The sequence below is a fragment of the Turicibacter sp. T129 genome, assembly GCF_025594975.1.
In the GTDB taxonomy this organism is placed as follows: Bacteria; Bacillota_I; Bacilli_A; order MOL361; family Turicibacteraceae; genus Turicibacter; species Turicibacter bilis.
Genome location: NZ_JAMQUU010000037.1, coordinates 1 through 47,372 on the forward strand (window position 1 = coordinate 1; position 47,372 = coordinate 47,372).

38 protein-coding genes and 1 riboswitch are annotated in these 47,372 nt (G+C 35.1%); of the genes, 9 read left to right on the forward strand and 29 right to left on the reverse strand.

Going from position 1 to position 47,372, the window contains the following annotated elements:
* Positions 1–55 precede the first annotated feature (55 nt).
* Both rpmE and NEH75_RS07400 read right to left on the reverse strand, forming a co-directional pair.
* Positions 56–265, reverse strand: coding sequence for a 50S ribosomal protein L31 (gene rpmE / locus NEH75_RS07395; RefSeq protein WP_055244798.1), 210 nt, complete (start codon positions 263–265; stop codon positions 56–58).
* A 196-nt stretch (positions 266–461) separates the two neighbouring features.
* Positions 462–1,721 (reverse strand): UDP-N-acetylglucosamine 1-carboxyvinyltransferase, encoded by a 1,260-nt coding sequence (locus NEH75_RS07400; RefSeq protein ID WP_055244800.1) that lies wholly within the window; start codon positions 1,719–1,721, stop codon positions 462–464.
* Between the two features lie 439 nt (positions 1,722–2,160).
* On the opposite strand from NEH75_RS07400, the gene NEH75_RS07405 reads away from it, so the two are divergent.
* The 5 genes from NEH75_RS07405 to NEH75_RS07420 all read left to right on the forward strand — a co-directional run bounded on the left by NEH75_RS07405 (position 2,161) and on the right by NEH75_RS07420 (position 5,796).
* Complete coding sequence (locus NEH75_RS07405; protein WP_055244802.1) at positions 2,161–3,000, forward strand: fumarate hydratase; 840 nt, start codon at positions 2,161–2,163, stop codon at positions 2,998–3,000.
* 16 nt (positions 3,001–3,016) lie between these two features.
* Positions 3,017–3,544: a Fe-S-containing hydro-lyase gene (locus NEH75_RS07410; protein ID WP_055275257.1), complete on the forward strand. Its 528-nt coding sequence runs from the start codon at positions 3,017–3,019 to the stop codon at positions 3,542–3,544.
* Positions 3,545–3,568: 24 nt separating this feature from the next.
* The gene (locus NEH75_RS07415; protein WP_305888118.1) at positions 3,569–4,753 is read left to right on the forward strand and encodes an NADP-dependent malic enzyme; all 1,185 of its coding nucleotides are present in this window, start codon (positions 3,569–3,571) and stop codon (positions 4,751–4,753) included.
* A 33-nt stretch (positions 4,754–4,786) separates the two neighbouring features.
* Entirely contained in the window at positions 4,787–4,966 is a 180-nt protein-coding gene (locus NEH75_RS13615; RefSeq protein WP_147614350.1) for a DUF6440 family protein, read from the forward strand.
* Between the two features lie 569 nt (positions 4,967–5,535).
* Positions 5,536–5,796, forward strand: a complete 261-nt coding sequence (locus tag NEH75_RS07420) for a D-alanyl-D-alanine carboxypeptidase family protein (RefSeq protein ID WP_262941064.1) — start codon at positions 5,536–5,538, stop codon at positions 5,794–5,796.
* 24 nt (positions 5,797–5,820) lie between these two features.
* On the opposite strand, the gene yfcE is transcribed toward NEH75_RS07420, so the two are convergent.
* The 16 genes from yfcE to NEH75_RS07500 all read right to left on the reverse strand — a co-directional run bounded on the left by yfcE (position 5,821) and on the right by NEH75_RS07500 (position 26,334).
* A complete protein-coding gene (yfcE, locus tag NEH75_RS07425; RefSeq protein WP_055305074.1) occupies positions 5,821–6,369 on the reverse strand; it encodes a phosphodiesterase in 549 nt (182 codons plus the stop codon).
* A gap of 240 nt (positions 6,370–6,609) precedes the next feature.
* Positions 6,610–7,947, reverse strand: coding sequence for a type I glutamate--ammonia ligase (gene glnA, locus NEH75_RS07430; protein WP_055242513.1), 1,338 nt, complete (start codon positions 7,945–7,947; stop codon positions 6,610–6,612).
* A 266-nt stretch (positions 7,948–8,213) separates the two neighbouring features.
* Positions 8,214–8,780: an ANTAR domain-containing response regulator gene (locus tag NEH75_RS07435; protein WP_055242511.1), complete on the reverse strand. Its 567-nt coding sequence runs from the start codon at positions 8,778–8,780 to the stop codon at positions 8,214–8,216.
* 331 nt (positions 8,781–9,111) lie between these two features.
* Positions 9,112–9,744 (reverse strand): orotate phosphoribosyltransferase, encoded by a 633-nt coding sequence (gene pyrE / locus NEH75_RS07440; protein WP_055275262.1) that lies wholly within the window; start codon positions 9,742–9,744, stop codon positions 9,112–9,114.
* A gap of 39 nt (positions 9,745–9,783) precedes the next feature.
* Entirely contained in the window at positions 9,784–10,500 is a 717-nt protein-coding gene (gene pyrF / locus NEH75_RS07445) for an orotidine-5'-phosphate decarboxylase (RefSeq protein WP_317453095.1), read from the reverse strand.
* Between the two features lie 368 nt (positions 10,501–10,868).
* Complete coding sequence (locus NEH75_RS07450) at positions 10,869–11,780, reverse strand: dihydroorotate dehydrogenase (protein ID WP_055242505.1); 912 nt, start codon at positions 11,778–11,780, stop codon at positions 10,869–10,871.
* Positions 11,780–12,550 (reverse strand): dihydroorotate dehydrogenase electron transfer subunit, encoded by a 771-nt coding sequence (locus NEH75_RS07455; protein WP_055275267.1) that lies wholly within the window; start codon positions 12,548–12,550, stop codon positions 11,780–11,782. The genes NEH75_RS07450 and NEH75_RS07455 overlap by 1 nt, the downstream gene beginning before the upstream one ends.
* A gap of 113 nt (positions 12,551–12,663) precedes the next feature.
* Positions 12,664–15,849, reverse strand: a complete 3,186-nt coding sequence (gene carB, locus NEH75_RS07460; RefSeq protein WP_262948722.1) for a carbamoyl-phosphate synthase large subunit — start codon at positions 15,847–15,849, stop codon at positions 12,664–12,666.
* 38 nt (positions 15,850–15,887) lie between these two features.
* Positions 15,888–16,952, reverse strand: a complete 1,065-nt coding sequence (locus NEH75_RS07465) for a carbamoyl phosphate synthase small subunit (RefSeq protein WP_055275269.1) — start codon at positions 16,950–16,952, stop codon at positions 15,888–15,890.
* Between the two features lie 15 nt (positions 16,953–16,967).
* Complete coding sequence (locus tag NEH75_RS07470; RefSeq protein ID WP_055275271.1) at positions 16,968–18,248, reverse strand: dihydroorotase; 1,281 nt, start codon at positions 18,246–18,248, stop codon at positions 16,968–16,970.
* 129 nt (positions 18,249–18,377) lie between these two features.
* On the reverse strand, positions 18,378–19,265 hold the full coding sequence (locus tag NEH75_RS07475) for an aspartate carbamoyltransferase catalytic subunit (RefSeq protein WP_055275273.1): 888 nt from the start codon (positions 19,263–19,265) through the stop codon (positions 18,378–18,380).
* A gap of 113 nt (positions 19,266–19,378) precedes the next feature.
* On the reverse strand, positions 19,379–20,743 hold the full coding sequence (locus NEH75_RS07480; RefSeq protein ID WP_055275275.1) for a solute carrier family 23 protein: 1,365 nt from the start codon (positions 20,741–20,743) through the stop codon (positions 19,379–19,381).
* A gap of 498 nt (positions 20,744–21,241) precedes the next feature.
* A complete protein-coding gene (locus tag NEH75_RS07485; protein ID WP_055242526.1) occupies positions 21,242–21,883 on the reverse strand; it encodes an HD domain-containing protein in 642 nt (213 codons plus the stop codon).
* A 108-nt stretch (positions 21,884–21,991) separates the two neighbouring features.
* Entirely contained in the window at positions 21,992–22,888 is an 897-nt protein-coding gene (locus tag NEH75_RS07490; protein ID WP_082417942.1) for an ROK family protein, read from the reverse strand.
* 144 nt (positions 22,889–23,032) lie between these two features.
* The gene (locus NEH75_RS07495; RefSeq protein ID WP_055305069.1) at positions 23,033–24,823 is read right to left on the reverse strand and encodes an aminopeptidase P family protein; all 1,791 of its coding nucleotides are present in this window, start codon (positions 24,821–24,823) and stop codon (positions 23,033–23,035) included.
* Between the two features lie 98 nt (positions 24,824–24,921).
* Positions 24,922–26,334, reverse strand: coding sequence for a DUF6930 domain-containing protein (locus tag NEH75_RS07500; protein WP_055242488.1), 1,413 nt, complete (start codon positions 26,332–26,334; stop codon positions 24,922–24,924).
* Positions 26,335–26,593: 259 nt separating this feature from the next.
* On the opposite strand from NEH75_RS07500, the gene NEH75_RS07505 reads away from it, so the two are divergent.
* A complete protein-coding gene (locus NEH75_RS07505) occupies positions 26,594–27,385 on the forward strand; it encodes a YidC/Oxa1 family membrane protein insertase (RefSeq protein WP_055242487.1) in 792 nt (263 codons plus the stop codon).
* 638 nt (positions 27,386–28,023) lie between these two features.
* Positions 28,024–28,818, forward strand: coding sequence for a YidC/Oxa1 family membrane protein insertase (locus NEH75_RS07510; protein WP_055275281.1), 795 nt, complete (start codon positions 28,024–28,026; stop codon positions 28,816–28,818).
* Positions 28,819–28,929: 111 nt separating this feature from the next.
* Here NEH75_RS07510 and NEH75_RS07515 read toward each other — a convergent pair whose 3' ends face one another.
* Positions 28,930–30,288 carry a DUF6930 domain-containing protein gene (locus NEH75_RS07515; RefSeq protein WP_147614348.1) on the reverse strand — a complete coding sequence of 453 codons (1,359 nt, stop codon included), beginning with the start codon at positions 30,286–30,288 and terminating at the stop codon, positions 28,930–28,932.
* 303 nt (positions 30,289–30,591) lie between these two features.
* Between NEH75_RS07515 and NEH75_RS07520 the strand changes: the two genes are divergently transcribed.
* Entirely contained in the window at positions 30,592–33,210 is a 2,619-nt protein-coding gene (locus NEH75_RS07520) for an FAD-dependent oxidoreductase (protein ID WP_055275285.1), read from the forward strand.
* A 686-nt stretch (positions 33,211–33,896) separates the two neighbouring features.
* On the opposite strand, the gene NEH75_RS07525 is transcribed toward NEH75_RS07520, so the two are convergent.
* From NEH75_RS07525 to NEH75_RS07560, 8 genes are all read right to left on the reverse strand, one after another.
* Positions 33,897–35,279, reverse strand: coding sequence for a DUF6930 domain-containing protein (locus tag NEH75_RS07525; RefSeq protein ID WP_055305066.1), 1,383 nt, complete (start codon positions 35,277–35,279; stop codon positions 33,897–33,899).
* Positions 35,280–35,509: 230 nt separating this feature from the next.
* Complete coding sequence (locus NEH75_RS07530; protein WP_055242477.1) at positions 35,510–36,076, reverse strand: DapH/DapD/GlmU-related protein; 567 nt, start codon at positions 36,074–36,076, stop codon at positions 35,510–35,512.
* 132 nt (positions 36,077–36,208) lie between these two features.
* A complete protein-coding gene (locus tag NEH75_RS07535) occupies positions 36,209–37,048 on the reverse strand; it encodes a prephenate dehydrogenase (protein ID WP_055305065.1) in 840 nt (279 codons plus the stop codon).
* Positions 37,049–37,249: 201 nt separating this feature from the next.
* On the reverse strand, positions 37,250–39,910 hold the full coding sequence (gene adhE, locus NEH75_RS07540; RefSeq protein WP_055305063.1) for a bifunctional acetaldehyde-CoA/alcohol dehydrogenase: 2,661 nt from the start codon (positions 39,908–39,910) through the stop codon (positions 37,250–37,252).
* Between the two features lie 263 nt (positions 39,911–40,173).
* Entirely contained in the window at positions 40,174–41,709 is a 1,536-nt protein-coding gene (gene guaA / locus NEH75_RS07545; RefSeq protein ID WP_055242471.1) for a glutamine-hydrolyzing GMP synthase, read from the reverse strand.
* Positions 41,710–41,906: 197 nt separating this feature from the next.
* Complete coding sequence (locus tag NEH75_RS07550) at positions 41,907–43,202, reverse strand: NCS2 family permease (protein WP_055242470.1); 1,296 nt, start codon at positions 43,200–43,202, stop codon at positions 41,907–41,909.
* A 210-nt stretch (positions 43,203–43,412) separates the two neighbouring features.
* Positions 43,413–43,514: riboswitch (purine riboswitch) on the reverse strand.
* A 193-nt stretch (positions 43,515–43,707) separates the two neighbouring features.
* The gene (locus NEH75_RS07555; RefSeq protein ID WP_055242468.1) at positions 43,708–44,364 is read right to left on the reverse strand and encodes a VanZ family protein; all 657 of its coding nucleotides are present in this window, start codon (positions 44,362–44,364) and stop codon (positions 43,708–43,710) included.
* Between the two features lie 24 nt (positions 44,365–44,388).
* Complete coding sequence (locus NEH75_RS07560; protein WP_055305076.1) at positions 44,389–44,838, reverse strand: RDD family protein; 450 nt, start codon at positions 44,836–44,838, stop codon at positions 44,389–44,391.
* Between the two features lie 232 nt (positions 44,839–45,070).
* Here NEH75_RS07560 and NEH75_RS07565 point away from each other — a divergent pair, with 232 nt between their 5' ends.
* Entirely contained in the window at positions 45,071–46,111 is a 1,041-nt protein-coding gene (locus NEH75_RS07565; protein WP_055242467.1) for a M42 family metallopeptidase, read from the forward strand.
* 33 nt (positions 46,112–46,144) lie between these two features.
* Here the strand turns inward: NEH75_RS07565 and dusB are convergent, their stop codons facing one another.
* Positions 46,145–47,152 carry a tRNA dihydrouridine synthase DusB gene (dusB, locus tag NEH75_RS07570; RefSeq protein ID WP_055242465.1) on the reverse strand — a complete coding sequence of 336 codons (1,008 nt, stop codon included), beginning with the start codon at positions 47,150–47,152 and terminating at the stop codon, positions 46,145–46,147.
* A 33-nt stretch (positions 47,153–47,185) separates the two neighbouring features.
* Positions 47,186–47,372 (reverse strand): hypothetical protein (locus NEH75_RS07575; protein ID WP_262948723.1); only part of this gene is annotated, 187 nt, incomplete at its 5' end.

The following is a 47,372-nucleotide window of genomic DNA, read 5'->3' on the forward strand; positions in this document are numbered from 1 at the left end:
GCCGGGCGCACATAAAAAAAAACACCACACAAATGGTGGTGTTTCAAAATCAAAACTATTTAGTGTTGATTCCGTATTTTTTGTTGAAGCGTTCGATACGTCCATCAGCTTGAGCGAATTTTTGACGTCCTGTGTAGAATGGATGACAGTTTGAGCAAGTGTCAACACGAATTTCTTTCTTAACAGATCCGCTTTCGAATTCGTTTCCACAAGTTGTACATACTACGTTAATACGGTTGTATTCTGGATGGATTCCTTGTTTCATTCTAGTTCACTCCTTCGGCCCTGATTAATTGATTAATCAGAGAAAGTCTATATAACAATAGAATTATACTAAATTTATAGTACTGGTGCAATAAAAATTTTCATGAATCGATCAATTAAAATTTGACAATTGCTATGAAATTAGTTAATTGCAAATAAAGTACTCTATCTTAGCATTCCATTTTTATTTTGTTTTATTATTCTGTTACAGTTTCACGCCAAACTTTAGCACCGATATTGTTTAATTTTTGTTCAATATTTGAATATCCACGATCAATATGGTATGTATTTCCGATTTCGGTTACACCCTCAGCAATTAACCCCGCAATCACTAATGAAGCTCCCGCACGTAAGTCTGTTGCTTTTACGCGAGCAGCATGTAATTTTGTTGGTCCTTGAACAATCGCAGAGTTTCCTTGAACTTTAATATTTGCTCCCATTTTATTTAATTCGAAACAATTTTTGAAACGATCAGAATAGATTGTATCTGTTACCATTCCAACCCCAGTTGCTTGTGTTAATAAAGTCACTAATGGTTGTTGTAAATCTGTTGCAAGTCCTGGATAAGTACTTGTTTTAAAATCAACGGCTTTCATTTCTTTGCCGCCACGTACAATGACATGATCTGCATGAACATCAATATCCACACCCATTTCGCGTAATTTTGCAATTAACGCCTCTAAGTGATGAGGAATAATGTTATCAATTTTAACTTCTTCTCCAGCGACAGCTGCTAAAGTAATATATGTTCCAGCTTCAATACGGTCAGGAATAATTGCATGACGTGTGCCATGAAGTGATGAAACTCCCTGAATACGAATTTCACCTGTTCCTGCTCCTTTAATTTTAGCTCCCATACTATTTAAAAGATTAGCTAAATCGATAATTTCTGGTTCTTTCGCAGCATTTTCGATTATCGTTGTTCCTTCTGCTTTAACGGCAGCTAACATAATGTTAATCGTAGCCCCTACTGAAGCAAAATCTAAATAAATCTTAGCTCCTGTTAATTTCTCGGCTTTTAAGCGAATCGCTCCCGATTCTTGTGTAATAGTTGCTCCTAAAGCTTCAAATCCTTTTAAGTGTAAGTCAATTGGACGTGGACCTAAGTAGCAACCCCCAGGCATTCCAATCACTGCTTCTTTAAATTTTCCAAGTAAAGCCCCCATAAAATAATATGAAGCTCGTAATTTATTTACTGCACCCTCTACTAATGGTGTATTGATTAAATTTGTAGGATCTATAATTAACTCGTCATTATCTATCTTATATGTACCATTTAATTGTTCAATCATCATCCCTAGATGCTCAACATCGACAATCTGTGGAACACCTTCTAAAATAACTGAAGAATCCGCTAAAATGGCCGCAGGAATTAAAGCAACTGTACTATTTTTAGCACTATCAATTCGGACCGTTCCGTTTAATGGACGTCCTCCTTCTATTTTAATCACTTCCATCGACGCTCTTCCTTTCTGTTTTTACACGAATACCTATTGTATTATATCAAACTTTAGCCCAAGTTGTTAAAGATATTTTCACCTTTTATAGCGCTTAAGACATAATTTTCAAAAAATTTCTTAATTATCTATTATCTCAAGTAGATTCGACACGAAATCGCTTTTGATTTTTGTTAATTTAAATAATATTTTATCAAAATGAACCGAACGAAAAAAGAAGAAGAAAAGACCTCTGTAATCTAGGATGATTACTTAGATTCTTTTATGGTAAAGTAAATTTCAAAAATGCAATCTTTTCTTTAGCAAGAATACGCTTCTCACTTCATATTTTTCAACATTAATTATCTTTTCCTATCGACTTATCATTATCCTCTCTGCTTTTTCTTTTCATCTATTGTCACATCCTGTAAAATACTAGGTGATAGGAGGGATTTCATCTATGAGAAAACTTGAAGTATCAAGCATTATTCCAAAGATTGAATCAATGTGTATTGAAGCAAACTATAATGCAAGCTCATCACTTATGACGACATTAAGACAAGCTCAAGAAAACGAAAGTTCTACTCTTGGGCAAACCATCTTAAGTCAAATTATTAAAAATGATGAAATTGCAACAAATTCACAAGTACCGATGTGCCAAGATACAGGAATTGTTGTCGTATTTGTTGAGATTGGTTCAAGTATTCAATTGATTGGAAACCTTGAAGAGGCCATTCATGAAGGTATCCGACGTGGATATCAAAACGGTTATTTAAGAAAATCAGTCGTTGCACATCCTCTAGACCGTATCAATACGAAGGATAATACGCCAGCCATCATTCACTACCAATGGGTAGAAGGCGATGAATTAAAAATTACGATTGCCCCTAAAGGTGCTGGAAGTGAAAATGTCAGTGCGGTTGGAATGTTAAAACCATCAGATGGCTATGAAGGGGTTAAACAATTTGTCCTAGATACGATTTTAAAAGCTGGAGGAAACCCTTGTCCACCGATTATTGTCGGAGTCGGGGTTGGTGGGAATTTTGAAAAATGTGCCCTACTCTCTAAGCAAGCATTAATGCGTCCATTAGAAGATACATCATCAGATGAAATTTGCGCACGTCTTGAAAAAGAATTATTAACTGAAATTAATGAGTTAAATATCGGTCCAATGGGGTTCGGTGGAAGCACAACTGCATTAGCCGTCAAAGTTAATGCTTATCCATGCCATATTGCATCTTTACCCGTGGCAGTCAACATTCAATGCCACGCCTCAAGACATGTCACAGAAATTTTTTAATTAAAGGATGAGGACAATGAAAATTAACTTACCGTTAACAAAAGAAGTCACTAAAAACTTAAAAGCTGGGGATATTGTTGAATTATCTGGGATCATTTATACAGCACGTGATGCAGCTCATAAACGATTAATTGAACGTTTAGATGCAAATGAACCATTACCATTTGATTTAAAAGATAGTATCATTTACTATGTCGGTCCAACACCTGAAAAACCAGGTGCCGTCATTGGATCGGCAGGTCCGACGACAAGTTATCGAATGGATGCTTACGCACCGACCCTTTTAGATTTAGGATTAAAAGGAATGATCGGTAAAGGTCCACGTAATCATGAGGTAATTGATGCGATGAAACGTAATGATGCTGTTTATTTTGCAGCTGTTGGTGGTGCGGCGGCGCTTCTTGCTTTACATATTAAAGAAGCTGAAGTGATTGCTTTTGATGATTTAGGAACAGAGGCGATTCGCCGCTTAGTGGTGGAAGATTTTCCTGTTATTGTGGCGACAGATTGTCATGGTAATAGTCTTTATTCAACTCAAAACTAATCGAAAAAACTATTTGGAGGATTTATTATGAATGTTTTTGAACAATCGTTAGCATTACATGCACAGGCTCGCGGAAAAATCGAGATTAATTCAAAGGTTAAGGTTGAGTCGAAGGAAGATTTAAGTCTAGCTTATTCACCTGGTGTTGCTGAGCCTTGTCGTGTGATTTCAGCAAATGAAGACGAAGTATATACTTACACAAGTAAAGGAAATATGGTTGCCGTCATTACGGATGGTTCAGCTGTTTTAGGACTTGGAAATATTGGTCCGAAAGCCGCTTTACCTGTTATGGAAGGAAAGTCTATTTTATTAAAACAGTTTGCTGGGGTAGACTCTTTTCCTCTTTGTCTTGATACACAAGATCCTGAACTGATTATTCAAACTTGTAAATTGTTAGCTCCATCTTTAGGAGGAATTAATTTAGAGGATATTTCGGCACCTCGTTGTGTCGAGATTGAGCGTCGTCTAATCGAAGAAATGGATATTCCGGTTTTCCACGATGACCAACACGGTACAGCTATCGTTGTGAGTGCAGCTTTAATTAATGCTTGCCAGTTAACCGATCGTAAATTAGAAGATTTAAAAGTAGTTGTGAGTGGAACCGGAGCAGCGGGAAGTTCCATTATTAAAATGTTAAATCAATTAGGGGTTGGGGATATTATCGGTTACAACATTGATGGAATTGTACATCGTGATAAAATTGATCGCTATGACTTCTTAACAAAAGAGTTAGTTGAAATTACAAATAAAGAAAACTTCATCGGTGATGATACATTAGCCTCTGCGTTAGTCGGTGCTGATGTATTTATCGGAGTCTCAGTTGCCAACATTGTGACACCTGAAATGGTTCGTTCCATGAATAAAGATCCTTTCATCTTTGCGATGGCGAACCCAAATCCTGAAATTATGCCAGAAGATGCATTAGCAGGTGGCGCTTTAGTCGTCGGAACAGGTCGTTCAGACTTCCCTAATCAAATTAATAATGTTTTAGCTTTCCCTGGTATTTTCCGTGGAGCTTTAGATGCGCGTGCCACAAAAATCAATGAAGAAATGAAATTAGCAGCCGCAATGGCTATTGCCTCATGTGTCCCAGAAGAAGAGTTACGCGCTGACTTCATCATTCCTTCGCCATTTGATCCAAAAGTCGCTGAACGCGTAGCAGATGCTGTTAAAAAAGTAGCAAAAGAAACTGGCGTAGCTCGTATATAAACAATATAATCTATATCGCTTTGGAGAAATTGAATATCGCTTCGATTTGTTGTTTCTTATGAACCAGGAGGCCTAAGTGATAAGTTGCATATCGTTGTTGATACGCAGACTGGGATTAACTACATAAAGATTTGTTATGATCATGTCTCTGGTCTAACTCCTTTATTATATAAATCAGTCATACTATCAACGTATTTTAAGAACTTAGCTTGACTTAAAATCTCTAGATTATGTATTGGTTTGTATATAGATGCCGAAGGACAAGTTGTTGTGAAACCCATTGCTAAAAAATAATATATTAAAACAGCATGATTGATTATGCTGTTTTTTTTACTGAGAAGGAATTAAACGTGATGCAAAAATTTAGAGGATTTATTACTATGTTGAAAACAATATTAACCGTTAGATGATGTATTAAAAAAAGTTATCCACAACTATCCTATAATCAGATTTTTTGACGTTTAAATGTAAAACTAAATTTAGCTTCATATACCGAGATTAAAATGTCTAATTTAGAGCAATTTCCTCTGATTGTGAATAACTATTACGAGCTTCTTTCTTCTTCTGTACCTAAAAATTTAATTTACTTCCTACAATCACCCTATCGTACCTGTTAGGAAGTCGGGCATACCTTCTTATCACTCATATCTGATGCTAAAAAAGAAAAACTAAATCTTTCTATCCTATCGGTTTATGGAACTTATGACTGTTAAAAAAATCTTTATGATGAATATTGTTGAGAAGATGATTAACAAATAGCTGATACATACAGTCCACACCCAATTCATAGTGAGCATCAACCACAATGTGCATTTATCATGAATAAAGAAATGGAACCAACGAAAATCATTTGGTTAGGTGAATATGCCCATGAGTATAGATTCATTATTCGCTATCCACAACCACTAACTCATTTAACTAGGTATCAATATGAACCGTGGCATATCACCTATGTTGAGAAACCAGTAGAAGACCTGATAAAACAAAATCAAATTCAAATGTTAAAAAAATATAAAGTGAATTTTATGGATTATCGCTTATAAAAAAACTCGTCTAAAGACGAGTTTTTATTTTAGTGCGATTTCTTTGTAGACTTTTCCATCAAATGTTTTAACTTTAAACTGATCGTGATTTAAAATCCCATATGAATTTGGATGATTTTCTTTTGGTAAGGTTGTCGATCCTGGATTTAAGATGTACACACCATCTTGTTGTTTTAAAATTGGCACGTGGATATGACCAAAAATGAAGATATCACCTTCAATCAATGAGCTCGGAATTTGTTGATCATTATAAAGGTGTCCATGTGAGGCCATTAATTTACGATTTTTTAATGGAATAACGTTATAGTCTGCTGTAATGGGGAATTCTAACACCATTTGATCAACCTCACTATCACAATTTCCACGAATCGCAATAATTTGATGTTTGATACTGTTTAATAATTTAATAACTACTTGTGGATTATAGTCTTGTGGTAGCGGGTTTCTTGGTCCATGATACAATAAGTCACCAAGTAACACTAAGTAATCCGCTTGCTCTTCTTCAAAACGTTCTAATACTTTTTTTGCCCAATAAGCTGATCCATGAATATCCGATGCGAACATTAATTTCATCTACTTCACTCCCTCTTTTTTTCTATACTTATTATAACAAGAACCTTATCTCTTTTATGTAAAAATTAAAAAATTGTGATTTGTTTTTGATTAATAAACTAAAAAAGACGACTGGATCAATTACAATTTGTAATTCAACCAATCGTCTTTTAGAACTTTTCTGCTTCCCCTCAGAAAAGTTCTTTATTTATTTAATACTCCCGAAATAAATATGATTTTCTATCTAAAAAGGTTCATCAATTATAACAAGCTCATGTAACGTTTTAATTCCCATTCATGAACAGCTAAACGATACTCATCGTATTCAGCATGTTTCGCTTCAACGAATTTTTCAAAAATATGAGCACCTAAAGCATCTTTAATAACTTCATCTTGCTCTAATAATTTTACAGCTTCTGATAATGATCCTGGTAAAGCTGTAATTGAATGTGCATCTAATTCTTCTTGAGTCATTTCAAAGATATTTTCTTCAACTGACGCTGGAGGTGTTAATTTGTTTTTGATTCCATCTAATCCAGATGCTAAGATTGCAGCTAATGCTAAATATGGGTTAGCTGATGGGTCAACTGAACGTACTTCTAAACGAGTTCCCATTCCACGAGAAGCAGGTACACGTACTAGTGGCGAACGGTTAGATGGTGACCATGCCACATAAACTGGAGCTTCATAACCTGGAGTTAAACGTTTATATGAGTTAACTGTTGGGTTAGATACGGCTGTGAAGTTACGAACGTGTTTTAAGATACCAGCCATAAAATGATATGCTGTTTCACTTAATTGTAACTCTCCTTCTTTATCAAAGAATGCATTTGATCCATCTTCATTGAATAATGAAACGTTACAGTGCATTCCTGAACCGTTGATTCCAGCGATTGGTTTTGGCATGAATGTTGCATATAATCCGTGTTTACGAGCAATTGATTTAACAACTAATTTAAATGTTTGAATTTTGTCACATGCTGCTAATACATCATCATATTTGAAGTCGATTTCATGTTGCCCTGGAGCAACTTCGTGGTGAGATGCCTCAATTTCAAATCCTAATTTTTCAAGTTCGATTACGATATCACGACGGCAATTTTCTGCTAAATCTAATGGTGCGTAATCGAAGTATCCACCGTGGTCATTTAATTCACCTGTTGGTAATCCATTCTCATCTAATTTGAATAAGAAGAACTCAGCTTCTGGCCCTAAATTGAAACGAGCAAATCCTAATTCTTTCATTTCACCTAATACACGGCGTAAGTTAGAACGTGGGTCTCCTGCAAATGGAGTTCCATCAACATTATGAACATCACAGATTAAACGAGCAATTTTAGCTTCTCCTGGCGTCCAAGGGAAGATTAACCATGTGCTTAAATCAGGATATAAGTACATATCACTTTCTTGAATACGAGTAAATCCTTCAATTGACGATCCATCGAACATCATTTGATTGCTTAATGCTTTTTCTAATTGAGATAAAGGAATCTCAACATTTTTTACTACCCCAAATAAATCTGTAAACATTAAACGAATAAAGTTTACTCCTTCTTCATGTGCAATACGTAAGATTTCTTCTTTTGTTAAAGTTGCCATTTAGAACTCCTCCTCATAATCCATTAATAATCATTGATTTTCCCAATTATAGATACTGCCCTATTCTAGATAATGATACACTCAGTGATTGAGTCTGTTAATCTTATCGACATTGATCAAAATTAACAAAAAAGGGTTCACTAAACAAGTGTTAAACAAAACACATTGTTTAATGAACCCCATTGTTCATCATCTATTAGTTTAAATATTGTTTCTTAAAGACGCCTTTGTCTATGTTTCCATTATATGAGATTTCTCTAATAAAATCAACTGTTTTTTTTATAACTTTTTAAAATTCTCTCAGCAAGTTCTAACTTACTAATTCGTAGTTCCATACTACGTTTTTGAATATAGCGATGTGCCTCATCCTCTGTCATATTCTGATTTTGTTGTAACGCACGCTTAGCTAACCGTATAGTTTTCTCAGTTTTTTGAGCTTGTTCTAATTCGTTAACTTTTGATTCTAATTGTCTGACTGTTTGACCGTATTTCGTCAAGACACGTAGCATCGTTGATAAAACAATGGATTGAACCGGCTTTTCACAAAATTCAAAATACGGATCTTGTCTATAATAAAACTTTTGATAAGACTTTCCTAATAATAAAACTGCTTGACGTTCATGAATCAATGTTTCTACAAGTGATACAATACTCATTCCTGGCAAATCTTCATCCACAATAACTACTTCGGGTGCTAATGCTTTTGACCGGCGAATTAAATCATATCCATCCGTCGTTATCCCTACGACTTCATAACCAGAACTCGTTACTTGGGACCTAATTGTTGACACTAATCTCTCTGATTGTGATGCAATAATAATACGCTCTCCCATGAATCCACCCTTTTCTAGTTAGATAAACAATTCATTTTTCTCACTGTAAATTTATTATGTACTTGTCATTGTGACAAATACCTTACGTCATAACTAATAAATCTACTTATAATTATCATGCTCTCTATTTCATTCTTTGTCAATATTCACCCATCCTAAAATTGGAAAAACAAACAGAGACATAAATACATCTTATCAATTTTTTATAGTATTTTATAAATATTATCGTTTGTTAATAACTTAGTTAAAAATAGATTCCTTCTTAATTAGATATTATTGTCTATCATTTACATTTATAAAAAAGGAATCGAACATATCGATTCCTAATTAACTATTTTGTTAACCAACTTTCATCACTTGGATCTTTACGCCATGCCGATAATTTTTCAATTGATTCTTCAGAGATTTCTCCAATTTCTGCTGCAACTTCAACTAACGTTTGATAGTTACATAATGAAACATTTTTGCATGATGCTGCTTCTAAGTTCTTTAATCCTGTTTCTAATTCATATGAGAAGATAGAAACGATCCCTAATACATCGCACCCTAATTCACGTAAAACTTCAACAGCTTCAATTGAAGATTTTCCTGTTGAAATTAAATCTTCAACAACGACTACTTTCATTCCTTCTTTAACTAATCCTTCAACTTGGTTCCCACGGCCATGTTTTTTAGCTGATGAACGTACGTATCCCATTGGTAAGTCTAATTTATCTGCCATAATTGCAGCGTGAGGAATACCAGCTGTCGCTGTCCCCATTAACATTTCACACTCAGGATAATGTTCTTTTACAATTTCACATAATCCTGCTTCGATGTCACGACGAACTTCTGGATAAGATAATGTTAAACGGTTGTCACAATAGATTGGTGACTTAATTCCTGATGTCCAAGTGAATGGATTTTCTGGACGTAGTAATACGGCGTGAATATTTAGTAAATGTTTAGCAATTGTACGTTTCATAAATAAATCTCTCCTCATAGTTATAATATTTTATGAATCTTATAATCCAAGAAATTGTTTATTAATTAACTGATATGTTTCAACTGGGTTTTGTGCACGTGTAATTGAGCGTCCGACTACGATGTAATCTGATCCTAATTCTCGTGCTTTTTCTGGTGTGACGACACGTTTTTGATCATCTACACTGTCACTAGCCTGACGGATTCCTGGTGTACATGTTACGAAATCTAATCCTAATTTTTCATGAATTTCTTTTGTTTCTAACGCAGAGCAGACGATTCCATCTAGACCAGCCTCTTTTGTAAACTGGGCATATTTTAATACTGTGTTTGGTAACGTTTCATTGATTAAAATTTGCTCTTGCATAATTTCTTCACTTGTTGACGTTAATTGAGTCACCGCAATACATAATGGTCGGTTTCCACCTTCTGGTGTTCCTTCAATTAATCCTTCTACAGCAGCCTTCATCATTGGAATTGTTCCAGCTGCATGAACATTTACCATATCTACACCTAAGCGTGCTAAGTTTTTCATCGCACTCTTCACTGTGTTTGGAATGTCATGTAATTTTAAATCTAAGAAAATTTTATGGTTTTTCTCTTTTAAATACTTGATGATTTGAGGACCTTCTGCATAAAACAGTTCCATCCCAACTTTAACGTATAATGATTCTTCAAACTGATCAATGAATGCTTTTGTCTCTTCAAAATTTTTAAAATCTAATGCAATGATAACTGCTTTATTCACGTAGAACATCCTCCCTTTTAGTTGCTTTAATTCTAGTAACCCAATCTAATCTTTATAAAATTCAGAATAGTGCTAATCCCTATTTACCACTCAATTCAGCTTTTTATACACTCTAGCTTCAAGCTCCAGTCTTTTATACAAAAAAATCCTCTTTCAGCCTATGAGTATGCTAAAAGAGGATACACGAATTCCATAAAAATAATTGGGAATATATTAAAATATAAACGTGTTCTTCTCAGCCTCACGGGACCGAATTAAAGCTTTCTCAGTAATTATAGAAGATACCCTATTTTTTGTCAACTATTGAAGTAGTTTCTATCAAATTTTTATCCCTTTTTGAAAAAAAGTGTAGTCGATTACTAAACCTCTTTTATCATTTATTTATGAGCATATCCGACTGCATCGCTTAATTTTTCAAATCCGTATTTGTCTAATACTTCTGGTAAGCGGTCGATGATATCCACACATGCATATGGGTTGATGAAATTAGCTGTCCCTACAGCAACGGCACTCGCTCCTGCGTATAAGAATTCTAACACATCTTCTGCTGTCTCAATTCCACCCATTCCGATAATTGGAATGTTAACATTTTTATACACATCATGAATCATACGTAGTGCAACTGGTTTAATCGCAGGTCCTGATAATCCACCTGTTCCATTAGCTAAGATTGTTTTTCCTGTTTTTAAATCAAAACGCATTCCAAGTAACGTATTAATCATTGTAATTCCATCCGCCCCTGCCGCTTCAACTGCTTTTGCAATCTCAACAACATTTGTGACATTTGGGGATAATTTAATATAAACTGGAACACTTGAAACTTCTTTAATTGCTTTCGTTAATTCTGCGGCAACATTCGCATCTGTTCCGAAGGCAATTCCACCTTCTTTAACATTTGGACATGAAATATTGATTTCTAAAGCAGCTACATTTGGTGCTTTAGAAATTTTTTCAGCAACTGTAACGTATTCTTCTAATGTTTTACCTGCCACATTTGCGATAATTGGTAAATTATATTGTTCTAAAAATGGTAATTCACGCTCAATAATGACATCAACACCTGGGTTCTGTAATCCGATTGCATTTAACATTCCACCTGGTGTTTCAGCCACGCGTGGTGTAGGATTTCCAATACGCGGCTCATCGGTTGCAGCCTTAATCATGATAGATCCTAAACGTGACAAGTCATAATATTCAGCGAATTCCCGTCCAAATCCAAAGCATCCTGATGCTGGGATAACTGGGTTTTTAAGATTTAATCCTGGTAATTTAACTGCTAAACGATTCATTATAATGCAACCTCCCCAAGTTTGAATACTGGTCCTTCTTTACAAACACGAGCCATTTTCCCACTGTTTAATTGACAAACACAAGCATAACAAGCTCCAATTCCACATGCCATGCGCTCTTCAAATGATAAATATCCTTTTTTCGTTTGACCGAATTGTTCATCAATCGCTTTTAACATCACTTTTGGTCCACATCCATAAATCCAGTCGAAGTTTAATTGTTTGTCATTGATTAATTCAACAACATTACCTTTGTAACCATGACTACCATCCATTGTCGTGATGTATACGTCTGCATAAGCTTTAAATTCTTCTTCATAGAAAACATCAACTGAAGAAGCGAATCCTAAAACAGCGATCACTTTGTTACCTTTTGCATGTAATCGTTTGGCCATTTCGTACATTGGTGGAACTCCAATTCCTCCCCCAACTAATACAACTGTTTCATTTGCTTGAACATCTTCAATGTCGAATCCTGTTCCTAGCGGTCCTAAAATATCAACTTGTTCACCTGCTTGTTTTTGAGAAAGAAGTTTTGTTCCTTCTCCTTCTGCACGGTAAATCATCTTAAATTGATTTAACTCTTGATTAATCTCACAAATTGAGATTGGACGTCTTAATAGTGGATAAGCCACCTCGTTAATTTTAATATTGACGAATTGCCCTGCTTGCAGCATTCCTTGAACTAAGTTTCCACTTAAAATAATTTCATACACATTTTTTGCAATTAACTTTTGACTGACAACCGTCATATTCTGAACTTTACGCATAGATGGAACCCCCTATAATCTAGATTCTATTTAAATTAAACTTCTAACTATACTTTATTTAATTGCTTATTGAAACCGACATCTAAAAAGATGTCGGTTTTATAAACATTGGATTAGATAGCTGCGTCAATTGCAAAGCTCATTGATTCTAATACTTTATAAACCGCGCGCGCTGTATCTAATGATGTTAAACATGGAATGTTATTTTCTACCGCTTCACGACGAATTAAGAACCCATCTGTGATGCGATCTTTTTTACTTACTGAGAATGTATTGATAACGAATTGAACTTGTTGTCCACGGATTACGTCTAAAACTGTTTTACCTTCTTCACCGATTTTTGCGATTGGAACAGCGTAAATTCCGTTTTCATGTAATAACTTACAAGTTCCTTCTGTTGAAATTAATTCATATCCGATTTCAGTGAATTGACGTGCTAGTTCTACTGCTTCTTCTTTATCTTTATTTCCAATGGTGAATAAGATGCGTCCATGTGTTGGCATCTTCATACCTGCTGCAACTAACGCTTTGTATAATGCCTTTTCTAACGTACGATCCTTACCGATTGCTTCCCCTGTCGACTTCATTTCTGGGCCTAAAGAAATGTCTACTTTACGTAATTTTGAGAACGAGAAGACTGGTGCTTTAACATAAACACCTTCAGAATGTGGATGATATCCTGTTTCATATCCTTGCTCAACTAACGATTGCCCTAAGATTGCCTTTGTTGCAATATTAGCCATTGGGACGTTTGTGATTTTACTTAAGAATGGTACGGTACGAGATGAACGTGGGTTAACCTCTAATACGTAAACTTCTTCTTCTTTCGTCACAACGAACTGGATATTTAATAATCCGATGATTTTTAAACCACGAGCAATACGTGTTGTATAATCGATTAATTTATCCATAACTTCTTTTGATAACGTTTGTGGTGGATAAACTGCCATTGAATCCCCTGAGTGAACTCCGGCGCGTTCAATGTGTTCCATAATTCCTGGAATATAAACATTTTCTCCATCAGAAATCGCATCGACTTCAACCTCTTTACCTGTTAAGTAACGGTCGATTAAGATTGGATTTTCCCCATTTTCTTTTAATGCCTCTTTCATATAGCGTTCGATTTCAGCATCATTATCGATGATTTCCATCGCACGTCCACCTAATACATATGAAGGACGTAATAAGACTGGGTAACCGATACGGTTAGCAATTTCTTTTGCCCCTTCAACTGATTGGCAAGTTGCTCCTAATGGTTGAGGAACTTCTAAATCTTTTAATAATTTTTCGAATTGATCACGGTCTTCTGCACGGTCAATATTTTCTAAAGATGTTCCTAAAATTTTAATTCCACGTTCTTGTAACTTAGATGCTAAGTTAATTGCTGTCTGTCCACCGAACTGAACGATCACTCCTTCAGGTTGCTCTAAGTCAATCACATGCATAACATCTTCGATTGTTAATGGTTCAAAATATAATTTATCTGAAATTGAGAAATCTGTTGAAACTGTCTCAGGATTATTATTAATGATAATTGCTTCATATCCTGCTTGTTGAATTGCCATTACACAGTGTACTGTTGCGTAATCAAACTCAACCCCTTGTCCGATACGGATAGGTCCTGATCCTAATACAACAACGCTTGGTTTATCTGTACGTTTTGATTCATTGAATGTTTCGTATGTTCCATAGTAGTAAGGTGTTTTTGATTCAAATTCTGCACTACATGTATCTACCATTTTATAAACTGGCATTAATGATTTTTCTTTTCGGAAGTTGTAAACATCTAATTCAGTAGAATTCCAGTATTTTGCGATTGTAATATCGGCAAACCCTAAACGCTTAGCTTGTCCTAAAATGTCTAGGTTCCAAGGATTTTCTTTTACAACTGATTCGAAATCGATGATTCCTTTTAATTTCGTTAAGAAGAATAAATCAATTTTTGTGACGTTGTGGATTTCTTCGATTGTTGTTCCACGGCGGATTAACTCACTGATCACGAATAAACGCTCATCATCTGCAAACTTCGTACGTTTCCATAAGATTTCATCTGATTCTTCTTTTAATGATTCTAACTCAACATGATAAACCTTTGTTTCTAATGAACGAACAGCTTTTAATAATGACTCTTCAAAGTTACGCCCAATTGCCATAACCTCTCCTGTTGCCTTCATCTGAGTTCCTAAACGACGATTAGCTGAATTGAATTTATCAAATGGCCAACGTGGGATTTTAGCAACAACATAATCTAATGCTGGCTCGAAGCAAGCATAAGAAACACCTGTCACTGGGTTGATGATTTCATCTAATGTTAAACCTACAGCGATTTTTGCTGCGATTTTTGCGATTGGATATCCTGTTGCTTTAGACGCTAAGGCTGATGAACGAGAAACACGAGGGTTGACTTCGATAACATAGTAGTTAAAGCTATTTGGATCTAAAGCTAACTGTACGTTACATCCACCTTCGATTCCTAAAGCACGGATAATTGTTAATGAAACATCACGTAACATATGGTATTCACGATCAGCTAATGTTTGAGATGGAGCGACGACGATAGAATCTCCTGTATGAATTCCAACTGGATCAAAGTTTTCCATGTTACATACGACAATCGCATTATCATTTGCATCACGCATCACTTCGTACTCAATTTCTTTATATCCCGCAATTGATTTTTCAATTAAACATTGTGTAACTGGTGATAAATTTAATCCATTTTCAACAGTTGTACGTAAACCTTCTTCATCTTCTACGATTCCTCCTCCGGTTCCACCTAATGTAAAGGCCGGGCGAACGATAATTGGATATCCGATTTCATTTGCGAAGTCTACTGCTTCTTCAACGGTATTAACAATTACCGATTCTGGAATTGGTTGGTTTAATTCAAACATTAATTCACGGAACATGTCTCGGTCTTCTGCTTTTTTAATGGCTGCTAAATCTGTTCCTAAAATTTCAACACCACATTCTCTTAAAATTCCATCCTCTGCTAATTCAACGACTAAGTTTAATCCAGTTTGTCCTCCAAGTGATGGTAAAACGGCATCTGGGCGTTCCTTTCGGATAATTTTGCTTAAAAATTCTTTCGTTAAAGGTTCCATGTAAACTTTATCAGCAACTTCTGTATCTGTCATAATCGTCACTGGGTTTGAGTTAACGAGAATGACTTCATATCCTTCTTCTTTTAAAGATTGGCAGGCTTGTGTTCCTGCATAGTCGAACTCTGCTGCTTGCCCGATGATGATTGGTCCTGAACCAATAACTAAAATTCGGTTAATATCTGTACGTTTTGGCATCCTTGCTTCCTCCTAATTTCTCTATTTCATTATAAAAATTATTTTAAATTAGCAATAAAACGATCGAATAAATAACTTGCATCGTCTGGTCCTGGTGATGCTTCAGGGTGGTATTGAACAGTAAATGCTTTATATTCTTTATGTTTTAATCCTTCAACTGTGTTGTCATTTAAAGCAACATGAGTGATTTCTAGTGGTGTATTTTCAACTGATTGACGACATACTTCATATCCATGATTTTGAGAAGTAATGTGAACTTTGTTTGTTTCTAAATCTTTAACTGGATGATTACATCCACGGTGTCCAAATTTCATTTTCTTCGTGTCTGCACCATTTGCTAACGCGAATAATTGATGCCCTAAGCAGATTCCCATTAATGGATATTTTTCCTGAACTTCACGAATCATTGGTAAAGCTTCAACGACATCTTTTGGATCCCCAGGTCCGTTACTTAAAACAACTCCATCTGGATTTAAGTGATCGATTTGAGAAGCTGTCGTATTAAATGGGACAACGATGACTTCACATCCACGTGCTGTTAAGTCACGGATGATTCCTTTTTTCACACCAAAATCAACTAAAACAATACGATGTCCCTTTCCTGGTGCTGAGTAAACCATTTTTGTTGATACCTGTTCAACATGACGATCTAATACTGGTGTTGCTTTTAACTCTGCTAAAATTTCTTCATTACTTTTATTGATGTCTGCAATCATTCCACGGATAGCTCCATGCTCACGAATTTTAATTGTTAAAGCACGAGTATCCACATTACATAAACCTGGTACACCTTTTGCTTCTAATAATTCGCTTAATGTTTTTGCTGAACGCCAGTTTGATGGCACTTCACAATACTCTTTAACGATTAAGGCTGATGCTGATGGTGAGAATGATTCAAAGTCATGATCATTAATTCCATAGTTACCAATTAAAGGATACGTCATCGTAACCATTTGTCCAAAGTATGATGGGTCCGATAAAATTTCTTGATATCCTGTCATCCCTGTATTGAATACGACTTCCCCGGTCATCGGTTCAAGGCATCCAAATGCTGTTCCTAAAAATACTGTTCCATCTTCTAATACAAGTTTACGATTATACATCATTTAACCCTCCTATTAATTCACCTGTTCGTCTTTGTAGACCACTTTGCCATCTACTAATGTCATCACTGGCCATCCCGCTACACGGTAACCATTAAATGGCGTATTCTTTCCTTTTGATAAAAATTGAGTTGAATCAATTTCCATCTCTTTATCTAAATCGATGATGGTAATGTCTGCTACTGCTCCAACTTCTAATTTTCCGTATGGTAAATTGAAGATAGTTGCAGGCTTTGTACTCATACAATCAATTAATTGTTTTAACGTCATCTTCCCTGTTTTAACGAATGTCGTATACATTAATGGAAAAGCTGTTTCTAATCCGACAATCCCAAATGGTGCTGTTTCAATTCCCCATGCTTTTTCATCTTCATGATGTGGAGCATGATCTGTTGCAATAACATCAATTGTTCCATCTAATAAACCTTGCACACATGCTATGCGATCAGCATCAGCACGTAGTGGCGGATTCATCTTGAAGTTTGGATCATCGTTAACGATGTCTGTATCACAAAGAATTAAATGATGCGGTGACACCTCAGCAGTCACATTAATTCCTTGGGCTTTTGCAAATCGAACTAATTCAACACTTTCCTTCGTACTAATGTGGCAGATATGGTAATGAACCCCCGTCGCCTGAGCTAACATAATATCACGAGCTATTTGCGCTGATTCGCTAACTGATAAAATTCCGCGATGTCCATTTGCTTTTGCGTATTCTCCATCATGTAAATATCCACCGAATAACAAACTATCATCTTCACAGTGTGCAACAATTGGTTTATTCACAGCCTTGGCACGTTGCATCGCTTGATACATTACACCCGCTTCTTGAATTCCACGTCCATCATCTGAAAACCCTAAGATACTTGTTTCTGATAAAGCCTCAACATCAACAATCTCTTGTCCTCTCTCACCAAGGGTGATAGCTGCATACGGGAAAACACGTACTTGTGCCGATTGTTGTAATAACCCTTCGATATAGGTCACACTTTCCATTGAATCTGGGACTGGAATCGTGTTTGCCATCGCTGCAATCGTTGTATATCCACCACGTGCGGCAGCTTTCGTTCCTGTTTCAATTGTTTCTTTTCGCTCATACCCTGGTTCTCTTAAGTGAACATGAACATCGATTAATCCTGGCGAGACTAATTTTCCTGCTAAATCATAAACTTGTGCCTCAGTATTTTCAATACATTCAGTCATTTCAATAATGATTCCATCTTTGACTAAAAGGTCAACAGCTACTAATTCATTACTCTCATTGATTTGTCGCCCATTTTTTAAAAGAATCATGACACTTCACTCCCTACTCCATAAGTTTCTAATAGTATTTAGCCCTACTACTTGAATTGAACTATTATAACTTTTACTCTTATATCATCTAGTTTCAATTTACCCTACCAGCGGAGGATAGCTACGATCTTAATCTACGTAGCCCAGGGATCCCACCAACACTGCCATTCGAATAAATACCCCATTACTCATTTGTTTGAAGATTCGACTACGTTTACATTCAACGACATCGTCTGCAATTTCTACTCCGCGGTTAAATGGGGCTGGATGCATAATGATAGCTCCTTCTTTCATGCGTTTTTCACGTTCAACCGTTAAGCCATACTGCTTATGGTATTCTTCTTTTGTTAACTGCATTCCACCGTGATGACGCTCATGTTGAACACGAAGTAACATGATAATATCCATTTCTTCTAGCACCTCATCTAAGTTCTCCCATGCGTATCCTTCTTCTTGGAATTGTTCAGGAGCTACTAAGTGAACCTCCATTCCTAATCGGTTCATGACCTCGATATTTGTGTGAGCTACACGAGAGTGCGCGATGTCACCAACGATTGCAATTTTTAATCCTTCAAATTTACCGTACTCTTGATAAATCGTTAATAAATCTAATAATGATTGGGTTGGATGATTTCCACTTCCATCTCCTCCGTTGAAGATTGGAATGTTTAAATTAGGAATTAATTCTTCGAAGTAATTATTTTGTGGATGGCGAATTACCACTCCATCAACTCCAATTGCTTCAAACGTTTTGACAGTATCGTATAACGTCTCACCTTTTTGAACACTTGACGTTTCAGCTGTGAAATCCATTGTTTTTAATCCTAATTTTTGTTCTGCCATCATAAATGAGTATTGCGTTCGTGTACTCGGTTCAAAAAAGAGATTAGCTACCACTTTTCCTTCAAGTTGTGGAATTGTTTCACCAGATGCATAACGATTGGCACGTTCTAAAATTTCCATAATTTCTTCTACTGTAAAATCTGACAATCGTGTTAAATGTTTAATAGCACTCATAATTTCACCCTTTTTTATATAAAATTAAACAATATTCTTCCTTTTTTAACAATATTTTCTATAAAAATGTTTATAAAAAAATCAGCAAAGAAGCTGACTTTTTTTATAAAGGACTAAATAGCTGTTGTTTGTTCCTTAGTCATTACTGTTTCTGAAGTTGTTGATTCTTCTCCAACTACTTCTAATTCAAATTCAGTTTTGTTAGATCTTTGTCCATAAGAGGCTTCTTTATCTGGTAAGATTAAGTGTAAGATCACACCAATAATTGCGGCTAATGCCATTCCTGATAAAGTAATTTGACCGATGTTGATTGTTAAGCCTCCAATTCCTACGATTAAGATAACTGCTCCAATAATTAAGTTACGTTGACGTCCGAAATCGATTTGGTTATTGATTAAGACGCGTGCCCCTGATGAAGCGATAACTCCGAATAGAAGAATACTTACTCCACCCATTACAGCACTAGGAATTGTTTGAACTAATGCGGTAAACTTACCAATAAATCCTAAAGCAAAGGCTGTCACAGCTGCTCCACCGATGACCCATACAGAAGCAACTTTTGTTAATCCAATGACTCCTGTATTTTCACCATACGTTGTATTAGCAGGTCCACCAATAAATCCAGCGAAGAATGTTGCTACTCCATCACCGATTAATGTACGATGTAACCCAGGATTTTTTGTTAAATCACGCCCGACGATTGATCCCAAAACTAAATGATCTCCAATATGTTCTGTAATTGTTACAATGGCTACTGGCACCATGATTGCTGCTACTTCTAAGTTAAAGACTGGTTTTGAGTGTAAGAACGCAAAATTAGGCATAGCGAAGAGGCTTGCTTCATTAACTGCGCTAAAGTCGACTAATTGGAAAGCGACAGCTGAAATATATCCCACAACAATTCCGCTAAAGATTGGAAGTAGTTGTAATAACCCTTTTGTATAAGTTGAGACAATAATTGCTGTTAATAATGTAATTAAGGCAACCACTATATGTTCTGATGCCATGTTAACAGCTGTTCCTGCCAAACTTAACCCAATGACCATAATTGTTGGTCCGATAACAACCGGCGGTAAAATTTTATTTAACCAATCTGTTCCGATAAACTTAATGATCAAAGCAATCACTAAATAAACTAGCCCAACCATCATTAATCCACCCATTACGGCTCCGTAATTTGGATGACTCGCAATTGAACCATCTGCATTCAAAGTTGCTCCAAGAGCTAATGCTGAAGTAATTGGGGCGATATAAGCAAATGATGATCCTAAATAAACAGGTGATTTCCCTTTTGTAACAAATAAATAAAATAACGTTCCAATTCCTGATGATACTAATGCTAAACTAACTGGTAGTCCTGTTAACATCGGAACAAGTACTGTTGATCCAAACATGGCTAACACGTGTTGAATGCTTAACGCAATCCAATGTGCTACTTTCGGTTTTTCATGCACATCTAAAATTAATTTCTTTTCCATTATAATTCCTCCTTAGATGACTTATCCTATCGGATATCCTTACTTAGAAAGAACACGAAGTTGGTAATAAGTTAGTTTAGACTAGTTAAGTTCGTTCCTATAAAAATTCGTAAAATTCTGCAAGATTGCTTACCTAGTATTAGTCATATTAGAAACAAGATATCATTCCAATCTAGCTTCGAGCAGCAGATTTTCTACCAAGTCACCTCATGTCATTAAACTCAAAATTCGAGTTTAGACTACGAACTACGACCTGTATGAAATTTCAATTGCCACTTTCAGCTTTTTAAATAAAAAATCCTCTTTCAGCTAACTTAGGTAGGCCAAAAGAGGATACACGAATTCCATTAAAGGAAGATATAGTTCTATTATCTTTTAAACGTGTTCTTCTCAGCCTCACGGGACCGAATTAAAGCTTTCTCAGTAATTATAGGAGAAACAGGAAAAAAAGTCAACCTTTAATCAATTTTAATCACAATATTCGACTCTATTTTTTATTTAGGCTTGTCCCTTCCATTCATTCAAAAATTCCTCGACGAACGTCACCATGAATTCATGGCGCTGATTAGCGATTTTTTTCGCTGTTTCTGTATTCATTAAATCTTTTAATTTAAATAATTTTTCATAAAAATGATTAATAACTGTTCCTTTATGTTGGCGATAAGCCGTCTCATCTTCAAACTCCATTGGTAGGATATTTTCATCATACATTTTAGTTCCTCTTGATCCACCATACATAAATGTTCGACCAACTCCAATTGCTCCAATGGCATCTAATCGGTCCGCATCTTGAACAATTTTGGCTTCAAGTGTGTGAACAGGTTCACCTGTTCCCCCCTTATAAGAAATATTTTCAATAATGTAGAAAATTTCTTTAAGCTCTACTTGGCTACATCCAAGTGTTTGCAAAAAGATTAATAATTTAGCCTGTTGCTCTCTTGAATCTTCAAATAACTTGGAGTCAATGACATCATGAACTAACGCTGAAATTAAAACGACACGTTCATTTCCACCCTCTGATTTTAAAATAGCTTTAGCATTTTTATAAACACGAATCGCATGATCTAAACTATGACCACTCGTATCTTTGCCTAGCTCCTCTTCTAAAAATTCAACAATACGTGGATAGACTTGTTCCATTTTATTCAGTCCTTTCATAGATGCTTGATTAAACTTATTATATCACCCTCACTTTAAAACGTCTTTTAAATTCATCAAACAAAAAAAGGAAGTCACTAAAGACTTCCCTTAAGCTGTATATGTTAAATAATGATAAAGCGCACCTATTAAATTCGAATCATTTCTAAACGTACATGGAACTACTTGGACACCAGGTTTATAGTTCCCAAAATTATCTGAGAAACTATCCACATTTTTTCTAATATATTCTAGCAATAATGGTTGAGCACTAATTCCCCCACCAATGGCCACACGCTGTGGATCAATTACACATTGAAGGTTAACAATTTGTGCTGCGATTTGTTTTGTAAATTCATCTAAAATTGCTAAAACTTCTTCATCTCCTTCATTTGCTTTTTCAAAGATGAAATAACCATCCACCTCATCTGGATTTAACTGTTTTACTTCAGCCACTTTACTTGATAATTGTCTTGCTCCACCGCTAAATCCCCACGTATATTCACCATCATCTAATTTTTGATTATTTAAACGCATTGAGCTAAACTCTCCTGCAAATGATGACGAACCTTTATGAACCTTACGGTTAATGACAACCCCTCCGCCAATACCTGTTCCAAGAACAATGACAATCGCATCATTCACATCTTGCAAGCTACCTCTCCACACTTCTGCTAAAGCTGCACATTTCCCATCATTTTCAATTGTGACCTTAACAGGACAGCGCTCTTGAATTAATTTGACAATTTCCACGTCTGTATTATATCTTAAAAATCCTCCACTATAAGCATAACCACGTTCAACATCTAAAACCCCTGGCATACTAATGGCTATTCCTTCAACTTCATCTTGATACTGATCATACAAAGAGCCAATAACTTCAATTAAACTTTCAACTTTATCAAGTGGTGTTTTAACACTACCTTTTTCTAAAATGGTAGCTTCTTCATCCATTTTTGCATATTTAACTGCACTTCCACCGATATCTAAAACTAAATACTTTTTCACGTAAAATCCCCCTCACTTAAAAATGAATTCGTTTACAGGGTTATCATATCACTTTAAGTCAGCAAAATTTCAAGCATTTTGTTAGTTTTATCTAATATTTAGTAATTCATTCGCACTCTCTCTATATTATAAGGATAAGGTTTATCATCTGCTTAATTGAATAGCCTCACGTTTTAACCATTCTAAAGCTTTTCCTGTTAAATGAGGAGATAAGGTTTCGACTACTTTTTGATGATACTGATTAAACCAAGCTAATTCTTCATCATTTAACATCTCAACAATGATTGCTTTTGTATCAATTGGGAAATACGAGATCGTTTCAAACTCATAAAACTCTCCATATTCAGTTGCACATTTTTCAACAACGAGTAATGTATTTTCAATGCGAATTCCATGGCGACCCGCTTCATAAACCCCTGGCTCATTTGTTGTCATCATTCCTGGTTGCAGAGGAACAGTTTGTGTTAATCTAAATCCTTGTGGCCCTTCATGAACACCACCAAAGTAAGAAACACCGTGTCCTGTTCCACAACGATAATCTAAACCATGCGACCAAAGTGGCTGGCGTGCTAAAATATCTAAATTTCCTCCTGAGCATCCTTTTTGGAAGACTGCTTTACTCAAATTAATATGGCCTTTTAACACTAGGGTATAATGAATTTTCTCTTCTTCTGTTAATTCACCTAAGACAAATGTACGTGTAATATCTGTTGTTCCATCTAAATATTGACCTCCAGAATCAATGAGTAAAAACCCTTTTTTCTCAATCAGTGAGCACTTTTCTTTTGTCGGATTATAATGCATCATCGCCGCATTTGCACCATAAGCAACAATGGCCCCGAAACTTGATCCATAGTTTAACGGCTGATGTCGACGATAAACTTCTAAAATTTCACGCACATCGTATTCTGTCACTAATTCCCCAGCATCTAATTTTTCATAAATCTCTTGCATGGCACCGACTAAGGCACAACTATCTTTGACTTGGGCATTGTGGGTATTTTTAATTTCGGTTTCATTTTTGACCGCTTTTAAGTTGTTTACAAGATCAAATCCCGCTACAACTTCAGCCCCTTCATGATTAACTAGCACATGATATAAATAATAATTCACCGTCTCAAGTGGACATAAAATACGCCCAGACACAACAGATGAGGCCAATATCTCATCGATTTCATCGTACTCCTTCAAGGTCACTCCATTAGTTGTTAAGTAGTTAGTCACCTCATCTGATAAGCGATGCGAATCAACAAATAAATAAGCTGACTCTTCTAATACAAGTGCATACGATACCACTAACGGATTAAATAAAATATCATCCCCACGAACATTAAATAACCAAGCGATACTTCCTAATGACGTTAACACATATCCGTTTAAGTTTGATTTTTTCATCTCTTGACGAACCATGTTTAACTTATCAGCACAGCTGTATCCCGTATATTTGGTCTCATGAATAAAAACATCTGTACTTGGAATCGCTGGACGATCCGTCCAAATTGAATCTAATAAGTCATGTTCTCCACAGACTTTGATTTTTTTTGGCTCAAATGTTTTTAACATTTCTAAAACATTTGAAGCGGCTAATACTTTTCCATCAAACCCCACACAACTTCCTTCCTGTAATGTATTAGCTAAATACTCAGTAATTGTCGGGACACCTGATTGTCCCATTTTAAATAATTGAACTTCACTACCAGCAAGCTCTGACTCTGCCTGAATAAAGTAACGACCATCTGTCCAAAGTCCACTTTCTGTCTCAGTAACAACTAGTGTCCCTGCTGAACCTGTAAATCCTGATAAGTAGGCGCGTCCTTGCCAATGTGTTGCGACATATTCACTTAAGTGCGCATCTGCACTCGGAATAATGTATGCTTGTACCCCAATTCGTTTCATTTCTGTTCTTAATGCTTTAATCTTTTCATTGACGTTCATAGTTTTCTCACTCCTTATTCACGTTAAGAAGATTGTAGCACGTTTCCTATCAACAGTCATTTATTGGAAAAAGAAAAAACGACTAAATCGTCGTTTCCTCAAAGACAATTATTAATCACGAGTAATAATGACCGATAATTCGGGATAATTTCATCTTCACCTAAAACGGTAACAAAGTGTGAGAGGACGGGTTTACACTGTGCTAAAACATCCTTTTCAAGTTGTTCTGGCAACACATTTAGACAAATATCTTTCACAGCATCTCCTGTCCATTCACTTGGAATTTGATCTCGAATCGTATACATCGCTAAGACAAATGTTTGAGTAATTAACTTATATTGTTCCTTCGCTTGTTCACTCAAATCATCAAGTGCTTGTTGGATTTGAAGCGTATCTGTAATTTGGTCTGCAAACATAATTAACTTATCAATATCTGACTGTTCACTCTCAATGACTTTAACTGTGTTAGAACTTGCATTCTGTAATTCTTCAAAAATATATTCGGCAAATTCATGAGCTCGCGCTGTATGATAATCGATAGAAAGTTTTACATCAATTTGTTTACAAACATCTTCAAGTAGTGCATAAGTATCTTCATCCTCTGCAATAATTTCACACGGTCTAATTTTAAGTTCAAGAAATTGCTTTGCTAGTTCTGTAACAGTATCTGTCAAGTAAAGCGCAGCTGTTTCCTGAACATCCAGATAAAAAAGTTGTCCTTCTTCAGAATCGACAAGTGCAGTAACAAGCATAAAAAATGGTTGGCCAGAACCGACCTCAACGACAGGATTAGGCAAATAAAACTGAATTGCTTCTAATGTAATTAGTAATTTAGGTAGCTTCTTCACTCGATAAGCTAACAAATCATTTTGAAAAATAGTTTTCTTAGGAGTAGGTGCTTTCTTATACAATGTAGCATCGACAAAAGTACCTTCCCATCCTTTTTCTTCTGTATAATATCTTAAATAATATTTACTATCATAAATCTCTGGAACTTGTAGATCTTTCGTCAACTCTAATCTTGCGATAATCATTGCTTGCTCTAATGCTTTCGTTAAAAATCGACATTGCCACCCATCCGTTAGATACCATGAATAAATTCCTGGATGATGATAACGAAATCTTGGACATTCATTTTTCCCTTTAAACTGATAGCCTAAAAACATCGCCTGCTCATCATCATGCTCTGTCAAAGTTTCTGGGTTTTCAAAGCTGACGGTTAAACAATTTTTCTTAACCTCTGCTTTCATGAAAATATGATCCATATACGCTAAACTCGCCTTATCATATAAATAGCGATACGATTGATAACCGGCCTCTCCTAAATAGACTGATAATGAAAAATGCTCTCCCATCATTCCCATAATGCTACAAAATCCATCTATATCTCTCTCATCATCGTGAATGATAAATACTTGAGAGGCATACATCCATTTCCATGGTTGTAATTTTCGAAAAGCAATTGCTGCTTCATACAATTTGTGCAGCTCAACATTTGTCGCAATCCCCATTACACATCACCCTCTCTATGCCCATTTTAAATCCCTCTACTTAAATAATATGTCGTTACATCAAGAATCATGTTAAATTAAAACATTTTCACATTTAGGGGGAATTTTAACACGATTTTTATTGAATTAGACCTTGTTTTAACTTATAATACGGGTATTGTAGGTATTTTATAGCATTATTTAGTTTATAGTATTGTTGATTATATTCTCATTATTTAACAATATACAAAATACACATTAGGGGAAAGAAGGAATTTAGTTGAAAAAGAAGTTAAGTTTAGTACTATGTTTTGTATTAGCAATTGGACTATTATCGGGATGTGCAATTTCACCAGAGCCAATTACTGCAGAGACAGCGTCTGGATTATGGGATAAAGTTTTCGTTTTACCATTAGCTTCATTTATTACATTACTTTATAAATTATTAGCTAATAACTTAGGTTTCGCGATTATCTTAGCAACAGCAATCGTTCGTTTAGTATTAATGCCATTATATTCAAAATCAAATAAATCAATGGCAGTTATGCAAGAAATCCAACCAGAAATGCAACGTATTCAAAAGAAATACGAGAACAAAAAGGATCAAGCGTCTCAAGTTAAAATGCAACAAGAGATGATGGAACTTTACAAAAAATATAACTATAACCCTATGATGGGATGCGTGCTACCATTCTTACAAATGCCAATCTTCTTAGCATTCTACCAGGCTATTTCTCGCCATCCATTAATTAAAGATGCTGGTGCAGCTGAGTTCTTTGGAATCAATTTAGGAGCAACAGGTACAATACCAAACTACGTTTTAGCATTCATCGTGGCTGGATTAACAATTTATTCTCAACGTTTAATGAATAAAAACATGGCTGCTAACATGAATTCTCAACAAAATCAAACAAGCAATATGATGATGAAGGTTATGACTTATTACTTCCCGTTTGCAATGTTCTCAATCACGATTGGGACACCATTCGCATTCGGTTTATACTTCTTAACTGGACAAATTATGACAATCGTTCAATCGTTAATCTTCAAACGTCCAGGAGCGAAAAAATAATAATGAATTTTAAAGCTTATTCTATTTGGAATAAGCTTTTTTTATAGCTAATCATCTCCACCCAACACCGATGTGACGAACTGGCTCTAGCAATGTCCTTAATTACTGTTTTATATGATATGTCTTTCATCTTCTTAAAATATAGCTACCAGTTGTATAACAAAAAAATTATAAAAGTATTGTATGTTCGGCATATTTAGACACATCCTAAAAAACTCTAATGTTATATTATCTATGACACAATGATTCAGAAGATGAAAAATCAATTAACTCTATAGATAAATAGAAATGTTTTTCATCTTTCTAAGTCAGTCTTAGTAATTAACCGTGTTCGATATTAAGGCATCCTATCGTCCAGGGGTCACCTAGTGATTTCTGAAAGAAATCTATTCCTCAACTGCTAGGGCTTGGGTCACCTAGCGATTTCTGAAAGAAATCTATTCCTCCATTACTAGGGCTTTAGTTTTTACACTGTGAAAAACTTATCTGAACTTATATATTTAATTTAGACAAAATCACATGTGGCGATATCCATTTATTGATCTTATTTTTTCAATTACAGTGATTTTATTCATAATAAATGAAAAATAAATTTCCTTTATGACAGTATTTCACCTTAAGAGAAAGAAGGCATTCAATTGAAAAAGAATTTTAGCTTATTATTATTTTTAGTTTTAACCATTGGATTATTATCGGGATGCAGTATTTCAACCGAGCCTATTACAGCCGCAACAGCAACAGGACTTTGGGATAAATTATTCGTATTACCACTAGCTAACTTTATTACCTTTTTATATAACATCCTTAATAATAATCTAGGTCTTTCGATTATCTTAGCAACAGCGATTGTTCGTTTAGTTTTAATTCCATTATATTTAAAGTCAAATCAATCAACCATGGTGATGCAAGAAATTCAGCCAGAGATGGAGAAAATGAAAAAGAAATACGAACATAAACAAGATCAAGCTTCCCAAGTTAAAATGCAACAAGAGATGATGGAACTTTATAAAAAATATAATTTTAATCCTATGATGGGATGCCTATTACCGCTATTACAAATGCCAATTTTCTTAGCATTCTATCAAGCCATTTCTCGCCATCCGTTAATTAAAAATGCAAGTGCTAATGAGTTCTTTGGAATTAATTTAGGAGCAACAGGAACGCCGGCAAACTGGATTTTAGCTCTAATCGTTGCAGGTTTATCCATCTACTCTCAACGTTTAATGAACAACAATATGGCAGATACTATGAAAAATTCTCAACAAAATCAAGCGAATAATACAATGATGAAAGTTATGACTTATTACCTTCCATTTGCGATGTTCTCGATTACAATTGGAACACCATTTGCATTTGGTCTATACTTCTTAACAGGAGCCATCATGCAAATCATTCAATTTCTTATTATCAAAAAGCCACAACGAAAAAAATAACAATAAACATTAAAGCTTATTTTATTTGAAATAAGCTTTTTTATATTCTTTAACCACTTAGGTAATCTTTAATGAAGCACAAAAAGCTATCATCTATTTGATAGCTTTTCATTAAGAATAACTTTCAGTGACACATTTTTGTAAGTGAATATAATTCGGAATGAGTTCTGCTTCTCCAACGACATCTAAATAATGAGTGAGAATATCTGGGACAATCTTTAACTCTTCTTCTGTTAATAAGCCAGGTAAGACCTCTTTACACGCACGTTCCACATTCTGTACACTCCAATGATCTGGCAATTCTTGAAAATGACCTAACATAACAACATGAAATAACTCAACTATATTCGTAAACTGCTGTTTTACCCCTTCTGGTAGATGGCGACTTAAAGCATCACACTCTAAAATATTTTGACAGATTTCCCTACTTGTTAATAAAACTAAATCGATATTTTCTTCAATATCTACTTCCATTGAGGCATCAAATTGCTCTTCAATCTTCATTAAATCACAAACAAAATCTGTGGCTGCCTCTAGCTCTGGAACTTTCATAAGTGGAATTTTTGTTTTATCTGAAAAATCTTTAAACTGTCTTAAAACCGCCTCACAATCCGTGACTAAGCATTGGGGTTTAAACTCTAAATCTTTTATTAATGTATTGGCGAATCGAGATAAAATTGTTTCTTGACTTTCTAAGCTAGGGCTTGACATTTCTGCAAATACTAATTGTTTCGTTTCCTTTTCTAAAATAGCCGTAATCATCGGATAGTATGCTCTTGAATCCCCCTTCTCTTCAATAGGACGAGGCATTAAAAATCGCGCGATTTCAAAAACCATATTCGTACTTGGAAGTTTAGAAATACGATAAGCTGCTAATTCATTTTCATAACGTACCCCTGTCTCTTTCATTTGCTCTAAGAAGACAGATAATGAAATTTTTAACGTTTTCCAATTCCCTTCAAAATCTTGTAACCTCATTAAGACCTGATCATCTTCTAACGTAAATGAAGGCGTTTCTTTAACCAGCTCTGCTAATTCACCCACTTGTTTTAATGCCTGTGTTAAAAAGCGGCACTGCCAACCACCTGTCAGTGAGATTGGGACAAAACCAGCTAAACAATCTCGAAATTGTGCTACAACCTCTCGGTTACGTAACTCTGAAACTCGATTAAACCCCACTGATAAACAAGTCTCTCGAGATAGAAGACTATCGAGTGTTTTATCTTCAATCGTCAATTGGTTAAAGTCAAGCATTTCGATATAATGACGAAGCCCATCAATGCCAAGATAGACTTTTAATCCTCTTTCATCTGATTTATTTCCAATAATGCAGCAAAATCCCATAATATGTGTTTCAGGATCTTCTACCACTAATAACTGGTATTCACTGATCCATTCCCAAGGCTGCAATCTTTCAAATTCATCGGCCGCTTCATATAATGATTTCAATTCTAATTTAGTCGCCTTCACCATTATCTCTCCCTTAATATTATTTTCTATATTATGGTATTTTTTATTTGTTTTTACACATACTAGAAAAATTATTAATGTAAAAATGTAATCAAAGGATAGGCTTAAAATAAAAATGCATCTTTCTTGCGTTATATTTGCTTGTGATTTATTTTATATTTAGAAATAAATTAAAATTCTCACAATATCATAATTGTAAAATCAAGTTATCCTGATAATACTATTTCTTAGGTGAATTAAACGATCCATTAAATATCTATTGCGAGCTAATCTATTTCTTAACTTGACTATTGGAGGGACCATATGATTCAATCTGTATTATTAAAAAATGACGTATATTGGTTAGGTGTCTTAGACCCAAATCTAGATGTCTTTGATATCATCATGGAAACAAAATACGGGACAACTTATAACTCTTATTTAGTAAATACGACTGAAGGAGCTATTTTAGTTGAAACAGTAAAAGAAAAATTCTTTGATTCATACTTACAAAAAATCGAAGAAGCAATCGGTGATTTAAGTCAGATTAAGTATATTATTACCAACCACACTGAGCCTGATCATGCAGGTTCAATTGGACGCTTAGTTAAATTAATTCCTGGTTTAACAGTCATTGGTTCTAAAACAGCCATCACTTATTTAAAAGATATTTTAAATATCAGCTTTAACTATTTAACAGCTGACAGCTTAAAAACATTCACACTTGGAGAGAAAACATTCGATTTTATCCCAGCTCCATTCTTACACTGGCCAGACTCAATGTACACTTACCTCAGTTCAGATAACGTGTTATTCACATGTGATTCCTTCGGATCCCACTATAGTCCAAAACACGGAATTAAGTTATCGGAAGTGCCTGCAAGTGAAGAGGAAGCTTTCCAAGATGCTCTACTTTACTACTACACAGCCATCTTCTCACCATTTAAGCCATACGTAATTAAAGCCATCAACAAAATTAATGATTTAAAATTAGATATGGTTTGTACCGGACATGGCCCAGTCTTAGATACACGTATCGATGAAATCATCGAAACCTATCGTAACTGGTCAACTCCTGCTAAAAAAGAAGGACCTAAAAAAGTGGTCATGCCTTACGTATCAGCTTACGGATATACAGGTGAATTAGCCGAAGCTATTACAAAGGGAATTCATGAAGTCGATCCAACGATTCAAGTCATTCCTTACAACTTAGATATTTTAAATTATCCACAGAAGAAAGATGAAATCTTAGCACACTTTGCAGATGCAGATGGAATCTTACTTGGTACATGTACCATTAACGGAGATGCGCTTCCAATTATTTGGGATTTATCAATCAACTTAAACCCAATCGTTCATGGTGGAAAAATTGTGTCCGCCTTTGGCTCATACGGATGGAGCGGAGAAGGTGTGGATAACATCATGGACCGTTTACACCAACTTCGTATGAAAGTCATCGATGGATTCAAAATCAAATTCCGTGCATCTGAAAGTGAAACACAAGCAGCTATCGATTTCGGTAAATTATTTGCTAACAGCTTATTAACAGGAAAAGTCCCAGCTCGTAAAAAAGAGACAGGAGCCGCTCTAACTGCAGAAGAATTAAATCCAAGTGGTAAAGTTGTATTATGGCGTTGTATCATCTGTGGAGAAGTTTACCCAGGTGTTCTACCACCAGAAGTTTGTCCTGCGTGTGGAGTAGGTTCTGATTTATTCGAAATTTATGAAGAAGAAGTAATCAACTTCAAATCAACAGCGGATGAAAAATTCGTCATTGTTGGTGGTGGAGTTGCTGCTGTGACAGCTGCAAATGCGATTCGTGTTCGTAATGAAGTTGCATCAATCACAATGATTAGTGCAGAATCAAGCTATCCATATTACCGTCCTGCTTTATCAGATTTAATCGTGAAAGATGTTCCAGCTCAGGAGTTTAACTTAAACCCTGAAAATTGGTATACCGAGAATCATATCAACGTTCAATTAAACACGAAAGTAACAGCATTAAATGTAGATGAAAAAGTATTAACGCTTGAAGATGGAAGTACAGTGGCTTACGATAAATTAATCTTAGCAACGGGAACTTCAAACTTCATCCCACCAATCCCTGGCACAGAAGCAGAAGGTATCTTCTCAATTAAATATAAAACTGATGCATTAGCATTACGTAATTATGCAAAAGGTAAACAAAATGCCGTTATCATCGGTGGTGGCGTCTTAGGATTAGAGGCTGCTGATGCATTACAAGAATTAGGATTAAATATCACGGTATTAGAAGTTGCTGATCGTTTAATGCCTCGTCAATTAGATGAATCTACTTCATCATTCATTTCAAACATTTTAGCCGAACGTAAAATTGATGTTCGTACAGGTGTTCAAGTTCAAGAAATCATCAATTCAAATGGTCAAGTTAGTGGCGTAAAATTAGCTGATGAAACAATCAATGCTGATGTGGTTGTGATCAGTGCCGGTGTTCGTGCAAATACACAATTAGCAACGATGGCTAACATTGAAACTAATCATGGGATTGTGGTTAATAATCAAATGCAAACATCAGTGGCTGATATCTATGCTTGTGGGGATGTTGCTGAATTTGAAGGGATTTCAACAAACTTATGGGCACCTGCTATCGATCAAGGTAAGGTTGCTGGTATCAATGCTGTTGGCGATCATGCAGAATTCTCTAATAAGGTGGAGCCATTATCATTAATCGCCTTCGATACAGAAGTCTTCGCAATGGGGACATATCCAACTGAAAATATTGAAGAGTACCAAATCTTATTAGACTCTAATGCAAAAACGGGTCACTTCAAAAAATTATACTTCAAGGAAGATGAACTTGTTTATGGTGTCTTATTCAAAGATATCTCAAAAGCAAGCGTGTTATTAACAGGTGTTCGTAACGGTGACGATTATGCAACAGTTGTTTCAAAATTATATCGTTAATTTAAAAAGGAGCTGTCTCAAAATAGCTATAAATAGTTAAAATTCGTTATAGAGAGCATCTCTTTGAATCATAAGTATTAAAATAACAAAAGGACTCTGTAGTCTACGAAAACATCTTAAATGGGCCGGGGAAAATAATTTCCCCATAAATAGCGAGCAAGCTCGCTAATCATCCCATATTTTGAGTTTTCTTGACCTTAGAGTCCCTTTTTAATACTTATTAAAAAGAATGATGAAGTTTTATTAGTTCTATAAGTTAGGATTCACTGATTACTTTAATTTTTTCTCTAATAAATGACACACTTTTTTGAAACTTTATATATTCATCTTGTACTAAAATCCTCTTCAATGAAGTAGAAATTTCATTTTTGATGATTAATAACCGATGCATTTCTTCTATTAAAATAAATTTGATATGAAAATTTTCATGATTTGAATGAGCCAATTAGTTTCAAAACCGTTGTGCCGCTTTATAGGAGAGAAAATATTTGCTAATCAGGGTATTTATATTATAGAGACCCTCTCTCTTCATATGAAGTGAGAATGGGAAAGATAAAATATCTTTGACGTGAGATGACTAGCGGCTAACCCCGCTAGTTATGCGTGAGTCGCCGACGGAATAAAGATACTAATATCGTCCCATTCTAACTTAAAAGGGGCCATCTCATTTTGAGATAGACCCTTGCTTATTTATAATATTTAGCCAATACATGACTTAAAACAAATGAATTTTTAAATAGTCCAAGCTCTTGTTGGCAATCTAAGTAAGCTTTAATTGATGAACCAATGTACGGTCTATAATCATTTTTGACACTTTCTTCTAAAAGATGAGATTGAAGTAAAGCTTCAAATCCTTCTTTACTCCACTCACCAGGAAGTTCATTAAACTCTTTATATAAAAATAAAACCGAATAAATCCAAATATCTTTCAATGCCGATTTTTGAATAGAAGTTAGCATTTGCCCTAAATCAGTCTCTAACATGACTTCATATGATTGTTCTGCAGCTTGAATAAGGTGTAAAAATGCTTGTTCTTCACCATTTAAATCTCCCATTTGAGTGGATAGAAATGAACTCATAAAAGCATCAGCTGCAACAGTCGGACCTAAATCACAGTCAATGTTCGCTTTCTCACAAAAATCACTAATTAAATCTAATAGTATTTCATCAGATACAATAATTTCACGCGGTCGGAATTGTAATCGAGTCAACATTAAATCCGCTAAACGATCACTGACTAACTCTAACTCTTCGCGAGTTGACTTATAAATTTCACCTGAATAAACTTCCCCACTTTCATGGTTAATAAATGTAGTAAGCAGCGGGAACAATTCACGATTATTTTCTTCATCCCAGAGTGGCGTAGGTAAATAAAATTGACTTCCTTCCATGATGACCGGTTGTTTAGGTAGCTTACTAACTCGATGAGCTTTTAATTCATTTGGATAAATGAAAATCTCTTCTTCACCCAGTAGTTCATCTTCTTCAGTATAGGTAAGTGTCCACTTCCCATTCTGAACACTTATTGTCAAATAAAAGTTTTCACGCAAATCAATTTTTCCTTGATCAAAATCAGTCAGTACTTGTACTAATTGATCTAAGTACATCGTTAATAATCGTACATCTTCATCTGTTTCAAGTAGCCAAGGCTTTGATCCTGGAAACAATCGTCTTAAAATGGGCCACTGAGCTTTTCCTCTAAAACTCATGCCCACTGATTTAATCCGTTCATAGTCCTCTTCAAACAGTTCATCGCGATTCGCATAAAGTAATAGAAATCCCTGTTGGCGATATGAGGACTTAATATAATTCATATCCTCTAATTCTTCAAAATCATAATTTAATGACTCTAAGTAGGCACGCATTCCGGCCTGTCCATGCAAAATATTAATCATTAACGTTCCATCTAAGGGGTCTTGTTCAACCACACAATAGCCCATCATCTTTGTAACCGGATCTTCAATTAAAATAATATCTTGATTGCTCCAAAATTCCCATGGATTTAACTTTCTCAATTTCTTACAAACCTCATACAAACGTGTCCACAACGCTATACTATCTTTGCTCATCATCTGACTCCTTCTCACATGTTTCTTTTATTATAGGTAGATTCTTAAAAAATTAACGCTATTTTTCATGCAAAATAAAAAGCAACTCTATTTTGCAGTCACTTTTCTATCCATCTTAATAAATTTTTGCTTCTATCGTTAATGTGTATAAAGGGCATTTGATAATTTTAAATCTGATATGCTAACGTACATCTCTTTGATACAAGACTGTCTTTAATTAAGGAGTTTTTTCATTCAATCATTTTAATCACTTTAGCTGGTACTCCTGCGACAACGGTATTGGCTAAAACATCTTTTGTTACGACTGCTCCCGCTGCTACAACGGCATTTTCCCCAATTGTAACACCCGGCATAATAGTCGCCGCCGCACCTACCCAAGCATTTTTCTTAATTAAAATTGGGGATGAAATAGTTGAGTGTCGACGATGAGGTTCTAATGGATGATTAATCGTAATTAAATTGACTTTTGGCCCAATTAAAACACCGTCTTCTAATGTAATTCCTCCCCGATCCATAAAGGTACAACAATGATTGATAAAAACATTTTTACCAACCCTAATATTCTTTCCAAAATCAGTATAAAACGGAGGGCGAAGGCGGAACGTTTTCTCAACTTCTATCCCCGTCAATTGAGAAAATAAACGTCTAACCTCCGGTTCTTCATGATACTTATTATTTAATTCAAAAAGAAGTTTTTGTGCCTCATCTATCATTTCACGAATCTTATGATATTCTGGATCCTGATGTGAGATTTCCTCCCCTAATTTATCTCTTTCAAAAATATCCCTTGCTTCCATCCTATTTCCCCCTTTGAATCTCCAATATCCACAGGTTATGATTTTTGAATCTGTCTCTAAATTGATTCAACCCATTTAACCCGGAACACCTTTATTCAAAATAAGTTCAATTTAATCAACTTAGACTCATTCTTACTGATCAAGCTTCTCTCTTCTTTTGGTTGATTTAATAAAGTATTGTTTTAATGTTTCTGCATCATTATCATAGATTGATTTCTTTATTAAATCTAATTCTAATTCAAAACGATTAATAGCGTTTAATAGATGGTCTTTGTTGCCTAAAAAAAGTTCACTCCATAAATCTTCATTAATATTAGCGATTCGAGTTAGCTCTCGATAACTATCCCCGATGAAACTTCCTGTATCTCTTCCTTCTATATCACTATTAATTAAAGCAACTGCCATTGCATGAGGTAATTGAGAGGTAAATCCTATCATTTCATCATGAAAGTCTGGTGTTATTCTTCTTACTTTTTTAAAGCCTATTTCATAAGCTAAATTCTCGATTAATTCAATATTCCTTTCTTGATTTCGAGGGGTTGGTGTAATCAGATAATTAGCTCCTTTAAAAACACGACTTGATGCAAAATCAATCCCTCTTTTTTCTCTTCCTGCCATCGGGTGTCCAAATACAAAATCAACTTCATTAGGTAGTATCTCTAAAATATCATTAATGAACATTCCTTTAACACCTGTTGCATCCGTAATCACACATCCAGGTTTAAAGTTATCTCTATTGCTCTGTATGAATGATTTCACTAACTTAGGATAAATAGACAAAATAATTAAATCAGCTTGCTTCAAAAATAACTCACCTGTTACCGATCCATCCTTAATTAACCCCATCTGTTTAGCTTTTTCTAGCGTCTGTTTATTCGTATCTATTCCATAAACTTGTTGATAACTCGCTTCCTTAAGAGCCATCGCAAACGAACCACCAATGACCCCTAAACCTACAACCACAATATTCATCCCAAGATTCCTCCTTTTTAAAATTTACTTCCTAAATTAGGTCAATCTCACTCCATCCTCCATGGTAACGTTTATTATCATTCCCATCTCTTTACAAATAAACTTCCATCACCATATTTCATTATATGGACAATGTTTTAATCGATATTCCTTTATAACTCTAACAAAAAAGAGCCTTTCGGCTCTTTTTATTAATGTTTATTAAAACTTACTTTCATAATCATAGATTACTCGTAAGATAGCTTCCATATCATGTACCATTGGCATTCTAGGGTTAGCTGGTGTACATTGATCTTCATATGCATTCATGGCCATACGATGAACAGATTCTTCCCAAGCTTCTTGATCAATACCTTGCGATTTGATATTAGCAGGAACTCCAACCTTTTTGCATAATTCTTCGCAAGCGTCCGCGAACATTGCAACACCTTCCGCTGGTGTTTGAGGATTTAATCCAATTAATTGAGCAAGTTCCATGTATTTCACATCTGCTTTATAGTTTTCAATTTTAGGCCAAATATTTAATTTTGTTGGAATCGTTCCATTATATCGAATGACGTGTGGCAATAAAATTCCGTTAGTACGTCCATGCGGTACATGCCACTCTCCACCAATTTTATGAGCTAATGAGTGGTTCATTCCTAAAAAGGCGTTTGCAAACGCCATCCCAGCGATTGTCCCAGCATTATGCATTTTTTCTCTTGCCTCTGGATCATTTTTACCATTTTTCACCGATCGCTCTAAGTAATCAAAAACTAATTTGACAGCTTGTTTTGCCAATCCATCTGTAAAATCAGAAGCCAAAATTGAGACATAAGCTTCAATGGCATGCGTTAAGACGTCAATTCCTGTATCCGCAGCAATTGAGGCTGGCATACTCATAGCGAACTCTGGATCAACAATCGCAACGGTTGGTGTTAAAGAATAATCAGTTAATGGATATTTCTTATTCTCTTGTTTATCGGTAATAACTGCAAAAGGTGTAACCTCTGATCCGGTTCCGGATGTCGTTGGAATACAAATTAATCGGGCTTTCTTTCCTAACTCAGGAAATTTAAATGCACGTTTTCTAATATCCATAAACTTTTGTTTAATATCATCAAAATTCACTTCAGGATGTTCATACATAAGCCACATAACTTTTGCAGCATCCATTGAAGATCCACCACCTAATGCAATAATCACATCCGGTTGAAATTTTCTCATTAATTCAACACCTGCATTAACGGTTTCAATACTTGGATCCGGTTCGACATCAAAGAATAGTTCTACATTAACTTTATTACGTCGTCTTTTAATCACATCTTCAATTTTATCCACATATCCCAGATTGTACATTCCTCGATCGGTTACAATCATGGCCTTCTCCATTTCTTTCATATCTCTTAAATAACGAATTGAATTTCGTTCAAAGTAGATTTTTGGAGGAAGCTTCATCCATTGCATATTATTGTTACGTCTTCCGATACGTTTAATATTTAATAAGTTGATTGCACTAACGTTATTAGAAACTGAATTGTGACCGTAAGAACCACAACCGAGTGTTAATGAAGGAATAAAGGCATTATAAACCGAACCAATTCCACCAAATGTCGATGGGGCATTTTCAATGACACGAATCGCTTTACATTTTAAACCGAATTCAATTGAAATCTCATGATTTTGAGTGTGAATCGCAGCTGAATGTCCTAATCCATTAAAAGCTACCATGGCCGCTGATTTAGCAATTCCATCTTCCGTCGATGTTGCTTTTAAAACAGCTAAGACTGGGGATAATTTTTCTCTTGTTAATGGTTCATTTGGTCCAACCTCTTCACATTCAGCACAAATAATTTGAGTGTCGTCTGGAACAACGAATCCTGCTTGCTCAGCAATCCATGTCGCAGGTTTACCAACAATAGCTGGATTTAATCGAGCTTCGTTGACTTTATCACTATAAGCAGTACATCCAAACATGTATGTTTCTAATTTAGCTTTTTCTTCATGATTTGCAAAATACACTTTGAAACGGCTCATTTCTACTTTAAATGCATCATAGATTTCTTGATCAACAATAGCCGCTTGTTCAGAGGCACAAATCATCCCATTATCGAATGATTTAGATAATACGATATCATTAACTGCTCGTTTTAAGACACAAGATTTTTCAACATAAGCCGGAACATTACCTGCACCTACCCCTAAAGCTGGTTTTCCACATGAATAAGCCGCCTTCACCATTGCATTACCACCTGTTGCTAAAATTGTTGCAACACCTGAGTGGTTCATTAAAGCATTTGTCGCATACATTGAGCGCATTCCTAACCATTGAATACAGTTATCAGGTGCTCCAGCTGCAATAGCTGCATCTCTAATGACCTTTGCCGCTTGTACCGAACACTCATATGCCGATGGATGGAAAGAGAAAATAATTGGATTTCTTGTTTTTAAAGCAATTAATGATTTAAAGATAACGGTTGAAGTTGGATTTGTTGTTGGAATAATTCCACAAATAACACCAACTGGTTCAGCAATTTCAGTAATTCCAGTTAGGGGATCTTCATTAATAATCCCTACCGTTTTTAAGTGACGAAGGTTATTTGTCACATATTCACAGGCAAATAAATTTTTAACAGCTTTATCTTCAAAGACTCCTCGTCCTGTTTCATTCACTGCTGCTTCCGCTAAAACCCCATGTTGATCAAGTCCTGCAACCGAGCATTTTGCTACAATATAATCCACAGCCTCTTGATCAAACGATTCAAATTTTTCTAAAGCAGCTAACGCATTTTGAACTAATTCATCTACATGAGCATCAATCTGTTCATTTGTCCATTCTTGAACTGGCTTCACTTCTTGTTCTACTTTGTTTTGTTCACTCATCTTTTAAAATCTCTCTCCTGTCTTTTTAGTTTATACACGCTAGATATATTAAAAAATGAGAGCCATTATTCCAACTTCAATAAATTCAATTCACTGCTATTGAAAATTCTAGTAACTAAAGACAAAATCCGCTATCGATTGAATAATAAACATGATACTTTTAATGACTTATGCTCAAAAGTAACTCTTTCGTGTCTAACTTATCTATTCCTAAAATGTTATTTATAAAACTATAAAAAAAGAGCCTTTCGGCTCTTTTTTGATTATTCCCACTCGATTGTTGCAGGCGGTTTTGATGTAATGTCATACACTACGCGGTTAACGTGTGCCACTTCATTTACGATACGAACTGAGATTTTCTCTAATACTTCAAATGGGATACGTGCCCAGTCAGAAGTCATTCCATCGATTGAAGTTACGGCGCGAACAACGACTGTGTAATCATAAGTACGCTCATCGCCCATAACACCCACTGATTTGATGTTTGGTAAAGCTGTGAAGTATTGCCATACGTCGCGCTCTAATCCCGCTTTTTTGATTTCTTCACGTAAGATGAAGTCTGAATCACGAACGATTTCTAATTTCTCTTCTGTGACTTCTCCTAAAACGCGAATTCCTAATCCTGGTCCTGGGAAAGGTTGACGGAAGACAATTTCTTCAGGTAAACCAAGTTCTAATCCTAATTGACGAACTTCGTCTTTGAATAATGTGTTTAATGGTTCGATTAACTCAAATTCCATATCTTCTGGTAATCCACCTACGTTATGGTGAGATTTAATTGTTTGAGCTGTATCTGTACCCGATTCGATAATATCTGTATATAAAGTTCCTTGTGCTAAGAACTTCATGTCTTTTAATTTAGCTGATTCTTCATCGAAGCAGTAAACAAATTCGTTTCCGATGATTTTACGTTTTTGTTCTGGATCAGAAACTCCTTTTAATTTACTTAAGAAGCGCTCTTGTGCATCGATTTTGATGAAGTTCATATTGAATTTTCCATCAAATGTTTCAACAACACTTTCAGCCTCTCCTTTACGAAGTAATCCATGATCAACGAACATACATGTTAATTGATCCCCAATTGCGCGGTGAATTAATGCTGCAACTACTGATGAGTCTACTCCCCCACTTAACGCACATAATACATTGTCGTTTCCAACTTGTGCACGAATTTTTTCTACTTGGTCTTCAATGAAGTTTTTCATTGACCAGTTTGCTTGTGCACCACATACGTTAAAGATAAAGTTACGTAACATTTCTGTTCCATGTACTGAGTGTTGAACCTCAGGATGGAATTGTACTAAGTAAATATTGCGCTCTTCACATGAAGCTGCAGCAATTGGACAAGAGTCACTACTTGCATCAACAACAAATCCTTCTGGTAAGTTTGTTACATGGTAACCATGGCTCATCCATACGACTTGCTCTTCTGGTGTTCCTTGGAATAACTTGCTGTTATTCTTAATTGTAATTTCAGCTTTTCCATATTCACGTTGCTCTGCACGTTCAACAGTTCCACCATGCATATGAGTTGTTAATTGCATCCCATAGCAAATACCTAAAATCGGTAATCCTAAGTTAAAAATTTCAGGGTCTACTGTAAAAGCACCTTCTTGAGTGACACTGTTTGGACTTCCACTGAAGATAATTCCTTTTACATTAGACATTTTTTTGATGTCTTCAGCTGTTAATTTATGTGATTTTAATTCACTGTATACTCCAAATTCGCGAATACGTCGCGCGATTAATTGATTGTACTGACTACCAAAGTCAAGAACAATAACTTGATCATGTTGCATGCCTTTCACCTCTTTTTACTAGTATGACTATTACAATAAAAATTTATAGGTCATCACCCTAAAAATTTCTTATTACGATTATATAGTAAAAAATGAACTTTCGCCATCAAAATTAAGACAAAACGTTCACTTTTACTACTAATTACGACAAGATACCACTTTTAAATCTCCCAAATTTAAAAGTACCCAAAACGAAATTACGCTAATACGAAATGGATTAAGAAGATAACTGATAATACCCACATCACTGGATGAATTTCTTTTTCACGGCGTGCAGCTACCATCATAATTGGATATAATAAGAACCCAGATGCAATCCCTTCTGCGATTGAATATCCTAAGACCATCATAATGATTGTTACAAAGGCTGGAATTGATGTCTCTAAGTTCTTCCATTCAATATCTCCTAAAGAAGATGCCATTAAAATTCCGACTGTAATTAGTGCTGGTGCTGTTACTGCTGATGTAACAACTGATAATAATCCTGAACAGAATAACATCACTAAGAAACATAATGCTGTAAACACAGAAGTTAATCCTGTACGTCCACCTGCTTCAACTCCTGTTAATGATTCAACGAATGAAGTTGTTGAAGATGTTCCTAATACTGATCCAATAACTGTTGCAGTTGAGTCGGCTAATAATGCTTTATCTCCATCAACTAAATGACCTTTTTCATTGACTAATCCAGCACGAGAACCAACTGCCATTAATGTTCCTGCTGTATCGAAGAAATCAACAAATAAGAATGAGAAAATAACTGGAATCATTTCTGCTGTAAAAATTGATGGTAATGCTTCAAATAATGCTCCGAATGTTGGCTTTAAAGATGGAATTGGAGCAATAATTTGTGTTGGTAAATCAACAACTCCTAAAAAGATTCCTACAACAGCTGTCACAATCATACCGATAAAGATCGCTGCCGGTGTTTTACGAACTAATAAAATTAAAGTTACAATTAAACCGATAACTGTAATTAAAACGTTAGGATCTGTGAAGTTACCGATTCCGACTAGCGTTGCATCATTATTCACAATAATTCCTGAGTTTTGGAATCCTAAGAATGCAATAAAGAACCCAATCCCTGTTCCAACCGCATGTTTTAATGACGTTGGAATACTGTTAATGATTAACTCACGTAATCCTGTTGCTGATAAAATAATAAATAAAATTCCTGAAACAAAAATCCCTGCTAATGCTTGTTGCCAGCTATATCCCATCATTAAGACAACTGTATAAGCGAAGAAAGCATTCATTCCCATACCTGGTGCTAATGCCACTGGGAAATTTGCATAAAGTCCCATAATTAATGTACCCACAGCAGCTGCTAAAATCGTTGCAGTGAATACCGCTCCTGTATCCATCCCCGATGCTCCAAGCGTGTTTGGATTAACAAAGATGATGTAAGCCATTGATAAGAATGTTGTCAATCCGGCGATAAACTCTCTTGAAACCGTTGTACCACGCTCTTCTAGTTTGAAGAATTTGTTCATATAGGTTACTCCTCCTAATTGTTCATTCTTCTCTCGACTGTTTGTTTAAACAACTATAATGACCATGAATTATCTAAATTCCTACTCCCAATAGTTAGATATGAAATGGCCTTCTCCCATGATCATCATTTAAACAAAAAAAGACTTTCAGCAATTAGTACTGAAAGTCCCCACAGTGGAATGATTAAACCAGATAAACCTTGACCTGTTTATCTAGCAATTGCCACCCGTAGTCTACTCATTTACGGTGAGTAGGTAGAGACTTTCGGACCTTATTTCCGATAATATACGAGAGAAAAGATTAAATTTACTACTTAACTATAAAATCAATTAAGAAAAAAGTCAATGTAATTTCCACAAATTGTTTACATAAAATAAATAAAATCAAGCTAAAATGAAAATAACAAAAAGTTTTTTCATTAATCATTCAATATATTCTAACAAAGTATCACATGATTTCTCAAAAAATACTAAATTTCACCGATAAAAAAAGACTCCTGATTAATCAGCGAGCCTTTCGATAAAAGAATTGTATAAATTTTATGGTAATCAAAAAAAATCCTCTAACAATAGTAAACACCAAAAATCCAAAAATGACTCCTAGTGTATTCATCATCAAGTCATCAACATTAAATCCCCGATACGCATATCCTGTAACAAAATCGTAAGACAACTGGATCAATTCAATGGATAATGAAATAAAAAATCCAATGAGTATCATTCGTAAGAATCCCCAATCCCTTTTCTTAAATAATATAGGGCAATAAAAACTTAGGGGCATCAACATCAAGAAATTTCCGACTGTTGTAATATGAAAAAGATTTCCCCATTTCATAAAATCAAATAGCTGTAAATTATGTCTACGCTCCACAAGGATTCCACATTTTACTTGTTGTTTAAGCAATTCAATATATGTTTCATTAATTGGAATTGGAAAAAAAGCTAATCGAATCACATTTAACACATAAAAAATGAAGCTTGAGACAATCATAAACTGAAGTAATGACTTATTCACTGACCTCTGATGATATATAAACATAAACACTAATGTCAAAATGACTGTCATCAAAAAGCTAAAATGAATGACGGATGTTTTCTCGAGTGCAGTTACTTGATCGGCTAACTCAGATAAATTCCGACAGTCAGATAACTCCCAGTTCATAATGTCCACCTCTTTTTATCATTTTTATTTTACATGTACGACTTTCGTCTTAACTAGCATATCGTGTAACGCACGTAATTCTTGCTTACGAATGCATTGATATGTTAATAAAATCCCATTAAATAATACAATAACTCCTTGTATCAATGATGACAATAAGAACTTCACAACGAAATCACGTTGAAAATACTGTTTTGGTGTTAAATCATTTCCATCTAATGTAACTACTTTAATTTTTAATAATTTTTTACCAATTGTTTGTCCTGGCATTTTAACTGGAATATAAACAAAGTAAATCCACACATAAAATAATTGCAAAGCAACCATCATACCTAGTCCACTTAAGCTTAATGGATTATTCCCACTAGCCTGTAATGAAGTCATAATAAAACTAAAGTTCCCAAAAAAGATTAAAGCTAATAATAATGCATCCACTATAAACGCAGTCCCACGTCTTAATAACATATTAAACATTTCTATTCTTCCCTTCTCAATCATAATAAATTTCACTTTCGTTGATGTAAACTAATACTGTTTCATTATACATGAGATAAGAAAGCGTGTAAATTAAGCGCTCATATCTTTTAGCTTCTACCTATCTTTTATGCAGTAATATAGTGTAAATATTCCATATTATAGTATAATACTCTTAATAGCAGAATCTATACGGCTATTAAGAAAATCATTCGGAAAAGGGGAATTTTTTATGTCATTCGATTATTCATATTTTTATGAATTAGCTAAAGACATTTTGACAACACCAAGCCCTAGTGGCTACACACATATCGTAATCGATAAAATTAAAAATTATGCTGATGAATTAGGTCTGAAAAGCTTTAAAACGAATAAAGGAAATCTAATCGTTGAATTTGAGGGTGAAGATTCAAACAAAACTTTAGCTTTATCTGCTCATGTGGATACACTAGGTTTAATGGTTCGCTCAATCAATAGTGATGGAACATTAGCTATCACTTCAATTGGTGGGAATCAAATGATGACCTTACAAGGGGAATATTGTAAAGTTCATACACGCGACCAAAAGACATATACAGGAACAATTTTAAGCACTTCCCCATCTTCGCATGTTTATGAAGATTGTGCCCGTAAAGGTCAAACAGCTGATGAATTAATGATTCGCTTAGACGAAGTCGTTCATAGCAAAGATGATGCACTAGCTCTTGGGATTCAAAATGGTGATTTTATTTCTATTGATCCTAAAACAACTATCACGGACAGCGGATTTATTAAATCACGTCATATTGATGATAAAATTAGCGTCTCAATTATCTTTACTGTTTTTAAATATTTATTAGAAAACAACAAAAAACCAAACTACAATATCAAATTTATTATTTCAACATATGAAGAAATCGGACATGGTGCCGCACACTTACCAAATAGTATCGATCGTATGATTGCCGTTGACATGGGATGTATCGGAAAAGATTTATCATGTACAGAATATGATGTTTCAATCTGTGCGAAAGATTCATCAGGACCTTACGACTATCAAATGGTATCTGAATTAATTGAATTATCTAAAAAATATGACTTAGGTTATGCGGTCGATGTTTATCCATTCTACGGTTCAGATGCCTCGGCTGCTCTTCGTGCTGGGCATGATATTCAAGCTGCATTAATTGGACCAGGTGTTCATGCCTCACACGGTGTAGAACGTACACATATTGATGGATGTACGAATACGATGAAATTATTGCATGCTTATTTAACAGAAATTAAATTTTAATCCATAAAGAAAGGAGCCTAACGGCTCCTTTTACTATTCAACAACTAAACGTGCTGATTTATCTCCATTTAAATACGCTTGATAACGATTAATAATATCCATCATTTCTTCACGTGTTTTAACCGTTGTTACCATACGTTTAACATGAGTTGCCCCATCTAGTCCTTTGATGTACCATGCCATGTGTGAACGCATTTCAAGTAACGCTACTTTTTCACATTTTAAATCAATTAGACGATCCATATGATCCACTGCTAAGCGTAATTTTTCTTCAGCTGATGGTTCTGCGATTAATTCATCTGTTTTTAAGTAATGAACGATTTGTTTCATTAACCATGGGTTACCTAAAGCGGCACGACCAATCATGATTCCATCCACACCTGATTCTTCTAACACTTTTTTCGCAAATTCAGGTGAATTGATATCTCCATTTCCGATTACCGGAATAGTTTTGATTGCATCCTTAACATCTTTGATAATTCCCCAATCAGCTTTTCCTTCATACATTTGAGAACGTGTACGGCCATGAACAGCAATGGCACTTGCACCTGCTTGCTCAATCTTAAGTGCATTTTCTACTGCATAAATGTGCTCTTTGTCCCATCCAGTACGCATTTTTACCGTAACAGGCTTTTTACATACATCAACGACACTTGCGACAATGTCATAAATTTTATCTGGTTCCAATAATAAACGAGCTCCCGCTTCATTTTTAGTGACTTTTGGAACTGGGCATCCCATATTAATATCAATGATATCGCAATCGCAATTTGCATCAACATATTTAGCTGCCTCAACGAATGTTTCTTTATCTGCACCAAAAATTTGCATTGATAATGGACGTTCTGCTGGGTCAACATAAAGCATATCTAATGTTTTTTTATTTTGATAAACAACAGCTTTATCACTAACCATCTCAGCATAAATTAAACCTGTTCCCATTTCTTTAACAATCGTACGGAACGCTGCATTACAAACACCTGCCATCGGCGCTAAAACAACTGGGTTATCAATTTCAATCTCACGAATTTTCCAAGTCATATTTTCACCACTTTCTTTTTAATTCTCATTCATCTATATATCAATCAAAATTATTTCGACACAAAATCTCAAATCATCATTATACCTTATCCCATTGAAAACTTCAAGCCAAGCAACTTTCTCAATCCTTTTTGAAATATTACCTAGGTAATATTTTTTATTGAGATCTATTTTAAAAAAGTGTTTATATTTCTTTAAAAGTAAGCGGGTAATAATAACA

Coding starts and splice junctions, on each gene's coding strand:
- rpmE (WP_055244798.1), bottom strand. CDS start 265: ATGAAACAAGGAATCCATCCAGAATACAACCGTATTAACGTAGTATGT.
- NEH75_RS07400 (WP_055244800.1), bottom strand. CDS start 1,721: ATGGAAGTGATTAAAATAGAAGGAGGACGTCCATTAAACGGAACGGTC.
- NEH75_RS07405 (WP_055244802.1), top strand. CDS start 2,161: ATGAGAAAACTTGAAGTATCAAGCATTATTCCAAAGATTGAATCAATG.
- NEH75_RS07410 (WP_055275257.1), top strand. CDS start 3,017: ATGAAAATTAACTTACCGTTAACAAAAGAAGTCACTAAAAACTTAAAA.
- yfcE (WP_055305074.1), bottom strand. CDS start 6,369: ATGAAATTAATGTTCGCATCGGATATTCATGGATCAGCTTATTGGGCA.
- glnA (WP_055242513.1), bottom strand. CDS start 7,947: ATGGCAACTTTAACAAAAGAAGAAATCTTACGTATTGCACATGAAGAA.
- NEH75_RS07435 (WP_055242511.1), bottom strand. CDS start 8,780: ATGGGAGAGCGTATTATTATTGCATCACAATCAGAGAGATTAGTGTCA.
- pyrE (WP_055275262.1), bottom strand. CDS start 9,744: ATGAAACGTACAATTGCTAAACATTTACTAAATATTCACGCCGTATTA.
- pyrF (WP_317453095.1), bottom strand. CDS start 10,500: ATGTTCTACGTGAATAAAGCAGTTATCATTGCATTAGATTTTAAAAAT.
- NEH75_RS07450 (WP_055242505.1), bottom strand. CDS start 11,780: ATGAATCGTTTAGCAGTTAAATTACCAGGATTAAATCTTAAAAACCCA.
- NEH75_RS07455 (WP_055275267.1), bottom strand. CDS start 12,550: ATGCGTAAAGTTCAGAATATGACGGTTGTCAGTCAAAAGTTAATTGCA.
- carB (WP_262948722.1), bottom strand. CDS start 15,849: ATGCCAAAACGTACAGATATTAACCGAATTTTAGTTATTGGTTCAGGA.
- NEH75_RS07465 (WP_055275269.1), bottom strand. CDS start 16,952: ATGTATAATCGTAAACTTGTATTAGAAGATGGAACAGTATTTTTAGGA.
- NEH75_RS07470 (WP_055275271.1), bottom strand. CDS start 18,248: ATGATTCTTTTAAAAAATGGGCGACAAATCAATGAGAGTAATGAATTA.
- NEH75_RS07475 (WP_055275273.1), bottom strand. CDS start 19,265: ATGAGTGCTATTAAACATTTAACACGATTGTCAGATTTTACAGTAGAA.
- NEH75_RS07480 (WP_055275275.1), bottom strand. CDS start 20,743: ATGGAAAAGAAATTAATTTTAGATGTGCATGAAAAACCGAAAGTAGCA.
- NEH75_RS07485 (WP_055242526.1), bottom strand. CDS start 21,883: ATGGAACAAGTCTATCCACGTATTGTTGAATTTTTAGAAGAGGAGCTA.
- NEH75_RS07495 (WP_055305069.1), bottom strand. CDS start 24,823: ATGAACGTCAATGAAAAGATTAAAGCATTAAGAACAGAAATGAAACGA.
- NEH75_RS07500 (WP_055242488.1), bottom strand. CDS start 26,334: ATGGGGATTGCGACAAATGTTGAGCTGCACAAATTGTATGAAGCAGCA.
- NEH75_RS07520 (WP_055275285.1), top strand. CDS start 30,592: ATGATTCAATCTGTATTATTAAAAAATGACGTATATTGGTTAGGTGTC.
- NEH75_RS07525 (WP_055305066.1), bottom strand. CDS start 35,279: ATGAGCAAAGATAGTATAGCGTTGTGGACACGTTTGTATGAGGTTTGT.
- NEH75_RS07530 (WP_055242477.1), bottom strand. CDS start 36,076: ATGGAAGCAAGGGATATTTTTGAAAGAGATAAATTAGGGGAGGAAATC.
- NEH75_RS07535 (WP_055305065.1), bottom strand. CDS start 37,048: ATGAATATTGTGGTTGTAGGTTTAGGGGTCATTGGTGGTTCGTTTGCG.
- adhE (WP_055305063.1), bottom strand. CDS start 39,910: ATGAGTGAACAAAACAAAGTAGAACAAGAAGTGAAGCCAGTTCAAGAA.
- guaA (WP_055242471.1), bottom strand. CDS start 41,709: ATGCAACATGATCAAGTTATTGTTCTTGACTTTGGTAGTCAGTACAAT.
- NEH75_RS07550 (WP_055242470.1), bottom strand. CDS start 43,202: ATGAACAAATTCTTCAAACTAGAAGAGCGTGGTACAACGGTTTCAAGA.
- NEH75_RS07555 (WP_055242468.1), bottom strand. CDS start 44,364: ATGAACTGGGAGTTATCTGACTGTCGGAATTTATCTGAGTTAGCCGAT.
- NEH75_RS07560 (WP_055305076.1), bottom strand. CDS start 44,838: ATGTTTAATATGTTATTAAGACGTGGGACTGCGTTTATAGTGGATGCA.
- NEH75_RS07565 (WP_055242467.1), top strand. CDS start 45,071: ATGTCATTCGATTATTCATATTTTTATGAATTAGCTAAAGACATTTTG.
- dusB (WP_055242465.1), bottom strand. CDS start 47,152: ATGACTTGGAAAATTCGTGAGATTGAAATTGATAACCCAGTTGTTTTA.